This window comes from Propylenella binzhouense (assembly GCF_009866965.1).
Classification (GTDB): domain Bacteria; phylum Pseudomonadota; class Alphaproteobacteria; order Rhizobiales; family Afifellaceae; genus Propylenella; species Propylenella binzhouense.
This window is the reverse complement of record NZ_SPKJ01000027.1, coordinates 1-44,788: the sequence shown is the minus strand read 5'-3', so window position 1 is coordinate 44,788 and position 44,788 is coordinate 1. Positions and strand designations below refer to the sequence as shown.

The window sequence follows — 44,788 nt, the reverse complement described above, 5'->3', positions numbered from 1 at the left end:
CGGCTCGCCGGGCGCCCTGCCCTCTCGTTGCGGCGGGGGCGGGGGCGGGCTCGGCCGTCCCGCCGCGGCGGGAGGCGCGGCATCGGGTGGAGCCTCCCGTTCCGGTGCGCCCGGCCGAGCACCCTCTCCGGGCGCCGGTTCGAGCGCCGCCATCTCCCGGTCGGCGGCGGCGGCTTCCGCCTCTACTTCCGCGATCGAGCCTTCGAGCCGGGCGAGCTGGGCCTCCCGCTGCTCCGGCGGCAGCGGCGGATCCATCTTTTCGAGCTGGCGCTCGAGGGCCGAGCGCGCGCGTGCATAGACTTGCTGCCGCGTCGCCGCAGATTGGTCCGGGAGCGCGGCGAGGGAGCGTCGGAGGATGGACGTGTAGTCCGGCATGGCTGTTCCGTCGTGATTCCGGATCCCCCTCTCAGGGACTAATCCTGAAACGGGTCGCGGACAAGAATCGTGTCGTCCCGCTCGGGACTGGTGGAGAGGAGCGCGATCGGCGCCTCGATCAGCTCCTCGATGTGGCGGACATATTTCACCGCCTGGGCCGGGAGGTCCGCCCAGCTACGCGCGCCGGCCGTGGAGCCCCGCCAGCCCTCCATGTCCTCGTAGACCGGCACCAGTTCGGCCTGCGCGGCCTGGCTCGCCGGCAGCCGGTCGATCCGCCTGCCGTTGAACTCGTAGCCGACGCAGATCCGCAGCGTCTCCATGCCGTCGAGCACGTCGAGCTTCGTGAGCGCGATGCCGTCGATCCCTGAGACCTTGACCATCTGGCGCACGATGACCGCGTCGAACCAGCCGCAGCGGCGCTTGCGCCCCGTCACCGTGCCGAATTCCCGGCCGCGCTCGCCGAGGAAGTCGCCGATCTCGTTCGTCTGCTCGGTCGGGAACGGCCCCTGCCCCACCCGGGTCGTGTAGGCCTTGGCGATGCCGAGCACGTAGGACAGCGCATGAGGCCCGAGGCCAGAGCCCGTGGCCGCCTGCCCGGCGACGGTATTCGACGAGGTCACGTAGGGATAGGTGCCGTGATCGATGTCGAGGAGCGCGCCCTGGGCGCCCTCGAACAGGATCCGCGCGCCGTCGCGGCGGCGCCGGTCGAGGAGGTCCCAGGTGGTGTCCATGAACGGCAGGAGCCGATCGGCGATCGACGCGAGCTCGCTATAGATCGCCTCCGGATCGATCAGCGGCTGCTCCAGCCCGCGCCGGATGGCGTTGTGGTGGACGAGGAGCCGGTCGATCTTGGCGGGCAGCGCGGCGAGATCGGCGAGGTCCATCACGCGGATCGCGCGGCGTCCGACCTTGTCCTCGTAGGCCGGGCCGATGCCGCGGCCGGTCGTGCCGATCTTGGCCTCGGGGGCGGCGGCGCCCTCGCGCATGGCGTCGAGCTGCTGGTGGAGCGAGAGAATCAGCGTGGCGTTGTCCGCGATCCGCAGATTCTCGGGCGTCACCGACACGCCCTGGGCGGCGAGCCGCTCGATCTCGGCGACGAGCGCATGCGGATCGAGGACGACGCCGTTGCCGATGACGGCGAGCTTGCCGGGACGGACGACGCCGGAGGGAAGCAGGCTCAGCTTGTACGAGGTCCCTTCGATGACGAGCGTGTGCCCGGCATTGTGCCCGCCCTGGAAGCGCACCACCACGTCGGCGCGCTCCGAGAGCCAGTCCACGATCTTGCCCTTGCCTTCGTCGCCCCATTGCGAGCCGACGACCACCACGTTGGCCATGATGAGCCTCTGGTTGAAACGGAAACGCTCCGGCCTTAGCCGGAGCGTGCCCTTCTATAGTGCGTTTGGGCGGTGAGCCCAAGCACCGATCAGAATGTCAGCGGCCGCGCCTGGATCACATTCGGAATCGCCTGCACGGCTTCCAAAATCTCCGGCGCGATCGCCTGGTCGACCGAGACGAGCGCGATCGCGTCGCCGCCTTCGTGGTCGCGGCCGAGTTGCATGCCGGCGATGTTGACCCCGGCCTCGCCGAGCGTGGTGCCGAGCCGGCCGATGAAGCCCGGCTTGTCGCGATTCGTGATGTAGAGCATCCGCTCGGTGAGCTCGGCCTCCATGTTGATGCCCTTGATCTGGATGACGCGGGGCTTGCCGTCGGAGAAGACGGTGCCGGCGACCGAGCGCTCCTGGCGCTCGGTGACGACGGTCAGGCGCATGTAGCTCTCGTAGGCGCCGGCCTGCTCGCGCCGGGTCTCCTCGACCCTGATGCCGCGCTCCTTCGCATAGGCCGGCGCGGAGACCATGTTGACGGTCTGGAGCTGCGGCGTGAGGAAGCCGGCGAGCGCGGCGGCGGTGAGCGCGCGCGTGTTCATGTCGGCCACCGCGCCCTCATATTCGAGCCGGATCGCCTTCGCGCCCGATTCGGTGAGCTGGCCCGCGAACGAGCCGAGCTGCTCGGCGAGGCGGACGAACGGCACCAGCCGCGGGGCCTCCTCGGCCGTGATCGAGGGCATGTTGATGGCATGCCGGACGGCGCCGGTCGTCAGATAGTCGGCCATCTGCTCGGCGATCTGGATCGCCACGTTCTCCTGCGCCTCCGTCGTGGAGGCACCGAGATGCGGCGTGCAGACGACGTTCGGGGCACCGAAGAGGACGTTCGCAGTCGCCGGTTCCTCGCTGAACACGTCGATCGCGGCGCCGGCCACCTTGCCGCTGTCGAGCGCCTTGCGCAGGTCCTCCTCGACGATCAGCCCGCCGCGGGCGCAGTTCACGATCCGCACGCCGTCCTTCATCTTCGCGATCGCCTTCGCGTCGATGATGTTGCGCGTCTTGTCCGTGAGCGGCGTGTGGAGCGTGATGAAGTCGGCGCGCTGGAAGAGCTCGCCGAGGTCCACCTTCTCCACGCCGAGCTCGAGCGCGCGCTCGTCGGAGAGGAACGGGTCGTAGGCGATGACGCGCATGGCGAGGCCCTGCGCCCGCTCGGCCACGATCGAGCCGATATTGCCGCAGCCGATGATGCCGAGCGTCTTCGAGGTGAGCTCGACGCCCATGAAGCGGTTCTTCTCCCACTTGCCCGCCTGGGTCGAGGCGTCGGCGGCGGGGATCTGGCGGGCGCAGGCGAGGAGCATGGCGATCGCATGCTCGGCGGTGGTGATGGAATTGCCGAAGGGCGTGTTCATCACGATGATGCCCTTGGCGGTGGCGGCCGGGATGTCGACATTGTCGACGCCGATGCCGGCACGCCCGACCACGCGGAGCCTGCCGGCCGCCTGGATCAGCTTCTCGGTGACCTTGGTCGCCGAGCGGATGGCGAGGCCGTCATACTCGCCGATCGCGGCGAGGAGGGCCTCCTTGTCCTTGCCGAGATTCGGCCGGAAGTCGGTTTCGATGCCGCGGTCGCGGAAGACCTGGACGGCGGTTTCGGAAAGGCTGTCGGAAATCAGAACGCGGGGTGCCATGATGTGCTCGCGAGCCGGCAGGCGCGGCCCTGCCGCACCCGCCCTGAAGTTTCGAAGAGGATGGCTTCGGCCGCCGCTCAGGCGGCGGCCTTGAGCTCGGCCTTCTGGGTCGCGAAGGCCCAGTCGAGCCAGGGCAGCAGCGCCTCGAGATCCGAGGTCTCGACCGTGGCCCCCGTCCAGATCCGGAGGCCGGCCGGCGCGTCGCGATAGCTCGCTATGTCGTAGGCGACCTTCTCGGCCTCGAGAACGGCGACGATGCCCTTGGCGACCTCCGCCTGCGTCTCGGCGTCGAGCCGGAGGATGTCGGGATCGACGATCGCGAGGCAGGCGCAGGTGTTCGACCGCACCGCGGGATCGCGCGGGAGGAACCCGACCCAGGGCGTCCGGGCGACCCAATCCGCCATCGCCTTCGCATTGGCGTCGGCGCGCCCGAAGAGCGCCTCAAGCCCGCCGAGCGAGCGCGCCCAGGCGAGCGCGTCGAGATAGTCCTCGACGACCAGCATGGAGGGCGTGTTGATGGTCTCGCCCGCGAAGATGCCCTCGTTGAGCTTGCCGCCCTTCGTCATGCGGAAGATCTTCGGCATCGGCCAGGCCGGATTGTAGGACTGCAGCCGCTCGACCGCGCGCGGCGAAAGGATCAGCATGCCGTGCTGCGCCTCGCCGCCCATCACCTTCTGCCAGGAGAAGGTCACGACATCGAGCTTGTCGAAGGGAAGGTCCATCGCGAAGGCGGCGCTCGTCGCGTCGCAGATCGTGAGGCCTTCCCGGTCGGCCGGGATCCAGTCGCCGTTCGGCACGCGCACGCCGGAGGTCGTGCCGTTCCAGGTGAAGATCACGTCACGCGCGAAATCGACCGCGCCGAGATCGGGAAGCTCGCCGTAGCCTGCCTCGAGCACGCGGACATCCGCGAGCTTGAGCTGCTTCACGACGTCGGTGACCCAGTCGCGGCCGAAGCTCTCCCAGGCGAGCACGTCCACGCCGCGGGCGCCGAGCAGCGACCAGAGCGCCATCTCGACGGCGCCGGTATCGGAGGCGGGAACGATGCCGATGCGATAGCCGGCCGGCACGCCGAGCAGGGTGCGGGTCTCCTCGATCGCCTGCTTCAGGCGCGCCTTGCCCTCTTTGGAGCGGTGCGAACGGCCGACCAGGGCGTTCGCGAGGACTGCGGGAGACCAGCCGGGCCGCTTCGCCGTGGGCCCTGTGGAAAAGCACGGATTCGCCGGCCGGGCGGCCGGTCTTTCAATATTCGCCATGTCGCTACCCTTTCAGATAGGCGCCCCTCGGTGGGGAGGGGTGTCCCGTCGGCGGCGATAGGACGAAACGGTTCGGGCCGCAACAGAAAAGGAGGCGGCCGCTGGCGCGGGGCCCGCGACAAAAGAGAACGGCGGGCCTTGGCCCGCCGCATCCGCCCTGCTCGGACAGCGTGGTCAGTAGATCGTGTAGCGCAGGCCCACCCGGATCTCGTGCGCGGACAGATCCTCGTACTTGATGCGGCTCGTCAGGCCCTGGAGAACCGGCGATTCGGCACTGCCGAGATTGAGGTAGCGGTAGCCGACATCGAGCGCCAGATTCGGCGAGAACTCGTAGCCGACGCCCGCCATCAGCGCCCAGGCGAAATTCCACTTCGAGGACGACCCGGAATAATCGTAGCGGGTGATGGAGCCGTCCTTCTGCACGGTCCCGTAGCCGTTATCGGCCGTGACGTAGGACGCGCCGATGCCCGCGCCGACATAGGGCGAGAAGCCGGCATAATAGCCGAGGTCGATATAGGCGTTCACCATCGTGGTGAAGGCGGAGATGTCGGCGTATTCCGTCGCCAACTCGCAGGCGCAGTCGGAATTGCCCTTGAACTTCGCCGGCCACTCGTAATCCGCCGTGATGTCGGCGCGCAGGAAGTTGTTGAACTTGTAGCCGATGCCGGCGCCGACCATGCCGGTATCCTCGATGCTGTTGTTCGAGAAGCCGATCGGGCCGGTCAGCGGATCGTTGAACTTGGGATTGGGATCCTGGTAGATCTTGTAGCCGATGTCGCCGCGCAGGTACCAGCCGCTCACGGCGACCGGCACTTCCGGGACGGGCATCGGCGTCACCTCCGGCACGTAGACCGGCATGTCGGCCGCCATCGCCGCCGACATCGCGGCGGCCGACGCGCAGGCGGCGAGCGCGATCCTGGTGAATCTCAGCATGTCGTCCTCTTGCATGTTCGCGGCGCGCCCGATTGCGTTCGGCAACTTCGCCGTTACGCCACGAAATATGCGAGGAAGTGCTTAAGAAGCACTTAACCATGGTCTTTAACCTTGCCGCACGGCGGCGAGATCATGGATCCTTGGCGGCGTTGCCGGCCGAAGGCGGGCGGAACGGCGGCTCCGCGCCGGCTCACCTGCGAGATGGAACCGTCGAGCCGAGAAGCGGGCGCCCTCCCCGGCCGCCGGCCGGCCGCGGCGCGAATCAGGTGATGGTGGTCGGGCCGGCCACGCCGAGGACGCGCTCCACGTCGCCGATCGCCCGGCCAGCCTCCGCCATGCCGGCAAGGGCCGCGGCGGTCTCCTCGTCGTGCTTCGCGGGATCGCGCTCGAGCCGCTCGAGATACATGCGCAGCGTCGCGCCGGACGTGCCGGTGCCGGAGAGCCTGTAGACGATCCGCCCGCCGCCGCGCGTCGTTACGCGGATGCCCTGCTGGCGCGCGACGCTGCCGTCGACCGGGTCCCGGTACTCGAACTCGTCGGCGGTCTCGATGACCTCGCCGGCGACGGAGCTGCCGGGCAGCGCGGCCAGCCGCTCGCGCAGGCCCGCCATCAGTTCGGCCGCCTTCTGCGCATCGACCTCCTCGTAATCGTGCCGCATGAAGAAGTGCCGGCCGTAGGTCGACCAGTGGTCCTTCACGATCGTCTCGACGCTCTCGCCGCGCGCGGCGAGGATGTTGAGCCAGAAGAGCACCGCCCAGAGACCGTCCTTCTCGCGGATGTGGTTCGACCCGGTTCCGAAGCTTTCTTCGCCGCAGAGCGTGATGAGCCCGGCATCGAGCAGGTTGCCGAAATACTTCCAGCCGGTCGGCGTTTCGTAGGCGCGGATGCCGAGGCGCTCGGCCACGACGTCGACCGCGCGGCTCGTGGGAAGCGACCGCGCTACCCCCTTCAGCCCCGCGCCGTAGGCCGGCACGAGATGGGCGTTGGCGGCGAGAAGGGCGAGGCTGTCGCTCGGATTCACGAAGAAGCGGCGGCCCATGATCATGTTGCGGTCGCCGTCGCCGTCGGAAGCGGCGCCGAAATCCGGCGCGTCGGCGCCGTACATCGTGCGCACGAGCTCCTCAGCATGGACGAGGTTCGGGTCCGGGTGGTGGCCGCCGAAATCGGGGAGCGGCTCGGAATTGCGCACCGTGCCGGCCGGCGCGCCGAGCATCCCTTCGAAGATCGTCCGCGCATAGGGGCCCGTGACCGCGTGCATCGCGTCGAAGGTGATCCGGAACCCGCCCCCGATCAGGCGCGCGATCGCATCGAAATCGAAGATCTCCTGCATCAGCGCGGCATAATCGGCGACCGGATCGACGATCTCGACGACGGTATCCCCGATCCGCGTCTCGCCCTCGCGGTCGAGGTCGAGATCGGGGCCGGGAGCGATGCTGTACCGCCGGATCTCGCGGGTCCGGTCGTAGACCTTGTCGGTGACCTCGGAGGGCGCCGGCCCGCCGTTCTCGACATTGTACTTGATGCCGAAATCGCCGTCGGGGCCGCCCGGATTGTGGCTTGCCGACAGCACCACTCCGCCGCAGGCGCCACGGCGGCGGATCAGCGCGGAGACGGCCGGCGTCGAAAGGATGCCGCCGCGGCCGACCAGAAGACGGGAGAAGCCGTTCGCCGCCGCCATCCGGATGATGGTCTGGATCGCCGTCCGATTGTGATAGCGCCCGTCTCCGCCGATCACGAGAACGGCCCCGGGCGCGGGCGGCACGACGTCGAACAGCGACTGGACGAAGTTCTCCAGGTAGTTCGGCTGCCGGAAGACCGGCACCTTCTTGCGCAGGCCCGAGGTCCCCGGCCTCTGGTCCTCGTATGGCGTCGTCTCGATCTCGGTCGCAAATGCATCCATGTCCGTCGCAATCCCCTGTGCGGCCGGAAGGCCGACCCTCGCCGCTCTCTCGCCCGGACCGCGCCTTGCCGCGCCCGGAGCATCCGCTTCAGTCCAATTCCCGCCGGCAGGCGCGTGGCCACCCGCCCGGATCTCGACTTCTACCCGACTAGTAATGACGTTTCCGAGGCCGATATCCAGCGCGACCCGGCCGGGCGGCGCGCGATTGCCTGCCGCCCGCCCGGTACCTCCGGCCTGCCCCTTCGCGCTTCGCCCGATTCCGCCCCGGCGCCTGCTGCAACGGCCGCCGACCGGCGCTATATGAGCCGGGGCGCCGGCGGGCGGCGCAGAGACGGACCGGGCATTCGGCATGGCATCACCGATCATCATCGCACCCTCGATCCTCTCGGCGGACTTCGCCCGCCTCGGCGACGAGGTGCGTGCGGTCGACGCGGCCGGGGCGGACTGGATCCATCTCGACGTGATGGACGGGCACTTCGTGCCGAACATCACGTTCGGTCCGCCCGTAATCCGGGCGGTGCGCGGCGCCTCGCGCAAGATCTTCGACGTCCACCTGATGATCGAACCGGCCGATCCCTATCTCGAGGCCTTCGCGTCGGCCGGCGCCGACATCATCACCGTCCACGCCGAGGCGAGCCCGCATCTCGACCGCTCGCTCCAGGCGATCCGGGGCCTCGGCAAGAAGGCGGGCGTCTCGCTCAACCCCGGGACGCCGGAATCCGCCATCGAATACGTGCTCGACCGGCTCGACCTGATCCTCCTCATGACGGTCAATCCGGGCTTCGGCGGCCAGGCCTTCATCCCGGCCGTGACGGAGAAGATCAGGCGCGTGCGCAAGATGATCGGGGCGCGGCCGATCGAGCTCGAGGTCGATGGCGGCGTCACCGCGGAGACCGCCGCGCTGGTGGCATCGGCCGGCGCGAACGTGCTCGTCGCCGGCTCCGCCGTGTTCCGCGGCGGAACCCGGGAGAGCTACGCCGCCAATATCGGCGAGATCCGGGGCGCGGCCGAGCGCGCCCGGCTTTCGGCCGCGGCATAGCCGGGCCGCCTTCCGATCGAATCCGCGCCGACGCACCGCCCGGGGCGGGCCGAAGGCGTCCGCTCCCGCGACGGCTGCCCATTGCCGGTTGCGGCCTACTCCCGCTAGTGTCGCCCGATCATTGGGGAAGGCGGGCCTGCTCCGCCGAGGGAGAAGACGATGAGGAGAACGCTTCTGGCGGCGGCCGCCGCCGCGGCGCTCGCGGCGGGGCTGTCGGGCGCGAGCGCGCAGGAGAAGCTCAGGATCGGGCTGATGTCGACGCTGTCCGGCCCTTCCGCCGCGCTCGGCGAGCACATGCGGGACGGCTTTCTCCTCGCCGTCAAGCATGCCGACGGCAAGCTCGGCGGCGTCGAGACGGAGGTGATCACCGTCGACGACGAGCTGAAGCCGGATGTCGGCGTGGAGAAGGCGAAGGCCCTCATCGAACGCGACAAGGTCCAGGTCATCGCCGGCGTCGTCTTCTCCAACGTCATGGCCGCGGTGGCGCGTCCCGTGACCGAGAGCGAGGTGTTCCTGGTGAGCGGCAATGCCGGCCCCTCGGTGCTCGCGGGCAAGGGCTGCAACCCCTTCTTCTTCTCGGCATCCTACCAGAACGACCAGATGCACGAGGTCATGGGCAAGTACGCCCAGGACAAGGGCTACAAGCGGATGTTCCTGATCGCGCCGAACTATCAGGCCGGCAAGGATTCGCTCGCGGGCTTCAAGCGCCATTTCAAGGGCGAGGTGGTGGACGAGGTCTACACCCAGCTCGGACAGCTCGACTTCTCGGCCGAGATGGCGCGGATCGCGGCCGCCAAGCCCGACGCGGTCTTCACCTTCATGCCGGGCGGCATGGGCATCAACCTCGTGAAGCAGTACCGCCAGGCGGGGCTTGCTGATTCGACGCCCTTCCTCTCCGCCTTCACGGTCGACGGCACCACGCTGCCGGCGATGAAGGAGACCGCACTCGGGCTCTTCTCCTCCTCCGAATGGACGACGGGCCTGGAGAACGACGCGAACCGGACCTTCGTCGCCGACTTCGAGAAGGAATACGGCTACGTGCCCTCGCTCTATGCGGCGCAGGGCTACGACGCCGCCCAGCTGATCGGCGCCGGGGTCAAGGCCGCGAACGGCGACCTCGCCGACAAGGCGGCGATCCGGAAGGGCATGGAGGCGGCCGACTTCCCCTCCGTGCGCGGCGACTTCAAGATGAACACCAACCATTTCCCGATCCAGGATTTCTACCTGGTCGAGGCGGCGAAGCGGGACGACGGCAAGTTCGACGTCAAGATCGTCGAGAAGGTCTTCGACGATTACGGCGACGTCTACGCCGCCGACTGCAAGATGAAATAGGCGGCCGATCAACCACGCGAGGATCCGGCCCGCCCGCCGGGCCGGATCGCATTGCCCCCGGAGACCCAATCCGGCATGAGCCTCACCCTCGCCGCGGTGCAGACGCTGAACGGGCTGCAGCTCGGCGTGCTGCTCTTCCTGGTCGCCGCCGGACTGACGCTCGTCTTCGGCGTGATGGACTTCATCAATCTCGCCCACGGCGTGCAGTACATGATGGGCGCCTATTTCGCCGTGGCGGGCTATGCGCTCACGTCGAACTTCCTCGCCGCGCTCGCCTTCGCCGTGCTCGGCTCGCTCGCGCTCGGCCTCCTTCTTGAGCGGCTGGTCTTCCGGCGGCTCTATCGCCGCTCGCATCTCGACCAGGTGCTCGGAACCTTCGGCATCATCATCTTCCTGAACGAGCTCGCCCGCACGGTGTGGGGCGCGACGCCGCGCACGCTGCCGGTCCCGGAGGCGCTCTCCGGCTCGATTCTCCTCATGGACGGCCTGCTCTATCCGGTCTACCGGCTCGCCATCCTCGCCGCCGGGCTGGTCGTCGCCGCGCTCCTCTACGTGCTGGTGCGCTGGAGCCGCGCCGGCATGCTGGTGCGCGCTGGCGCCTCGAACCCGCGCATGCTTTCCGCGCTCGGGATCGATGTCGACCGCCTCTTCGCCGGCGTCGTCGGCTTCGGCGCGATGCTCGCCGGCTTCGCCGGGCTGATGGCGGCGCCGATCCTTTCCGTCGGCTCGTCGATGGGCGACGACCTTCTCGTGCTCGCCTTCGTCGTGATCGTGATCGGCGGCATCGGCTCGATCCGCGGCGCCTTCGTCGGCGCGCTCGCGGTCGGCCTCGTCGACACGCTCGGCCGCTCGTTCGCCACCGACATCTTCAAGCTCTTCCTGGCGCCGGCAGCCGCCAACGAGGCCGGACCCGCGCTCGCCTCGATGCTCATCTACATCCTGATGGCGGGCGTCCTCTTCTTCGCGCCGAGCGGGCTGTTCGGAGCCAAAACGGCGTGACCGCCCGGGCGGCGGAGGACCGGCCGCCGGAAGCTCCCGCGCTTCCGGCTCCCGCAGGCACGCGGGCGCGGGCGCTCGGACGCCTGCTCGTCCCCGTCTTGCTGTTCGCCGCCTTCGCCGCCCTCCCCGCGGCGGCGGACGCGCTCGGCCAGACCTTCCTCGTCTCCTTCGCGACGCGCGTGATGATCCTGGCGCTCGCCGCGATGAGCCTCGACCTCATCCTCGGCTATGGCGGCCTCGTCAGCTTCGGCCACGCCGCCTTTCTCGGCATCGGCGCCTATGCGGTCGGGATCGCCGCGGAGGAAGGGCTGACGGAAGGCCTCGCCGTCTTCCCGCTCGCGATCGCCGCCGCGGCGCTCTTCGCGCTCGCCACGGGCGCGGTCTCGCTCAGGACCCGCGGCGTCTATTTCATCATGATCACGCTCGCCTTCGGGCAGATGGCCTTCTTCACGGCGATCAGCCTCTCCGCCTATGGCGGCGATGACGGGCTCACCATCTGGGGCCGGACCGAATTCCTGGGAGGCACGCCCCTCGAGGACGACCGCGCCTTCTATTTCGTCGTCCTCGGCTGTCTCGCCGCCTGCTATCTCCTCGCCCGCGCGATCGTCGCCTCCCGTTTCGGCCGGGTGCTGCAGGCCGCCCGCCAGAGCCCCGGCCGGGTCGCCGCGCTCGGGCTCGACCCGTTCGCCTACCAGCTCGCCGCCTATGCGATCGCGGGCGGGTTCGCCGGGCTCGCCGGCGCGCTCCTCGCCAACCACACGGAATTCGTGAGCCCGGCCTACATGTCCTGGCACCGCTCGGGCGAGCTGATCGTCATGGTGATCCTCGGCGGCATGGGCTCGTTCCACGGCGCCATCCTCGGCGCGATCGTCTATCTCGGGCTCGAGGAGGCGCTCTCGCACTTGACCGAGCACTGGCGGCTCCTGTTCGGGCCGTTCCTGGTGCTCGTCGTGCTCCATGCCCGCGGCGGGCTGCTCTCGCTCCTTCCCGTGCGGCCGCGCGATGGCTGAGGCGCTGTTACGCCTCGAGCGGCTCGAGAAGAGCTACGGAGCGCTCCGCGTCACCGACGCCGTCACGCTCGACGTGCGTCCGGGCGAGATCCATGCGCTGATCGGTCCGAACGGCGCCGGCAAGACCACGCTGATCGGCGAGATCGCGGGCCAGGTCCGGCCGGATGCCGGCCGCATCCTCTTCGCCGGCGAGGACGTGACCCGGCTGCCGGTGCATGCGCGCGCCCGCCGCGGCCTGGCGCGCTCGTTCCAGATCACCAACGTGCTGCCGGATTTCACGGCGCTTGAGAACGTGGCGCTCGCCGCCCAGGCGCGCGCCGGATCGAGCTTCCGCTTCTTCCGCCCGGCCGCCCGGGACGAGGCTCTGAACGGCCGCGCCGCCGAAGCGCTGGCCGGAGTCGGCCTCGCCGCCCGGGGCGGGATCCGCGCGGACGCGCTTTCGCACGGCGAGCGGCGGGCGCTCGAGCTCGCGATCGCGCTCGTGCAGGAGCCGAAGCTCCTCCTTCTCGACGAGCCGATGGCCGGGACCGGGCGCGAGGAGAGCACCGCGCTCACCCGCATGCTGCAGCGCCTCCGCGGCAGCCGGGCGATCCTCCTCGTCGAGCACGACATGGAGGCGGTCTTCGCGCTCGCCGACCGGATTTCCGTGCTCGTCTACGGCCGCGTCGTCGCGACGGGCAGCCCGGCCGAGATCCGGGCCGACCCGGTCGTCCGCGAAGCCTATCTCGGCGAGGGCGAATGAGCGCGCCGATCCTTGCGGTGGAGGACCTCCGCGCCGGTTACGGCGGAAGCCAGGTGCTGTTCGGCATCTCCTTCGCCGTCTCCGAGGGCGAGGCCGTGACCCTTCTCGGGCGGAACGGCATGGGCAAGACGACGACGATCGGCGCCGTCATGGGCCTCGTGCCGCCCACCGGCGGCAGCGTGCGGATCGCCGGCAGGCCGTTCCAGGGCGCCCCGCCCCACCGGATCGCGCAGGCGGGGCTGGGGCTCGTGCCGGAGGGCCGCCAGGTCTTCCCCACGCTCACCGTCGAGGAGAACCTCGTCGCCACCGCCGCGCGCCACGGAAGCGGAGGAGAGCGCTGGTCCCTTGCCCGCGTCTACGAGTTCTTTCCGCGGCTGAGGGAGCGGCGGCGCAACCTCGGGAGCCAGCTTTCGGGGGGCGAGCAGCAGATGCTCGCGATCGGACGCGCGCTCATGAGGAACCCGCGCCTGCTGATCCTCGACGAGGCCACGGAGGGCCTCGCGCCGCTCGTCCGGCGCGAGATCTGGCAGCGGCTGGCGCTCCTCAAGGCCGACGGCCAGGCCATCCTCATCGTCGACAAGAACGTCGACCACCTCGCCCGCTTCGCCGACCGCCACGTCATCATCGAGAAGGGCGAGGTGGTCTGGAGCGGAGACAGCGCCGCCCTCCTCGCCGCCCCCGACCTGAAGGACCGCTTCCTGCACGTCTGAGCCCGCGGCGAGCGTTGCCCGCCCCCCGGCTGCGGTACTATGCAGAGCATATGCCGCCAGCGAGGAAGACATGGCCGAGATCAAGAAGATGACCCCGAGGACGGCGCGCGCGGAGTTCCGCTGGGACGACCCGCTCCTCCTCTCCGAACAGCTCAGCGAGGAGGAGCGGCTCATCATGGAGGCCGCCCGCGTCTATGCGCAGGACCGGCTCCTGCCCCGCGTCGTCTCGGCCTATCGCGAGGAGCGCTTCGACCGCGAGATCATGAACGAGATGGGCGCGCTCGGCTTCCTGGGCCCGACCATTCCGGCCGCCTATGGCGGGGCGGAGGCGAGCTACGTCGTCTACGGCCTCGTCGCGCGCGAGGTCGAGCGGGTCGATTCCGGCTACCGCTCGGCGATGAGCGTCCAGTCCTCGCTCGTGATGCACCCGATCCACGCCTATGGCAGCGAGGCGCAGCGCCGGAGATACCTGCCGAAGCTCGCCACGGGCGAGTGGATCGGCTGCTTCGGCCTGACCGAACCCGATCACGGCTCGGATCCCGGCGGCATGAGGACGCGCGCGGAGAAGGTCGCCGACGGCTACCGCCTCAGCGGCGCGAAGACCTGGATCTCGAACGCGCCGGTCGCCGACGTCTTCGTCGTCTGGGCCAAGTCCGCCGCGCATGACGGCGCGATCCGCGGCTTCATTCTGGAGAAGGGGATGGCCGGCCTCTCGGCGCCGAAGATCGAGGGCAAGCTGTCGCTCCGCGCCTCCATCACCGGCGAAGTGGTGATGGACGGCGTCGTCGTGCCGGAGGAGAACCTGCTTCCCGGCGCCGAAGGTCTGGCCGGCCCGTTCGGCTGCCTCAACCGCGCCCGCTACGGCATCGCCTGGGGCGCGATGGGCGCCGCCGAGTTCTGCTGGCAGGCCGCGCGCGACTACACGCTCGCCCGCCACCAGTTCGGCCGGCCGCTGGCAGCCAACCAGCTCGTCCAGAAGAAGCTCGCCGACATGCAGACCGAGATCGCGCTCGGCCTGCAGGCCGCACTCCGCGTCGGACGCCTTTTCGACGAAGGCGCGGCCGCGCCCGAGGCGATCAGCCTCATCAAGCGGAACAATTGCGGCAAGGCGCTCGAGATCGCCCGCCTCGCCCGCGACATGCACGGCGGCAACGGCATCTCGGAGGAGTTCCACGTCATGCGGCACCTCGCCAACCTGGAGACGGTCAACACCTACGAGGGCACGCACGACATCCACGCGCTGATCCTCGGCCGCGCGCAGACGGGCATCCAGGCCTTCTTCTGAGGGGGCGCCGCCTCCTTCCGAGGCGCCCCTTCGAGGCGCAGCGGCTAGATCTCCGCCCAGTGCCTCAGGAGGTTGTGGTCGGTCGCCGTCAGGCCGAGCACGCCGGGATGGTCGTCGGGCAGCGACTGCCGGGTGCGGATGATCGCCATGTCGAGGTCGTAGAGCAGCGTCCGCCTGCCGTCGTCCTTCACCATGGACTGCGTCCAGAAGAAGGAGGACCACCGGCTCCCCCGCGTGATCGGGGTGACGTGGTGGAGGCTCGTCGCCGGGTAGACGATCATGTCGCCGGCGGCGAGCTTGGCGGCATGGCTGCCGTAGACGTCGTCGACCACCAGCTCGCCGCCGTCATAGTCCTCCGGCGCCGTGAGGAAGAGCGTCGTCGAGATGTCCGCCCGCATCCGGATCGAGGTGCCGGGTATCGCCCGGATCGCGCCGTCGACATGGGCGCCTACGTGCAGCTCCGGTGGCCGTCAACCCTCCGGCGCCCGCCTGCGGGTGCAGTGCGAGATCCGGGGGAGAGCGGGTCGGGTCGTCGGGAGCCGGCAGTGCCTGGAGGACAGGCCGGCCGGCGCGGCCGGAGGCGGTCTCAGCCGATCCGCGTGGCCGCGAGGCGTTCCTCGTCGAGCCGGATGCCGAGCCCCGGCGCGTCGGAGAGAACGATGGTGCCCGCGCCGTCGGCGCGGATCGGCTCGGCGAGCATGAAGTCCCGCCGCTCGGGCCCCCATTCCGGCAGGTCCAGCGGAAATTCCACGAAAGGCGGATCGGCGATGCCGGCGGCGAGATGGAGGTTGGCGGCGAGCCCGATCCCGTTGGTCCAGGTATGCGGCGTGAAGAGGAGCCCCGCCTCCTCCGCCATCGCCGCGACGCGGCGCAGGCCCGTGATGCCGCCGACGAGCGCGGCGTCCGGCTGGAGCACGTCGAGCGCGCGCGCCTCGACGAGGTCGCGGAACTCGTGGAGCTCGCGGTTCATCTCGCCGCCCGCGATCCGCACGTCCGTCGCCTCCCTGAGCGTGCGCATGCCCGTCCGGTCGGCGCGATGGAGCGGCTCCTCCATCCAGTAGACGCCGAGGCGCTCGAGCTCGCGGGCGACGGCGAGCGCGTCCTTGAAGCCCCACGGCCGGGCGTCGTCATGCGCCATGCGCCAGCCCTGGTTGCAATCGACCATGAGCGTCATGCGGTCGCCGAGGCGGGCGCGGACGGCTTCGAGCGCGCCTATGTCCTCGCGCCAGTCGGCGCGGTGGAAGCGCAGCTTCAGCGCCCGGAACCCGGCGGCCAGATAGCGCTCGGCCGCCTCGGCCATGGCGCCGGAATCGCGCAGCGTGGCGGACGAGGCGTAGAGGCTGAGGCGGTCGGCCCGGCCGCCGAGGAGCTTCCAGACCGGCTGGCCGGCGATCTTGCCGGCGAGGTCCCAGAGCGCGAGGTCGAGCGGCCAGCAGCGGCCGTAGTGAAACTGAATGTTCGCGAGGATGCGGGCGTGGCGCTCAACCCGCAGGGGGTCCTCGCCGAGGAAGAGATGCGCATGCGCCTCGAAGCCCAGCATGTCGTCGCCGGAGCCGACGCCTTCGAGCCCCTCGTCGGTCGCGACGCGCACGATGGTCGCGTCGAAATGGCGGCGCGGCCTGAAATCCCAGCTCGGCCGGAACGGCGGGTCGAGCGGCAGGCGGTGGCGGGTCACCGCGATACGGGCGATCCTCATCCCGCGGCCGCCGTGCCGCCGCCATAGGCGAGCGTCGCCTCGGCGAGGGAAAGGAGGTCGGCGTCCGTGACGGGCCGGGCGGTCGACTTCCGCATCGTCGCGTTCTCCGGCGCGGCCATGTGGGCGGCGAGCTCCGCGGCCGACAGGCCGGCGAGCGCGCGCCGCGCCATCTCCGGGATTCCGATATCCTCGCAGATCCCGCGGAAGGCGGCGGGCACCCGGTCCGGATCGCGGCCCTCGCCCATCGCCTCGGCGACGCTTGCGAAGGCCGGCCGGTTGCCCGCGACGACCCAATCGATGGTGGCCGCCATCGCGGCCGCCACGGCGAGCCCGTGCGGGACCGCCGAGATGCTGCCGAGCGCATGGCCGATATTGTGCGCGAGCGCGGTGCCGGCCTTCTGGATGGCGAGGCCGCCGAGCCCCGCCGCCTCCAGCATCGCCGTCCGGGCGGCGATGTTCCGCGGCTCGCGGACCGCATTGCGCAGATTGGCGCTGGCGAGCCGGATCGCGCGATAGGCCGCGACGTCGCCCTCGCCGCCGGCATGGCGGTTGGTCGCGGCCTCGATCGCATGGACCAGCGCATCCATGCCGGTGGTCGCGGTGACCGCCGGCGGCAGGCCGACCGTCAGATCCGGATCGAGCACGGCGCAATCCGCCTGAAGCGGCGCGCCCCAGTACCAGAACTTCACCTTGCGGCCGTCCGAGACGACGGAGATTCCCGTCATCTCCGAGCCCGTGCCCGCCGTGGTCGGCACGCAGACGAGCGGGACCGTCCGCTCCGGAAGGGGCTCGGCCGCGAGGCGGAAGGCGGATACGGGCCGTTCGCTCCCCAGGAGCGCGGCCGCGAGCTTGCCCGCATCGAGCGCCGAGCCGCCGCCGAGACAGACCACGGCGTCGCAGCCCTCGGCGCGACCGAGGCGGCGCGCAGCCTCCACCACCGTCTCGGCCGGCTCGCCGGCGATCTCGATGAAGAGGACCACCGCATGGCCGGCTTGCTCGAGCGCCGACAGGACCGGCGCGACCAGCCCCAGTTCGGCGAGCGCGCGGTCGCCGACGAGAAGCACGCGGCAAGCTCCGCGCTCCCCTTCGAGAAGCGTGCCGATCCGCCCGGCCGCACCCGCCCCGGATTCGATCCGGGGTCCGTATCCGATCCCCTCGAAAGCCATTCGCGCCTCCCGGCTTCTCTAGGAGGATCCGGAGGCCGCCCTTGTCTCCGGCTCCCGTTCCGACATGACCGGCTTCATCGCCATCAGCGTTTCGGGCGCAAGATGGCAGAGAATCCGGTGGCCCGGCGAGGGCTCGAAGACCGGCGGCGGAACCACGTCGCACGTCCCCGGAATGGCATAGGGACAGCGGGTGGAGAACGGGCATCCCGCCGGCGGGTCGGAAGGGGACGGCAGGTCGCCCGACAGCACCACCTTCCGCTTCTCGATCCGGGTGTCGGCGACGGGAACGGCCGAGAGCAGCGCCTCGGTATAGGGGTGGTAGGGCGGCGCGAAGATCTCCTCCGTGCGCCCCTGCTCCATGATCCGGCCGAGATACATGACCAGGATCCGGTCGGCGAGGTAGCGCACGATCGAGAGGTCGTGGCTGATGAAGATGAGCGTCGTCCGGTGCTCGCGCTGGATGTCCATCAGGAGCTCGGTCACGGCCGCCTGGACGGAGACGTCGAGCGCGGAGACCGGCTCGTCGGCGATCACCATCCTGGGGTTGCCGGCGAAGGCGCGGGCAATCCCGACCCGCTGCTTCTGGCCGCCGGAGAGCTGGCGCGGCTTCCGCCGGGCGAAGGCGCGCGGCAGCTTCACCATGTCGAGGAGCGCATCGACGCGCTGGCGGACCTTCGCCTCGTCCCGCTCCACGCCGAACTTGCGGATGACGCGGGCGATCTGCGAGCCGACGCTGTGGCTCGGATTGAGCGTGTCGAACGGGTTCTGGAACACCATCTGCAGGGCGGCGACCGTCCGCGCGTCGCGCTTCTCGATCGGCACGGCGCCGAGCTCGACATCGCCGAGGCGGATCGAGCCGTCGGTCGCGGTCTCGAGGCCCGTCAGGACCTTCGCGAAGGTCGATTTCCCGCAGCCGGATTCGCCGACGATCGCGACCGTCTCGGCCTCGCGCGCGTCGAAGGTCAGGCTCTCGTTCGCCTTCACGGTGCGCCCGCCGCCGGCGAGGAAGCCACCCTCCAGCTCGTAGTGCTTGGAGAGGTCCTCCACCTTGAGGAGGATGTCGCCGGGCGGCGGGGCCGCCTGCAAGGCCGGGGGCGCCGGAGGCCTCTCCCAGTCGATCTCGTCGATCCTGATGCAGCGCGACCGCCTGTGCTCCGCGTTCCAGACCGGCAGCATCGGGATCGGACCGCTGTCGCAGGAGCCGGCGATGAAGAACTCGCAGCGCGGCCCGAAATTGCACCCGCGCGGCCGGTCGTAGGGCAGCGGCAGCTGGCCCGGGATGGGAACGAGCGGACGGCTGATCTTGTCGGCGCTCGGCAGCGGAATCGAGGCGAAGAGGCCGCGCGTATAGGGATGGCGGATCGCGTCGAAGAGCTCGCCGACCGGCCCGACCTCGACCGCCTCGCCGGCATACATGACGGTCACCCAGTCGCAGGTCTCCAGGATCAGCCCGAGATTGTGCGAGATGTAGATGATGGAGGTGCCGTGCGCCGCGCCGATCTCCCTGATGAGCTCCACGATGCCGGCTTCGATCGTGACGTCGAGCGCGGTCGTCGGCTCGTCCAGGACGAGAAGCTTGGGGTTGGAGAGGAGCGCCATGGCGATCACCACGCGCTGCTGCTGCCCGCCCGAGATCTGATGGGGATAGGCCGCCATGATGCGGTCGGGATCGGGCACCCGCACGCTTTCCAGCATCGCCCGCGCCCGCTCGAGCGCGGTCGGACGCGACAGCCTGTCATGGTAGAGGAGCACCTCGGCGAGCTGGGCACCGACCGTCATCGACGGGTTCAGCGACGCCATCGGCTCCTGGTAGACCATGGCGATCTCGGCGCCGCGGATGCGCCGGAGGTCCTCGGCCTTCATCTTCGCGAGATCGCGGCCGTCGAACAGGATCTCGCCGCCGACGATGCGCCCGTTGCCGCCGAGATATTGCATGATCGCGAGCGCGACCGTGGACTTTCCGCAGCCCGATTCGCCCACCAGGCCGTGGGCTTCTCCGGGCATGAGCCTCAGGTTGAAGTCCGTCACGGCGGGCACCTCGCCCGCCCGCGTGTAGTAGGAAACCGAGAGGTTCCTGCATTCCAGGACGGGGACGATGGGGCCGCTCTCGGCGGACGGGTGCGGGCGATCTAGGGCCTGGTCCATGTCAATCCCTCAGGCTCATCTCGCGCAACCCGTCCGCCATCAGGTTGAAGCCGAGGATGAGGCTCGAGACCGAAAGCGCTGGAACCACGAGCATATAGGAGAACTTGAAGACGAGCGCCGTGGTCGACGCCTCCTTGATCATGAGGCCCCAGTCGGGGTCCGGCGGCTGCAGGCCGAGGCCGAGAAAGGTCAAGGTGGTGATGGCGACCGTGGTGTAGCCGAGCCGGAGGCAGGCATCGACGATGAGCGGGCCGCGCACGTTCGGCAGCAATTCGACCAGCATGATCCTGAGCGGCCGCTCGCCGCGCACCTGGGCCGCATGGATGTAGTCGCGCGACTTCACGTCGAGGGCGAGGCCGCGGACGATCCGCATGATCGCTGGCGCCGACGAGAAGGTGACGGCGATCACGATGTTGAAGCCGCTCTGCCCGAGATAGTTCAGAATCAGGATGAAGAGCACCATCACCGGGAAGGAGAGGAGCACGTTGCCGACGAAGGAGACGACCTCGTCGCGCCAGCCGCCGCGATAGCCGGCGATGAGCCCGAGCATGGTCCCGACCAGGTAGGCGGCCGCGGTTGCCGTGATGCCCCAGACGAGGACCCGCTGGCAGCCCCAGATCGTGCGGGCGAGCAAGTCCCGCCCCCGCATGTCGGTGCCGAGCCAGAAGAAGATGCCGTTCCGCTCGGTGAACGGCGTCACGAACGGGGCGACCGGCTTGTTGGGGTCGAGGAGCGGCAGGTAGGGCGCGGAAACGGCGAGCAGGATCCAGAAGAAGACCAGCGTGAGCCCGGCGACGGCAATGGTCGATTCGCGCCATGTGCGCGCCGCGACGGCATAGAGCAGCAGCGCGGCGGGGATGGCCGGGATGAGGACGTAGGACCTGTAGGGCCCGAGCTCGCGGCCGAACATGACATAGGCGACGAGCGGCACCCAGATCAGGAGCAGCAGGGCGAGCGCGAACCGCGGCCTGGCGAGGCGCGCAAGCACCGGGACCGGCGGTGACGGCAGCGGTTCGGCGATGGCGCTCATGCCCGGCTACCCGAACCGGATGCGCGGATTGAGGAGGACGTAGCCGATGTCGGAGATGAGCTGCGACAGCACGGCCACGAGCACGGCGGCGAGCGTCGCCGCCTGGACGACATAGAGGTCGCCGAAGAGCGCGGCATCGAGAAGGAGCTTCCCGAAGCCGTTGTACTGGAAGAACACCTCCACCACCACGACGCCGGAGAGGATCCAGTTGAGCTGGAGGACGATGACCGTGAAGGGCGCGATCAGCGCGTTCCTCAGCACGTGCCGGATCACCACGCGGCGATAGGGCAGCCCCTTGAGGATGGCTGTGCGAACGTATTGCGACTGCATCACCTCGGCGACGGAGGCCCGCGTCAGCCGCGCCACATAGCCGAAATCGTAGAGCACCAGGGTGAGCGCCGGCAGGACGAGAAATTCGAGCCCGTCCCCGCGCGACTTCGCCGGAAACCAGCCGAGCCAGAGTGCGAATATGACCGTCAGGAAGATCGCCGTCGCGATCTCCGGGATCGAGGTGAACAGGACGGCCAGAAAGGAGATCGAGCGGTCCTGGAAGGAGCCCTCGCGGATGCCCGCCATCACGCCGGTCACGAGCGCGAGCGGGATCATGATCACGAACACGCAGAGGGCGAGCTTGCCGGTGTTGAGGAGAGCCCGGCCGAGCAGCGGCCCGACATCGGCGCTCTTCTGGAACGAGCGCCCGAAATCGCCGCGCGCGATGCCCGTCAGCCATTTCCAGTAGCGCTCGGCGAACGGAACGTTCAGCCCCTTCCGCTCGAGCCAGGCCTGGTAGTCGGCCGGCGAGAGGGTCTGCACCGCGAACCCGCCGAGTTCGTTGACCGCGAGCTGCCGCTTGAACTTCGGGCTGTCGAAGACGCCGAAAAGGATCAGCGACACGGCCACCATGATCAGCATCATCTGTGCGAGGCGGCGCAGGATCAGCTTGAGCATGCGGCGTCGCGCCCCCGGTCGCGGGCGGCGCGGACCGCGCGCCGTCCGGCAGGAACCGCGCAGGCGTCCGCAGCGCCCACGCCCCGGAGCGCCGCGCACATGCCGGCGCCCCTCAGCTCTCGATCCAGACCTTGTTGAACTGGTGGTAGAGCGTCGGATGCGGCGGGTAGTTGTGCACCTTCTTCGAGGCGGCGGTGTAGACCGGGCGCCAGATCGGCAGGATGACCGGGACATCGTCCTGCAGGATCCGCTCGACCTTCTCCATGAGCGCCTTGCGCTTCTCCACGTCGAGCGTCGCCTCGGCGGCGTCGAGCGCGGCCTCGAACTCGGGGTTCGAGTAGCGCGTCTCGTTCCACGCCACCCCGGTGCGATAGGCGAGCGACAGCACCATCGTGCCGAGCGGCCGGTGCGTCCAGGCCGTGCCGCCGAACGGGGTCTCCGTCCAGATCTCCCAGTATTTCGCCTGCGGCATCACGTTGACATTGATGCGGATGCCGGCCTCCCGCGCCTGGTCCCGCATCGCCTCCGCAACCGCCTGGTGCCACGGCCCGTCGGTGTTGCCGATGTCGATGCTGACCTCGAGGTCCTCCTTACCGGCCTCGGCGAGGAGCGCCTTGGCGCCCTCCACGTCCCGCGCGAGCGCCGGCAGCGGGAAATATTCCGGATGGACGGGCGCGACGTGGAAGTTCTGGCCGACATCGCCGCCTTCCGGAAAGACGAGCTCCTTGATGCGGGCATTGTCGAGCGACTTGGCGATCGCCTGCCGCACCTTCTTGTCGTCGAAGGGCGCCATGTCGACCCGCATCTTGCAGGCGAGCGTCTGCGCGGTGCGGATCGGGATCACCTCGGCATCGGTCAGGGACTGGGCGAGCGGCATCTGCTCGACGCCGAACTCGTAGAGCGCGTCGGCCTGCCCGGAGGCGAGCGCCGTCAGCTGGTTGTCCGAATCGTAATGGAGGTAGTGGATCTCGTCGAGATAGACGTCGCCGCCCCAGTACTCGACGTTCTCCGGCTTCTTCAGGATGCAGCGGTCGGAGACGGCGAACTCGGCGAGGGTGAACGGCCCCGTCCCGATCGGATTCTGGTCGAAGGGCGGCTTGAAGCTGCGATGCACGATCGCCGTCGGATAATTGTAGAGATCCTCCGGCACCGACAGCACCGGCTTCGTCAGATGCAGCGTGACGGTGTGGTCGTCGACCCGCTCGATCGACCCCTCGATCATCCGCGAGCTCTTCTTCGGCGTGCCGTCGTCGTTCTTCTCGCCGGTATCGACCTCCTCGGTCATCGCGGCGAAGGTGGAGAGGCCGGCGTTCGAGGAGGCGACCGCCGGGTCCATCCAGCGCGTGAAGTTGAAGATCACGTCGTCGGCGTTGAAATCGTCGCCGTTGTGCCATTTCACGCTTTGGCGCAGATGGAAGGTCCAGGTCTTGAGGTCGTCGGACGCCTCCCAGCTCTCGGCCAGCATCGGATGCGTGACGTTGTCCGGGTCGGTCAGCGTCATGTACTCGATGATGTGGCGGCTCTGGTTGGACATCTGGGTCCAGGAATAGGTCGCCGGATCCTCCATCTTCTGGACCTGCATCGCGACCCGCAGGATCCCGCCGCGCTTCGCGCTCGGATCGTCCGGCACGAAGGGCAGCGCGGAACTGCCCTGCGCATGCGCGGGGGCGGGCAGGCCGGCCATCGCATAGGCGGCCCCGGCGCCGACGCCGAGCAGCGCCGCCACGCGGATGAAGTCGCGGCGGCTCATCCGTCCGCGCTCCATCAGGTCACGCGCCTCGCCCACCTTGGGATGAATTCTGACGGCTTCCCAGTTGTCGGACATCGCGCTGTCTCCCTCGGCCGTATCCCTTTTGCGCAAGGTAACATGCCGCCAGCGGAGCCGCGCAACCCCGCTTGATCATCTTTTCCGGAACCAGGCCTTCCCGGCGGAGCATCACATCGCCATTACGCAAGTCCATGTCGCTGCGGGATCGGTCGCGCATTTGTTCAGGGCCTCTGCTACGGGAAATCGAGGCGGCCCGGTCGGCGCGGCGGGATTATTCGGACGCGGATCGGCGGAACGAGCGGGGCGAGAAGCGTGTCATCCTCCGACATCCGCATGCCCGGGCGAAGATCGGGCGGCCGCGCCGGCAACGCCCGGCGCCTCGCAGGCTCGGCCATCCGGCAGCTCCCGTGGCGAATCCCGCAGAACCGCGACCGGCCGACCGAGCCGATCGATGCGGAGGCGCTCCATCGCATCCATGACGGCGCGATGCGGATCCTGGAGGAGATCGGCATCCTGTTCCTCAACGAGGAGGCGCTCCGCGTGCTGGCGGAGGCAGGCTGCGACGTCGACCGGGAAAGCGCGCGGGTTCGGATGGACCGCGGCTTCGTCATGGAGCAGGTGGCGAAGGCGCCGGAGAGCTTCACGATAACGCCGCGCAACCCGGCGCGGGAGGTCGCGGTCGGCGGCGACGCGATGCTCTTCGTCAATGTCTCCAGCCCGCCGAACGCGATGGACCTCGACCGCGGACGCCGCCCCGGCGACCGGGCCGCCTTTCAGGACCTCCTGAAGCTCACGCAATATTTCAACTGCGTCCACCTCGCCGGCGGCTATCCGGTCGAACCGACGGACATCCACCCTTCGGTCCGCCACCTCGATGCGCTCTATGACAAGCTCACGCTCACGGACAAGGTGGTGCACGCCTATTCGCTCGGGCCGGAGCGGGTGGAGGACGCGATGGAGATGGTCCGCATCGCCGGCGGGCTCAGCCATGCGGAATTCGAGGCGCGCCCGCGCATGTACACGAACATCAACTCGTCCTCCCCCCTGAAGCACGACTGGCCGATGCTCGACGGCGCGATGCGCCTCGCCCGCCGCGGCCAGCCGGTCATCGTGACGCCCTTCACCCTTGCCGGCGCGATGGCGCCGGTCACGCTCGCCGGCGCGCTCGCGCAGCAGACGGCCGAGGCCCTCGCGGCGATCGCGCTCCTCCAGTGCATCCGGCCGGGCGTGCCGGTCGCCTACGGCTCGTTCACCTCGAATGTCGACATGAAGTCGGGCGCGCCGGCCTTCGGCACCCCGGAATATATGCGCGCGACGCAGATCTCCGGGCAGCTCGCGCGCTTCTACAAGCTGCCGCTCCGCGCCTCGAACGCCAACGCGGCCAATGCGCCGGACGCGCAGGCGGCCTGGGAGAGCGCCTTCTCGCTCTGGGCCTGCGTCAGCGCCAAGGCGAACGTCGTCTATCATGCCGCCGGCTGGCTCGAGGGTGGCCTGATCGCCTCCTACGAGAAGTTCGTGATGGATTGCGAGATGCTGCAGCAGATCATGCACTACATGGAGCCCGTGCCCTGCACGGATGCCGACGTCGCCATCGAGGCGATCGCCGAGGTCGGCCCGCGCGGCCACTTCTTCGGCGCGACGCACACCCAGGCGCGCTACGAGGCGGCCTTCTACGCGCCGTTCCTGTCCGACTGGCGCAATTACGAAAGCTGGTCAGCCTCCGGCGCGCAGCAGACGCCCGAACGCGCCAACCGGATCTGGAAGCAGATCCTCGCCGAGTTCGAGCCCCCGCCCCTCGACCCGGCCGTCGAAGAGGAGCTCCGCGCCTTCGTCGAGCGCCGCAAGCGCGAGGGCGGCGCGCCGACGGACTTCTGACCGTGCGCCGGCCCCAAATCTCTCAAGCGGCGGCCTCGAGGGTAACGTCGATGTGCACGCTCCTGAACGGGAAGATGATCCGCCGGTCCTCGGTACTGAACAGAACGCCGCAACTCAGGAGATCGCGCACATCGGCATACACCTCGTCCGGATCGCGCTCCAGGCGGCGCGCCAGTTCCTCCACCGTGAGCGCGCCTGCCCCGGCCATCCGCCGCACCAGCTCCCAGCGGGCCGAGGTCATGACCGAAAAAAGGCTTTCGACGCTGGGAAAATCGATGCGCGCGCCCTGCGGCTCGCCGCGGAAGGCCGCCTTCACCCGCTCGTCCGCCTTCTCCGGCGAGGACACGCCGAAGGTCACCGTGCCCAGAGCCTCAGCGGCTTCTTCCGACGTCAGCCCAGAAATCTCCCAGAAGGGTTTCAATGGTGGTGAAGGTATAGGGTACCTCCCGTCCGCCGACGTGCTTGTGGTCCCCTTTTCCTGCTTCGTTGTCATAGCGCAGAACGCACTCGTCGTTGTTCACGTAGGCCAGCCGGTACTTGTACGGATGAGAGGAGCCCAGCACCGGCTTCGGCACCCGCCAGACAACAAGCTCGGCGAAGCGCCCCTGATCCAGATGCTCGCGCAAAGCCACGACCAGGATGGCCTTCATTTCGCGGATGGTACCAGCCTTTCCGATATCTTGTCGACTTGCCCAAATCGCTTCGGGAGAGCAGGCCCATGAAATCCCATGCTCGGGTCGTCGTGATCGGCGGCGGGGTCGTCGGCTGCTCGGTGCTCTACCACCTCACGAAGCGGGGCTGGACGGACGTCGTCCTGATCGAGCGGAGCGACCTCACCTCGGGCTCGACGTGGCACGCGGCAGGCGGCTTCCACACGCTCAACAGCGATCCGAACGTCGCCAGGCTGCAGGCCTACACGGTGAACCTCTACAAGGAGATGGAGGCGATCTCCGGCCAGTCCTGCGGCCTGCACCTGACCGGCGGCCTCCAGCTCGCCGACACGCCGGAGCGGCTCGAATGGCTGAGGATGGCGCATGCCCGCGGCCGCTATCTCGGCATGCAGACCGAGATCATCTCGGCCGCCGAGGCGAAGGCGCTGCTGCCGCTCATCGACGAGGCCTCGTTCGTCGGCGCGATGTGGGACCCGATCGAGGGGCACCTCGACCCCTACGGCACGACGCACGCCTACGCGAGATCGGCCCGGATCGCGGGCGCCGAAATCCATCTCCATGCGCGCGTCACCGAACTCGCGCAGGACGCCGACGGGTCCTGGACGGTAACGACCGAAAGCGGCTCGATCCGGGCCGAGCACGTGGTGAATGCCGGCGGCCTCTGGGCGCGCGAGATCGGCCGCATGGTGGGTCTGGAACTGCCGGTGCTCGCCATGGAGCACCATTACATCCTCACCGAGGACATGCCGGAGGTGGCGGAGATCGTCTCCTCGACCGGCAAGGAGATGGTCCACGCGATCGATTTCGGCGGCGAGATCTACACGCGCCAGGAGCGCGGCGGCATGCTGCTCGGCACCTACGAGAAGGCCGCGACGCCCTGGTCGCCCGAGGCGACGCCCTGGGATTTCGGGCAGGAGCTGCTCCAGCCGGACCTCGACCGCATCGCCCCCTCGCTCGAGATCGGCTTCCGGCACTTCCCGGCGCTCCAGCACACCGGCATCCGGCGGGTGGTGAACGGCCCCTTCACCTTCTCGCCGGACGGCAACCCGCTGGTCGGACCGGTCCGCGGGCTCACGAACTTCTGGTGCGCCTGCGCCGTCATGGCGGGCTTCAGCCAGGGCGGCGGCGTAGGGCTCGCGCTCTCCAACTGGATGGTGGACGGCGATCCGGGCTTCGACGTCTGGGGCATGGACGTCGCCCGCTTCGGCGACTGGGCGACGCCCCGCTACACGAACGCCAAGGTGCGGGAGAACTATTCCCGGCGCTTCCGCATCCGCTTTCCGAACGAGGAGCTGCCGGCCGCGCGGCCGATGCAGACGACGCCGCTCTATGACAGGATGCTCGCGCAGGGCGCCGTCATGGGCGACAGCTGGGGCCTGGAGACGCCGCTCTGGTTCGCTCCGCCGGGCACCGAGCCGAAGGACGTCATCTCCTTCCACCGGTCGAACGATTTCGCGCATGTCGGCCGCGAGGTCGCGGCGGTGCGCGACAGGGTCGGCGTCACCGAGATCGCGAACTTCGCGAAATACGAGGTGACCGGCGCCGGCGCGGCGGCCTTCCTCGAGAGCCTGCTGACCAACCGCATGCCGAAGGCCGGGCGGATCGTCCTGAGCCCGATGCTCAACGAGCGCGGCAAGCTGATCGGCGATTTCACCGTCGCGAAGGCGGCGGAGGACCGCTTCCTCGTCTGGGGCTCCAGCCAGGCGCAGATCCATCACATGCGCTGGTTCGAGCGGCATCTGCCCGGGGACGGCTCGGTCGCCGTCGCGCCGCTCGGGATGCGCCTCGTGGGGCTGTCGGTCGCGGGACCGCAGGCGCGCGCCGTGCTCGCCGGGCTTGCGGACACGGACATGTCGGCCGAAGCCTTCCGTTTCCTCGACATGCGCGAGACCTATGTCGCCGGCGTCCCGGCGATCGTGAACCGCCTCACCTATACCGGCGACCTCGGCTACGAGATCTGGGTACGGCCGGAATATCTCCGCCGCCTCTATGCGGCGGTGATGGAGGCGGGCGCGGCCTTCGGCATCGCCAATTTCGGGATGCGGGCCCTCCTCTCCATGCGGCTGGAAAAGAACTGGCCGACCTGGGCGCGCGAGCTGCGCCCGATCTACGGACCGTTCGAGGCCGAAATCGGCCGGTTCGTGAACTTCGGGAAGGGTGCATTCATCGGGCGCGAGGCGGCGCTCCGCGAGAAGGAGGAAGGCGGCAAGCTCCGCCGCGTCACCTTCTCGGTCGAGACCGGCGACGCGGACGCGCTCGGGGACGAACCGGTCTGGCTCGAAGGCCGCGTAATCGGCTGGGTCACCTCCGGCGGCTATGCCCATCATGTCGGACGGTCGCTCGCCCAGGCCTATGTTCCGCGCCACCATGCGGCGGAAACGGTCGAGGGCTACGCGATCGAGATCCTCGGCGAGCGGCGGCCGGCGCGGATCGAGCGCGATCCGCTCTTCGATCCCGAGGGGCTCAGGATGCGGAGCTGAGGAGCATGCCCGGAGACCCGGCTTACTTGAAATAGTCGATGTCGTACTTCTCGATCAGGCGCCACACGTCGGCAAAGTCGATGAGGCGCTCCGTCGATGCAACCTCCAGGCAACCGACCCGCTCGAACAAGGCGTAGCCGATCTCGTCATTGTCGTGCCTGACCCGGTAGCAGATGCCGGCAGGCGTCAGGGGGTGCTCGAACAGAGCTGCGGCCCAGCCCTGGGAGAGCCCGTAATTGCGGGTACTCGCCACTTCCGCGGTCGCGCGGATCACCGCAAGGCCGTCGCCGTGGAACTTCACGCAACCACATTCGGCAGGGACGCGCAGCCGGGAAATGGCGCGGTCCTCGAGCAGCCGGCGATCCACCGGGTCGCCCCGCCCGAACGTTTCGACGAATGCCCCGTCGGCCGCCGCCGCGGCGTAAAGGACGCCGGTGTGATATGGCGCGTCGAACCGGTACCTGCCCGATCTGCCGAAATATACCGGGCTCATGCCGACCGGGTGGACGCGCCACAGGACCTCGTTCGCTCGTAGATCGCTTCGGCGATAGGCTCGATCTCGCAGGTCTTCGGGAGGCCAGGGCGGATCGCCGAAGCCTGTGTGCATCGATCACCGCGCCCCCTGTTCCCCGACCTCCCGAGCTTCGGCCACCACCTGTTCGATATCGCCATCCCTGAGGGCGGCGAAGGCGGACCGACCGCCCAAAGCGTCCCTGCTTCTCAAGAGCCACTGGAGCAGCGCCCACCCGTCCTCGTAGGGCAGACTGGAGAGCACTTCATCCAATCCTCCTATAGGAGTATTCTCGTCAAACTGCAACTCTGGGTAAAGCCAATTTCGCGCCCTGCGCACGCCGAGCACCTGCCTTTTCCGCCTCTTCTGGTCGAGCGCCTGGCGGCTGATCTGCAGGCGCTCGGCCGCCTCCCCGGCCGAGAGGAGTGTGATCCCCTTTGCCAGGTCTTCGCGCTTCCGAAGCGTGCGGCGCCAGCTCTCCTCCTCCTGGACGGCCTGGTCGTGACCGCTCCGGGCGGCGCGCGCGAGATGGGCCAGCAAGGTTTCGATGGGGTAGCCCGCCAGCCGCGCGAGATCGGCATCGTCGAGCCCGTCCAGGATCCGGCCGATTCCGGTCGCGAGGCGCGCATAGAGTTCCTCGCGTGCGGGGCTTGGAGGATCGCGCAGAGGCGCGAAGGCGGCGCCGCACACGGCATAGATCACCAAGCGCTGGGGGTCGAAGGCGATGCGGGGCGCATCGAGGGCCATGAAGCGGAGAGAGTCCGCAACCCTGCCGAGGTCGGTTTCCATCTCGTCGCCCGGTTCCGGCCAATCGGCGTTGGTCTCCGCGGCACGAACGATCTCGAGGCTCTGCTCAAGGACTTCGCCGGCCCTTTGGAACGAGGCCCGTCCGAAGCGGGCCGCCATATCGGCCATCGGATCGTCGGCGCTTATCGGGGTCGGCACGAGCCTGGCTGCAAATTCGCTCATCGCAGGTCTCCTTTCAGGTCTGGATGACTGACCGCTTCTAATAGCAACTTGGCAACATACGGTAAAGTTGTGGATCGCTTATTCGTTGCATCCCGGATGAGGGTTCGACTTCTCCGTGCGACCGGGACGCGCCCCCGGCGCCGGCACGGGAGCCGGCATGCACGGCGCCTTTGCACCCGCGACCTCCCGACACGACATTGAGCGGGGCGGGCCGGCACGCGTTCCGATCCGCGCCCGATTGCGCTGTCTGCGCACTTGCAGCATGGCAGCAAAGGTGCTCTAGCCGGACCGACAGGATTTGGTGACGATGACCTCACTTCAGCAGATGCTCGCGGAGCGTCCCGTTCTCCTTGCGGACGGCGCCACGGGCACGAACTTCTTCGACATGGGGCTGACGGCGGGCGATCCGCCGGAGTTCTGGAACGTCGACCATCCCGACCGCGTGAAGGCGCTCCACAGCTCCTTCGTCGAGGCCGGCGCCGACATCATCCTCACCAACAGCTTCGGGGCGAACCGGCACCGCCTCAAGCTCCACAAGGCGCAGGACCGCGTCTTCGAGCTCAACAAGCGCGCCGCCGAACTCGCCCGCGAGGCGGCCGAGCAGGCCGGGCGGCCGATCGTGGTCGCCGGGTCGATCGGCCCCACCGGCGAGCTCTTCCAGCCGCTCGGCGAGCTCACCGAAGCCGAGGCGGTCGACGCCTTCCGGGAGCAGGCCGAGGGCCTCAAGGCCGGCGGCGCCGACGTGGCATGGATCGAGACCATGTCGGCCGTCGAGGAAATGGTCGCGGCCGCGAAGGGCGCCATCGCGGCGGGGCTCCCCTACACCGTGACCGCGAGCTTCGACACCGCCGGCCGGACGATGATGGGCCTCGCGCCCTCGGCGCTTCCGGAGATCTTCGGGACGCTCCCGGTTCCGCCGGTGGCGATCGGGGCGAATTGCGGCGTCGGCGCCTCCGACCTCCTCGTCTCAGTGCTGGCGATGGCGGAGGCGGCCTCCCCGGTTCCCTTCATCGCCAAGGCGAATGCCGGCATCCCGCAGTTCCGGGGCGAGCACATCCACTATTCCGGAACGCCGGAACTGATGGCGCAATATGCGCGCTACGCCGTCGATGCCGGCGCCCGCATCGTCGGGGGCTGCTGCGGCACCACGGCCGTCCACCTCGCCGCGATGCGCAAGGCGCTCGACGAGCACAGCCCGGGCGCGCGCCCCGACCATTCCATGATCGAGGCCGCCGTCGGACCGCTGACGTCGCGTCCCAAGGCGGACGCCACGCCCCGCCGCCGCGGCCGGCGGCAATGACAGGGAGCCGGCGCGTCTCGTCCGAGGCGCCTCGGTTCCCGAACGCGGCCGGGCCATGACGGACACGCGGGAGAACCGCCCCGCCGGCCCTTCCCTCCTCGCGCGGCTCGGCGGCGCCGACGCCCACATCCCGGTTGCTGTCTTCGTTCTCGGGCTGCTCTTCACGCTGCTCGTGACGCAGGTCGTCCGGGAAGTGCTCGCATCCCGCGACATCCAGCGATTTCGCGAGGTGGTCGGCATCGCCCACACGACGATCGAAGCCAAGATGGCGACGATCATCGCGGTGCTGCGCGCCGGCGTCGGGCTCTACAACGCGGTCGGTTCGGTCGACCGCGACCAGTTCCGGCGGTTCGCCGACGAGCTCGGGCTCGAGACCACCTATCGCGGCGTTCTCGGCTACGGCTTCGTTGAGCGCGTCGAGCCGGCACGGATCGAGGCCTTCCTCGCCGCGCGCAGGGCTGAGGGCGAGCCCGCATTCCGGATCGAGACGGAGGGGACTTCCGGCACGCGCTACGTCGTCACCTATATCGAGCCGGATTCCGAACCCAATCGCGCCATCCTCGGCTTCGACATCGGCTCGAACCCCGAGCGCCTCGCGACGATGGAGTGGGCCCGCGATTCGGCGTCCCCCGCCGCCTCCGGCCGGCTCGACCTGATGCCGGACCACAGCATCGGCCCCCGTTCGGAGTTCCTGATCTACGCTCCCGTCTACCGCGGCATCGGCACGCCCGCGAGCCTCGAGGAGCGGCGCCGCCTGCTCGAGGGCTTCGTGTTCAGCCGGTTCGACACCAAGGACCTGCTGGAGAGCACGCTCACCGCGGGTCTGCGGACGCAAATCTCGTTCAAGGTCTTCGAGGGTCCGCCCGTGGTGGCGAACCTTCTCTACGGCTCGCAGCCTGCCGACGGAGAGGACGCGGCCGGCCACGATTACGCCGAGATGCGGGCGCTGAGCTTCGCGGGCGTCACCTGGACGATCGACTATCATTCGCGGCCGGGCTTCGACGCCTCCTCGCCCGCCGATCTCGCCCGCGTCCTGCCGACGGCGGGCGCCATCCTCAGCCTCCTCTTCGCCACCATCGCCTTCGCCCAGGTCAGGTCGCGCCGCGCCGCGATCGAGGAGGCGGCGATGCGCCGCCGCGCCCAGGCGGCAGTCGCGGAGCGCGAGACCCGGCTGCGCCGGATCATCGACAACATGTACGCGCTGGTCGTGGTCCTCGACCCGGAGGGCAAGGCGGTCGAGGTGAACAGTGCGCCGTTCGGCGTCCTGAAGGTCGAGCGGCGCGAGGTCCTCGGGCGACCGTTCTGGGAGCTGCCCTGGTGGGCCGGCTCGCCCGGCCGGCAGAGCCAGATCGAGCGCGCCGTGAAGCGGGCCGCGGCAGGCTCCGTCGTTCGCGAGGACGTCGAGATCGGCGCGGCCGAGTCGGCATCGGTTCTCGACATGCAGTTCGCGCCGGTGCGCGACGATACCGCCCGCGTGCGCTTCGTGGTCCTCTTCGCGGTGGACGTCACCGACCGCAAGCGCTCCGAGGAGCATCGGCAGACGCTCCTCTCGGAGCTGAACCACCGCGTGAAGAACACCCTCGCCATCACGCAGTCGCTCGCGCGCCAGACCGGCGCGCGCTCCACTTCGGTCGAGGAGTTCCTGCCCGCCTTCCAGGGCCGCCTGATGGCGCTCGCCGCCGCCAACGACCTCCTGACGCAATCGGGATGGCGGACGGCGCGTCTCGACCAGATCGTGGCGATGGCGCTCCGTCCGCATCTCGTGCAGCCCGACGGCCAGCTCAAGGCGGACGTTCCCGCCGCCGAGCTGCCGACCGAGCTGGCGCAGGACCTCGTGCTGATCTTCCACGAGCTTGCGACCAACGCGCAGAAATACGGTGCCCTCTCCAGCGAGGACGGCGTCGTCGCCATCACCGGGACGATCGACGAGACCGCGTTGCACCTCCTGTGGTCGGAGCGCGGCGGGCCGGCGGTGCGTCCGCCGGAGAGCCAGGGCTTCGGCTCGACGCTCCTCGAGGCGCTCGTGCACACGCGGCACCGCGGCGAGGTGGAGTTCGCGTGGGATGCGAGCGGAATGTCGTGCAGCATCCGGATCCCGCGGGAGCAGCTCGCGGAGCAATCCTAGCTGTTCAGCCCCGCGGCGAGCGGAGCGGCCTCGCTCCGGACGGGCTGCTCCGATCCCTCTTCCAGCGCTCCCGAGACCGCCGACCGCAGCTGATCCAGGCTGAAGGGCTTCCGCAGCACCGTGTAGCCTTCCCGCACGGCCTGCTCGGCGCTGCTGCTGTATCCGGTGGCAAGCACGATCGGGAGGCCGGGGCGAAGCCGCCTCACCTCGCGGGCGAGGTCGAGCCCGGTCAGGCCGCCCGGCATCAGGATGTCGGAGAAGACGAGGTCGAACGCCTCTCCGGCGCGGATGCGCGAAAGCGCCTCGGCCCCGCCGGCGACGATCGTCGCGTCCGCCTCGAGCTCAGCGAGATAGGCCGAGGTCACCTCGGCCACAGACGCATTGTCCTCCACGACGAGGACCCTCAGCCCGGGGGCGACCGCCGCGACCGCATCGGCCGGGGCGGAACGGGGCGCGGCGGCGCCCCGGCTGCAGGGCAGGTATATCGTCACCGTCGTACCGCGGTTCGGTTCGCTCCTGATGGTGACGGTGCCGCCCGATTGCCGGGCGAATCCGTAGACCTGGCTCAGGCCCAGGCCGGTTCCCCTGTCGATCTCCTTCGTCGTGAAGAACGGCTCGAAGACGCGGGACAGGATGTCCGGCGGGATCCCGGTTCCGGTATCGGCGACCGCGATGCTCAGGAACTCGCCTGTGAGCCCGTCCACCGAGGACTCGCCCTCCAGATGCTGCTGCTCGAGGCGGATCGACAATTCGCCGCCGCTCGGCATGGCGTCGCGCGCATTGACGGCGAGATTGATGAGGGCGAGCTCGAACTCCGCCGGATCCACCGTCACCGGGCACGAATGCGGCGGCAGATCGAGCCTCACGGTGATGTCGCCCCGGATCGAGCGCTGCAGGATTTCCTCCAGCTCGGGGATCCGCTGCGCGAGGTCGATCGGAACGGGCGCGAGCGCCTGCCGCCTGGAGAAGGAGAGCAGCTGGCGCGTCAGGCTCTCGCCCCGCTCGGCCGCCGTCGCGATCATGTCGACCATCCTGAGCTGCTGGGGGTCCGTGATCCGCCGCCGCAGGCGGTCGGCCCCGCCGGAGATGACCATCAGCAAGTTGTTGAAATCGTGCGCAATCCCCCCGGTGAGCTGGCCGATCGCCTCGAGCCGCTGCGACTGCCGAAGCGCGGCTTCCGCCGCCTCGCGCCGCTCGGCCTCGTCGTAGAGGCGCCGCGTCCGCTGCATTGCCATCCAGAGCACGCCGAAGATCACCAGCGAGGCCGGCAGCCCGAACGCCAGGTGCGATGCGAGCCCCCGCAGCCATTCGCTGCGGATCGCGGCCGTCTCCGTTCCGGCCACCAGGTAGATCGGCAGCCTGTCCAGCTTCCGGAAGCCGAAGCGGCGCTCGATGCCGTCGAGCTGGGCCACGGCGGTGTAGGACCCGCGTTCCCTCCCCCCTGCCGCCTCGCTCGCCAGGCGGCTCGCCGTCAGCCCGACCCTTTCCTCGGGCTTCGCCACTTCGGGGAAGCGCGCCAGCAGCGCCCCGTCGGCGCGGATCATGCCGAAATAGCTGCCGCTCGTCCGCGCGAGCTGCGCGTAGAAGCTCTCGAAATCGGCAGGTCTGAGCGACACGGTGATCACGCCGCCGAAGCTGCCGTCGGGCATGGGCCTCCGCCGGCTCATGCTGAAGAACGGCTCCGCATCCGAGAACCGGGGGAGGTTCACCGAACCGATATAGATGCCCGTCGCCGGATCGAGCTGCGCCCGGAAGTAATCGCGGTCGAGGACCGAGCCGGAGCGCGGCGCGGGATAGAGATAGTCCGAGACGAGGGGGCGGCCCTCCGCGTCCATGATCCAGAGCGAATGGATGATCGGGATCGGCTCGGACATGGCCGCCAGCCGGGCATGCAGCCGCGCCTCGTCGCGGCGGATCTCGTCGTCGGACATGCCGCGCGTGAGCTCGGCCACTTCGTGGCCGACCAGCTCGCCCGTCTGGAACATCCTCTGGGCGTGTTCGTTCAGAACGCCGAGGGACGCCTCGATCCGCTCGTCGGCGACCCGCCAGGTGCTTCGGTAGCTGGCCCACGCCAGATAGACGAAGAGCGCCGCCGGCAAGGCCAGCGACGCCACCATCATCCATCTCAGCAATCTCAGCGCTGCCCTGCGCGCGGTGCGCAATTGTCTATCCAGGCTTGTTGTTGGTCGCGCACGCTATATCCCCCGCGAGCGCCTGACGAGACCCTAATGTCTTGAAATCGCCGGCGCGGCGCGAGCGTACGCCGGACGACCCTTGTAGCTGCGGGATCTCGCGGCCCCCGTCGGGGCCGGCCGGGGTGTCGGTTCAGGCGAAGGCGTCCGGCATGGAGGCCTTCCGCCGGGCGATGAAGTCGAGCAGCTCCTCCTCGACGGCCTGATCGAGCGGCGGGGCTTCGTATTCGGCGAGCCATTTCTTGAAGAGGGCATTGCCGCGCTCCTCGGCGGTCTTCTCGCCTTCGGCGAGCCATTGCTCGAAGGAATTGTTGTCGGCGACGGTCGATCGGTAGAACGCCGTCTCGAAATTCGCCTGGGTGTGGGCGCAGCCGAGATAGTGGCTGCCGGGACCCACCTCCCGGATGGCGTCGAGGGCTTGGCCGTTCGCGGAAAGATCGACTCCCTCGCAGAAGCGCTGCTGCATCGCGAGCTGGTCGCAATCCAGCACGAACTTCTCGTAGCCGGAGACGAGGCCGCCTTCGAGCCAGCCCGCCGCATGGAGCACGAAGTTGGTGCCGGCGAGGACGGTGCCCGTCAGCGTGTTCGCGCTCTCATAGGCCGCCTGGGCATCGGCCGTCTTCGCCGCGCACAGCGCGCCGCCGGTGCGGAAGGGCAGCCGGAGCCGACGCGCGAGCTGGGCCGCGCCGTAGGAGACGAGCGCCGGCTCGGGGGTGCCGAAGGTGGGCGCGCCGGACTGCATCGAGATCGACGAGGCGAAGCAGCCGAACACGACGGGCGCGCCCGGGCGGCAGAGCTGGGTCAGCGCGGCACCGGCGAGCACCTCCGCCAGCACCTGCGCGAGCGTGCCGGCGACGGTGACCGGCGACATCGCTCCGGCGAGGATGAAGGGGGTTACGATCGTGCCCTGCCCGGCCCGCGCATAGGTCTTGAGCGCGCCGAGCATCGTGCCGTCGAAGACCATCGGCGAGTTGGCGTTGATGAGGGAGATCATCACGCAGTTCTCGGCGACGAAGTCCCGGCCGAACACGATCTCCGCCATCGCGACGGAATCGGCGGCGCGCTCGGGATGCGTGACCGATCCCATGAACGGCTTGTCGGAGTAGCGGACATGGCTGAAGACCATGTCGAGATGCCGCTTGTTCACCGGGATGTCGACGGGCTCGCAGACCGTCCCGCCGGAATGGTGGATCGCCGGCGCCATGTAGGCGAGCTTCACGAAATTGCGGAAATCCTCGATCGTGCCGTAGCGGCGGCCGCGGTCGAGATCGCGCACGAAGGGCGGGCCGTAGACCGGCGCGAAGACGGTCGCGTCGCCGCCGATCCGCACCGATCGCTCCGCGTTGCGGGCATGCTGCACGAACTCCGGCGGCGCCGTCGCAAGCAGGCTCCGGCAGAGCCCGCGCGGGAAGCGGACGCGGGTGCCCACGACGGTCGCGCCGGCCTCGCGCCAGAGCGCGAGCGATTCCGGGTCCTCGCGGAACTCGATCCCGATCTCCTCGAGCACAATGTCGGCATTCCGCTCGATGAGGGCGAGACCCTCTTCGTCGAGCACCTCGTAATTCGCGAGCCGGCGGCGGATCGGCGGAAGCTGGACGGCGCCTCCGCCCTGCCGGCGTGCGCGCCTGGCTTCCGCGCCACCGCCACGCCGCCTGCGGACCCCGTCCGCCTCGCTCGTCACCATCCGGCAATCCTCGCGCGCCTAAGGGCGCGGAATCATTGCTAGCAGCGCCGCGCCCGTCCGCCGCTCCGAATGCGGCAGGACGTGACGCGTCTGGATGTCCGGCGGCCGTCCGGGGTCGCAGTGCGGCGGGCGCGAGGTCGCTCCGCAAGCAGTTTGCAATTGCGGCCGGGGCGTATATTCACGGGGCGCCCGCGCCCCCGCGCGCACCTTTCCGGAGCTTTCCATGGCCGACGAGGACATCGATCTCAGTGCGCTTTCCGACGACGAACTCGTCGAGCAGATGCACGACGATCTCTATGACGGCCTGAAGGAAGAGATCGAGGAGGCCGTCAACATCCTGCTCGAGCGCGGCTGGGCGCCCTATGACGTGCTGACCAGGGCGCTCGTGGAAGGCATGCGCATCGTCGGGGACGACTTCCGCGACGGCATCCTGTTCGTCCCGGAAGTGCTCCTCTCGGCGAACGCGATGAAGGCCGGGATGGCGATCCTGCGGCCGCTCCTGGCCGAGACGGGGGCCCCGAAGATCGGCAAGATGGTGATCGGCACCGTCAAGGGCGACATCCACGACATCGGCAAGAACCTCGTCGCGATGATGATGGAAGGCGCCGGCTTCGAGGTGATCAACCTCGGCATCAACAACCCGGTGGAGCACTTCCTCGCGGCGATCGAGGAGCACAAGCCCGACATCATCGGCATGTCGGCCCTGCTCACGACCACCATGCCGTACATGAAGGTCGTCATCGACACGCTGAAGGAGAAGGGCGTACGGGACGACTACATCGTCCTCGTCGGCGGCGCTCCCCTCAACGAGGAATTCGGGAAGGCTGTCGGCGCCGATGCCTATTGCCGCGACGCGGCCGTGGCGGTCGAGACCGCCAAGGATCTCGTCCGCCGCAAGCACAACAAGCCGCCGCCGGGGTGACCCGGTTCAGGCGGCCCGCGGGACTACTGCGCCACCGTCTGGGCGGCGCCCTCGACGGCGTTCGCCGTCTCCTTCACGTCCTGGCCGGCGCCTCGGATGGTATTCTCGCAGGCGCTGAGCGCGACGGCAGCGACGAGAAGCGCCGCCATCGAAGCCAATCTCGCACTCGTTGACATGAGCCGTTCTCCTTACGACGTTGCGGGGGAAACCCGGTCTGTCGCGAACGGAATTGCAGAAGGAACGTTCCCGTGAACAGCACCAGGCCGGATGATGCCCGGCCGGCTTCCGGCGCACTGGTCATCGCGTGCGGCGCCCTCGCCCGCGAGATCGGCGCCGCGCTGCGCCTGAGCGGGCTCGATCACGTCACGCTGACCTGCCTGCCCGCCCTCCTCCACAACCGCCCGGAGCGGATCGCGGAGGCCGTCAGGGGCGCGGTCCGGGAAAATCGCGGCCGCTACAGGACGATCGCGGTCGCCTACGCGGATTGCGGCACCGGCGGCGCGCTCGACGCGGTCTGCCGCGAGGAAGGCGTGGAGCGCATTCCCGGACCGCACTGCTATGCCTTCTTCTCCGGCACCGAGGCGTTCCTTGCGCGCGGGGACGCGGACATGGACGCCTTCTTCCTCACCGACTTCCTCGCCCGCCAGTTCGATACGCTGGTCGTCGAGGGGCTCGGGCTCGACCGCCATCCGGAACTGCGCGACCTCTATTTCGGGAACTACCGGCGGCTCGTCTACCTGGCGCAGACCGACGATGCCGGCCTGGCGGCCAAGGCCGCGGCGGCCGCGGAACGCCTCGGCCTCGCCTTCGAGATGCGCAGGACCGGCCTCGGTGACCTCCCCGCCTTCCTCGCCCGCCTCGCCTGACATCCCGGCTAGCGCCGCCTCTTCTTTTCGTGCAAACGTTCGCACGACGGCGAGAACCGCAATTCGGGGAGGAGCGGATGAACTGGGAAGAGAGCGATCTGTCAGACGAGCAGAAGCTGACGCGGCAGACCTGCCGCGCCTTCATCGACGACGTGGTGCACCCCTTCATCCGGGCCAACTGGCGGCAGGAATGGTCGATGGACCCCGAGGGAAGGCTGCCTCCGGAGATCCTGGAAGGTGCCGATGCGATCGGCATCCGCACGCTCGCCGTTCCGGAGGAGTTCGGCGGGACGCAGCTCGATCCGGAGACCGAGGTGCAGACCTTCGCCATCATCTCGGAGGAGATCGCGCGCGGCGATTCCGGCCTCGCCGACAAGCTGGTCCAGAACTGGAAGGTCTCGGTCCTGCTGCGCAACCTCGCGCCGCGCCACCTCCAGGAGGAATGGTTTCCCCGGCTGATCGCCGATCCGCAGTTCCTGCTGGCACACTGCCTGACCGAGCCGCGCGGCGCTTCCGACCGCTGGCTGCCCTACAACGTGCCGGAAGCGGCGATGCAGACGCGCGCGGCGCGCCGGGACGGCGGCTGGGTGATCAACGGGCGCAAGCAGTTCATCTCGAACGGCTACGACGCCTCGCTCTATGTCGTCTACGCCAACACCGACCCGAGCGTCGGCATGCTGCAGGGTACCTCGAGCTTCCTCGTCCCGCGCGACACGCCGGGACTGACGGTGACGAAGTGCAACGAGACGATCGGCTGCCGTTTCATGAACAACGGCGAGATCGTTTTCGAGGACTGCTTCGTGCCGGACGACCACCTGCTCGTCGCCGGCGACGCACTCTCCAAGGCCGGCATCTACTTCAGACCCGGCAAGATCATCCAGGCCGCGAAGAATCTCGGCGTCGGGGTCGCCGCCTTCGAGCGCACGTCGGACTACGTCCAGAGCTACGTCCAGGGCGGACGCATCCTGATCAAGCACCAGGCGGTCGCGATCCGGCTCGCCGACATGGCGATGCGCATCGCCGCCGTCCGCAGCCTTCTCGTCCAGGCAGCGCGCGCCGTCGACCGCAAGGATCCGGACGGCGAGACGCTCTGCAACATGGCCAAGGTCTTCGCCAGCGAGGAGATCATGCATGTCTGCCAGCACGCGATGGAGCTCCACGGCGGCAACGGCGCAATGCTGGAATTCGGGATCGAGAAGCTCTTCCGCGACGCCTCGATCTTCCTTCACATGGACGCGACCGCCGACATTTCGCGCCTGAAGATCGTGAAATCCATGTTTCCGGAGACGGCCGGGCGCTATGCCGGCCCGGAGGCCTGAGCGTCCGCGCCACCGCAGCCGGCCGGGAAGGCGGAGAGCCCGGTCAGACCGGGAAGCTGATCATCACCCGCGTGCCGGGATGGCCGGCATCGAAGACCACCTCGGAGCGCAGGTTGGCGGCCATCGCGTCGACGATCCGCGAGCCGAGGCCGGTGCCCTTCGGCGCGCCCGCCGCGTCGAGGCCGATGCCGTCGTCCTCGACCACGAGGCAAAGCCCGTCCCCCTCGCCGGTCCGCCGGAGACTGACCCTTATCTCGCCGGCATTTCCCTCCGGGTAGGCGTATTTGTAGGCGTTCGTCACGAGTTCGGTCACGACCACGCCCATCGAGACCGCCTTGTCGGTCGGCACGGGCACCTTCTCGATTTCCGTCCTGATGGCGTGCGGGCGGCCGGAATCGCGCATGGCCGCCTCGAGCTCGCCGACGAGGTTGCGGAGATAGGCGTCGGCATCGACGTAGCGGACGTCGTCCGACGTGTAGAGGCGCCGATGGATCCCCGCGATCGCCGAAATCCGCGCCTGCGTCTCCTTGAGCGCCTCGACCGCCCCGGGATCCTGCACGGCGGCCGCCTGCATCCGCACCAGAGCGGCGACCAGCGCGAGGCTGTTGCCGACGCGGTGGTTGACCTCGCGCAGAAGCATCTCGGCATGGTCGCGGGCTTCGCGCACCGCGCGCTCGGCGGCATCCCGCTCGCGCTTCAGGCGCGCCTGATCGATCGCCCCGTCGATCGCCGCGCCGAGGAGTTCGAGGAAGTCGCCGGCGACGTCCTTGACGACGTAATCGGCGGCGCCCGCCTTGAGCGCCGCCACCGCCACGCGCGTGTCGCCGGAGCCGGTGACGTAGACGACCGGCGGCGGGTCCTCGAGCCTGCCGAGCTCGCCCAGAAAATCGAGCCCGCTCAGGCGGGGCATGTGATGATCGAGGCCGATCGCGTCGATGCCGCCCGCGCGCACACGCCTGAGCGCGTCGATCCCGTCGGGAGAATGCTCGACGGTATAGCCGCGGCGCTCGAGCGCCTTCTGCACGAGGCGCGCTATGCCGGGATCGTCGTCGACGTAAAGGACGCGAACGCCCTCGTGCGACATCAAGGTGCCTCCGGAACCTGCATCACCGAGAAGAACAGGCCGAGCTGGCGGATCGCGTTCGCGAAGCCTTCGTAGTTCACCGGCTTCGTTATGTAGACGTTCGCGCCGAGTTCGTAGCAGCGCTGGATCTCGCGCTGGTCGTCGGTCGTGGTGAGCACCACGACCGGCGCGAGCCTGGTATGCTCGTTGGCCTTCACCTTGGCGAGAATGTCGATGCCGGTCATGTCCGGCAGGTTGAGGTCGAGCAGCACCAGAAGCGCCCTGTTGCGGCTGACCTCGCCGCTGCCGTCCGATCCGAGCAGGAACTCGAGTGCCGACGTTCCGTCCTGGAACGTCTTGATCTCGTTGTTCACGCCGGCGCGGCGGATGTTGCGCTCGATCAGGCGCGCATGCCCTTCGTCGTCCTCGACCATTACGATGGTCACGGGGGTCGCGATGTTCATCACGCGGCTTCCTTGCGGTCGTGTGGGAGAATTTTGGGGAGCCTTACCCGAAAGGTCGTGCCCCGTCCAAGCTGCGATTCGAAGTCGATGTCGCCGCCGAGGCGGCGAACGAGCGTGCGGACATGCGGGAGCCCGATACCTTCCCCGGGCTTGTCCTGGGCGCCGGCACGCCGGAAGAGCTCGAACACGCGCTCGCGATCCTCGGGCGCGATCCCGCGGCCGTTGTCGCGGATCTCGTAGAGCACGCCCATGCGCGTCTCCTGTCCGCTCACCACGACGTGGCCCGGGCGATCCTTGGCGAGATACTTCACCGCGTTGTCGATCAGATTTCCGAAGATCTGCTCCAGCGCCACGCGATCAGAAATAATGCTGGGCAGCGGCTTCTGCACTTCGATTTCGCCGCCGTTCTCGGCAACTTGATGGCGGACCGAGTCGGCCGCGGTCTCGACGAGCGTCTCCACGTTGACGCGCTCCGCGTTGAGCACGCGCCGGCCCTCCCGCGAGAGCTTCAGGATTGCGCCGATCAGGCTGTCCATCTTGCTGGTCGACGACCTGATGAAGCCGAGCGCCTCGGGCAGCTCCGTCTCGATGGCAAGCTTCGCCTCGCGCGCGGCGAGATCCTCCTCGTCGAAGGCGACGGTTGCCATGTAGTCCCGGATCGCCGTGATGCCGGTCTCGAGCTCGCTGGTGAAGCCCATGATGTTGACGAGCGGGGCGCGGAGATCGTGGCTCACGATATAGGCGAAGCGCTGCACCTCCTCGTTGGCGCGGGCGAGTTCGCCGGTCCGCTCCGCCACGCGCTCCTCGAGCGTCGCGTTGAGCGCCTGGATCTCGCCGCGTGTCCGCTCGAGATCGCGCGTATAGCGGAACGCAAGGAACACGGACCCGCCCGCGACGATGACGATCATGACCGCGCCGACGATAAGGACCCATGTCAGCCGGCTCGCGCTCGCGAGCATGGCGAGCGAATTGGCGCGCAGGCGCTCGTCGACATCGCTGATCAGCTCCTCGGAGATTGCGCGGATCGAATCCATCAGCGCCTTGCCGCGGTCGGTCCGCAGTACCGCGATCGACTCGGCCGTCCGGCCTTCGTCCATCAGCGCGACAACCTCCTGCATCGCTTCGAAGCGCTGCCGGACCGTGTCCGCGAGGACCTCCACCCTCTCCTGATATTCCGGCACCTCGCGGGCGCGGTCGCGCAGCACCGCCACCTCGCCGCGGACGCGCTCCATCGCGTTCTGGTAGGGAGCCAGATATTTCTCCTCCCGGGTAATGAGGTAGCCGCGCTCGCTGCTCTCCCCGTCGAGGACGGTCGTCGTCACATTGCGCGCGGCCGCACGGAACTGCTGCCACTGCACGAGATCGTCGGCGAGCGTGTCGGTCCTTTCGACGAGCCAGAGCGCGGTCGCCACGATGCTGAGGAGAATCAGCAGTCCGAGCACGAGGAGGCCGATCGTGGCCCGGACAAAGGCGGTGTTGGTCAACGGCATGCGGCGCACACTAGGGGGAGTCGCGGGCGACGCAATATTCTTTGTTGCACCTCGGGCGATCCCGCTCGCGGGCTCGCGGCCGGGCGGCGGGCGGGGTATGGCCTGCGAAACGAACGACGGAGCGGAGAGCGCGGATGGCTGATCGGATCATCGTCTACTGGCGGGACATCCCGGCCCAGGTGATCGTCAAGGCGGGCCGGAAGGCCGCCAAGCGCGAGCTGCCGGAACGGTTCATCCAGGCGGTCGACCGCTGCGCGATGAAAGTGGGCGCCCGCGACACCGACGCCTATCTGGCGGAGTGGCGGCGCGGGACGCCGGAGCCCTGCGGGGACGATCTCGAAGCGGAGGCCGATGCGAGCCTCCTCCGTCTCGAGAGCGAATACGGGGCGGACCGGCTTCGCCGGCTGATCGAGAGCGACGGCTGGGAAGGGGCCTAGCCGAGCATGCCGGCACCGCGGCGCGGAATGCATCGCGGCGCGGAATGCATCGCGGCAGCCCTTGAGCGCAGCGATATTTGCATATAAAGACATCTTTATGTTGACACGTCGGCAGGCAGAGACATGACCCGAACCGTTCTGGCGTCGGCGACCCGCGAGGTCGCCATCGGATTCGACCAGCCCTTCTGCGTCATCGGAGAGCGCATCAATCCGACCGGCCGGAAGAAGCTCGCAGCGGAGATGGTTGCGGGGAACTTCGAGACGGTGGCGAAGGATGCGCGCGACCAGGTCGCCGCCGGGGCGATGGTGCTCGACGTCAATGCCGGCGTGACCGCAGTCAACCCGAACGAGACCGAGCCGCCGCTGCTGCGCCAGACCGTCGAGCTGGTGCAGGGCCTGGTCGAGGTGCCGCTCTGCATCGATTCCTCCGTGCCGGCGGCGCTGAAGGCCGGGCTCGAGGTCGCCAAGGGCCGGCCGCTCGTCAATTCCGTCACCGGCGAGGAGGACCGCCTCGAGCTGATCCTGCCGCTCGTGAAGAAATACGACGTGCCGGTGATCGCGATCTCCAACGACGAGACCGGCATTTCGGAAGATCCCGACGTCCGCTTCGCCGTCGCCAAGAAGATCGTCGAGCGCGCCGCCGATTACGGCATCAAGGCGGCCGACATCGTGGTCGATCCGCTGGTCATGCCGATCGGCGCGATGGGGACGGCCGGCCTGCAGGTCTTCGCCCTGGTCCGGCGGCTCCGCGAGGAACTGAAGGTCAATACCAGCTGCGGCGCCTCGAACATCTCCTTCGGCCTGCCGCACCGGCACGGCATCAATGCGGCGTTCCTCCCGATGGCGATCGCCGCCGGCATGACCTCGGCGATCATGAACCCGCTCCGCCCCCAGGAGATGGAGGCCGTGCGCGGCGCCAACGTGCTGATGGGAACGGACCGCGACTGCATGACCTGGATCCGGACCTACCGGGACCGGCCGGCGGGCCAGGCTGCGGATGTGCAGGCGACCGGCGGCGAGGCCGCCCATGCCGCGGCCGAGGTCTCCGGCGGGCGCCGCCGCGGCGGGCGCGAGGCGCG

37 protein-coding genes and 2 pseudogenes are annotated in these 44,788 nt (G+C 69.1%); 16 read left to right on the top strand and 23 right to left on the bottom strand.

Annotation, left to right across the window (positions count from 1 at the left end):
* The 6 genes and pseudogenes from E4O86_RS23190 to E4O86_RS10040 form a co-directional block, all read right to left on the bottom strand.
* Positions 1-375, bottom strand: a pseudogene (locus E4O86_RS23190) (hypothetical protein); the annotation flags it as partial.
* 38 nt (positions 376-413) lie between these two features.
* Entirely contained in the window at positions 414-1,709 is a 1,296-nt protein-coding gene (locus E4O86_RS10060; RefSeq protein WP_161140402.1) for an adenylosuccinate synthase, read from the bottom strand.
* 89 nt (positions 1,710-1,798) lie between these two features.
* Entirely contained in the window at positions 1,799-3,385 is a 1,587-nt protein-coding gene (gene serA, locus E4O86_RS10055) for a phosphoglycerate dehydrogenase (RefSeq protein WP_161140401.1), read from the bottom strand.
* A gap of 77 nt (positions 3,386-3,462) precedes the next feature.
* Complete coding sequence (locus tag E4O86_RS10050; RefSeq protein WP_161140400.1) at positions 3,463-4,638, bottom strand: phosphoserine transaminase; 1,176 nt, start codon at positions 4,636-4,638, stop codon at positions 3,463-3,465.
* 174 nt (positions 4,639-4,812) lie between these two features.
* The gene (locus tag E4O86_RS10045) at positions 4,813-5,571 is read right to left on the bottom strand and encodes an outer membrane protein (protein ID WP_161140399.1); all 759 of its coding nucleotides are present in this window, start codon (positions 5,569-5,571) and stop codon (positions 4,813-4,815) included.
* Between the two features lie 262 nt (positions 5,572-5,833).
* Positions 5,834-7,471, bottom strand: coding sequence for an alpha-D-glucose phosphate-specific phosphoglucomutase (locus tag E4O86_RS10040; protein ID WP_161140398.1), 1,638 nt, complete (start codon positions 7,469-7,471; stop codon positions 5,834-5,836).
* Positions 7,472-7,820: 349 nt separating this feature from the next.
* On the opposite strand from E4O86_RS10040, the gene rpe reads away from it, so the two are divergent.
* From rpe to E4O86_RS10005, 7 genes are all read left to right on the top strand, one after another.
* A complete protein-coding gene (rpe, locus tag E4O86_RS10035) occupies positions 7,821-8,510 on the top strand; it encodes a ribulose-phosphate 3-epimerase (RefSeq protein ID WP_161140397.1) in 690 nt (229 codons plus the stop codon).
* A 159-nt stretch (positions 8,511-8,669) separates the two neighbouring features.
* Entirely contained in the window at positions 8,670-9,842 is a 1,173-nt protein-coding gene (locus tag E4O86_RS10030; protein ID WP_161140396.1) for an ABC transporter substrate-binding protein, read from the top strand.
* Positions 9,843-9,917: 75 nt separating this feature from the next.
* Positions 9,918-10,841, top strand: coding sequence for a branched-chain amino acid ABC transporter permease (locus E4O86_RS10025; protein WP_161140395.1), 924 nt, complete (start codon positions 9,918-9,920; stop codon positions 10,839-10,841).
* Positions 10,838-11,851: an ABC transporter permease subunit gene (locus tag E4O86_RS10020; protein WP_161140394.1), complete on the top strand. Its 1,014-nt coding sequence runs from the start codon at positions 10,838-10,840 to the stop codon at positions 11,849-11,851. Before E4O86_RS10025 ends, E4O86_RS10020 begins: the two co-directional genes overlap by 4 nt.
* A complete protein-coding gene (locus tag E4O86_RS10015; protein WP_161140393.1) occupies positions 11,844-12,593 on the top strand; it encodes an ABC transporter ATP-binding protein in 750 nt (249 codons plus the stop codon). Before E4O86_RS10020 ends, E4O86_RS10015 begins: the two co-directional genes overlap by 8 nt.
* Positions 12,590-13,303: an ABC transporter ATP-binding protein gene (locus tag E4O86_RS10010; RefSeq protein ID WP_205520816.1), complete on the top strand. Its 714-nt coding sequence runs from the start codon at positions 12,590-12,592 to the stop codon at positions 13,301-13,303. The genes E4O86_RS10015 and E4O86_RS10010 overlap by 4 nt, the downstream gene beginning before the upstream one ends.
* 70 nt (positions 13,304-13,373) lie before the next feature.
* Positions 13,374-14,588 (top strand): acyl-CoA dehydrogenase, encoded by a 1,215-nt coding sequence (locus tag E4O86_RS10005; RefSeq protein WP_161140392.1) that lies wholly within the window; start codon positions 13,374-13,376, stop codon positions 14,586-14,588.
* Between the two features lie 44 nt (positions 14,589-14,632).
* Here the strand turns inward: E4O86_RS10005 and E4O86_RS10000 are convergent.
* The 7 genes and pseudogenes from E4O86_RS10000 to E4O86_RS09970 form a co-directional block, all read right to left on the bottom strand.
* Positions 14,633-15,037: pseudogene (locus tag E4O86_RS10000) on the bottom strand (Fe2+-dependent dioxygenase); the annotation flags it as partial.
* A gap of 137 nt (positions 15,038-15,174) precedes the next feature.
* Entirely contained in the window at positions 15,175-16,284 is a 1,110-nt protein-coding gene (locus E4O86_RS09995; RefSeq protein ID WP_161140391.1) for a mandelate racemase/muconate lactonizing enzyme family protein, read from the bottom strand.
* Positions 16,281-17,450, bottom strand: coding sequence for an iron-containing alcohol dehydrogenase (locus E4O86_RS09990; protein WP_161140390.1), 1,170 nt, complete (start codon positions 17,448-17,450; stop codon positions 16,281-16,283). Before E4O86_RS09990 ends, E4O86_RS09995 begins: the two co-directional genes overlap by 4 nt.
* A gap of 18 nt (positions 17,451-17,468) precedes the next feature.
* A complete protein-coding gene (locus E4O86_RS09985) occupies positions 17,469-19,595 on the bottom strand; it encodes a dipeptide ABC transporter ATP-binding protein (protein WP_161140389.1) in 2,127 nt (708 codons plus the stop codon).
* 1 nt (position 19,596) lies between these two features.
* Positions 19,597-20,625 carry an ABC transporter permease gene (locus E4O86_RS09980; RefSeq protein WP_205520815.1) on the bottom strand — a complete coding sequence of 343 codons (1,029 nt, stop codon included), beginning with the start codon at positions 20,623-20,625 and terminating at the stop codon, positions 19,597-19,599.
* 6 nt (positions 20,626-20,631) lie between these two features.
* Complete coding sequence (locus E4O86_RS09975; RefSeq protein WP_161140388.1) at positions 20,632-21,573, bottom strand: ABC transporter permease; 942 nt, start codon at positions 21,571-21,573, stop codon at positions 20,632-20,634.
* Between the two features lie 112 nt (positions 21,574-21,685).
* Positions 21,686-23,398: an ABC transporter substrate-binding protein gene (locus tag E4O86_RS09970; protein ID WP_161140387.1), complete on the bottom strand. Its 1,713-nt coding sequence runs from the start codon at positions 23,396-23,398 to the stop codon at positions 21,686-21,688.
* Positions 23,399-23,674: 276 nt separating this feature from the next.
* On the opposite strand from E4O86_RS09970, the gene E4O86_RS09965 reads away from it, so the two are divergent.
* Entirely contained in the window at positions 23,675-25,216 is a 1,542-nt protein-coding gene (locus E4O86_RS09965; protein ID WP_161140386.1) for a trimethylamine methyltransferase family protein, read from the top strand.
* A gap of 22 nt (positions 25,217-25,238) precedes the next feature.
* Here the strand turns inward: E4O86_RS09965 and E4O86_RS09960 are convergent, their stop codons facing one another.
* Together E4O86_RS09960 and E4O86_RS09955 are read right to left on the bottom strand one after the other, a co-directional pair.
* Positions 25,239-25,574 (bottom strand): HVO_A0114 family putative DNA-binding protein, encoded by a 336-nt coding sequence (locus E4O86_RS09960; RefSeq protein WP_205520814.1) that lies wholly within the window; start codon positions 25,572-25,574, stop codon positions 25,239-25,241.
* A gap of 13 nt (positions 25,575-25,587) precedes the next feature.
* On the bottom strand, positions 25,588-25,866 hold the full coding sequence (locus E4O86_RS09955) for a toxin-antitoxin system TumE family protein (protein WP_161140385.1): 279 nt from the start codon (positions 25,864-25,866) through the stop codon (positions 25,588-25,590).
* A 68-nt stretch (positions 25,867-25,934) separates the two neighbouring features.
* On the opposite strand from E4O86_RS09955, the gene E4O86_RS09950 reads away from it, so the two are divergent.
* Entirely contained in the window at positions 25,935-28,367 is a 2,433-nt protein-coding gene (locus E4O86_RS09950) for a GcvT family protein (protein ID WP_161140384.1), read from the top strand.
* Positions 28,368-28,389: 22 nt separating this feature from the next.
* Here E4O86_RS09950 and E4O86_RS09945 read toward each other — a convergent pair whose 3' ends face one another.
* Both E4O86_RS09945 and E4O86_RS09940 read right to left on the bottom strand, forming a co-directional pair.
* A complete protein-coding gene (locus E4O86_RS09945) occupies positions 28,390-28,974 on the bottom strand; it encodes an RES domain-containing protein (protein WP_281351598.1) in 585 nt (194 codons plus the stop codon).
* A gap of 3 nt (positions 28,975-28,977) precedes the next feature.
* Positions 28,978-29,847, bottom strand: coding sequence for a hypothetical protein (locus tag E4O86_RS09940; protein ID WP_161140382.1), 870 nt, complete (start codon positions 29,845-29,847; stop codon positions 28,978-28,980).
* Positions 29,848-30,154: 307 nt separating this feature from the next.
* On the opposite strand from E4O86_RS09940, the gene bmt reads away from it, so the two are divergent.
* A complete protein-coding gene (bmt, locus tag E4O86_RS09935; RefSeq protein ID WP_161140381.1) occupies positions 30,155-31,147 on the top strand; it encodes a betaine--homocysteine S-methyltransferase in 993 nt (330 codons plus the stop codon).
* A gap of 55 nt (positions 31,148-31,202) precedes the next feature.
* Positions 31,203-33,272 carry a CHASE domain-containing protein gene (locus E4O86_RS09930; protein ID WP_161140380.1) on the top strand — a complete coding sequence of 690 codons (2,070 nt, stop codon included), beginning with the start codon at positions 31,203-31,205 and terminating at the stop codon, positions 33,270-33,272.
* On the opposite strand, the gene E4O86_RS09925 is transcribed toward E4O86_RS09930, so the two are convergent.
* Both E4O86_RS09925 and E4O86_RS09920 read right to left on the bottom strand, forming a co-directional pair.
* Entirely contained in the window at positions 33,269-35,404 is a 2,136-nt protein-coding gene (locus E4O86_RS09925; RefSeq protein ID WP_161140379.1) for a hybrid sensor histidine kinase/response regulator, read from the bottom strand. The two genes, E4O86_RS09930 and E4O86_RS09925, sit on opposite strands and share 4 nt — an antisense overlap.
* A gap of 193 nt (positions 35,405-35,597) precedes the next feature.
* Positions 35,598-37,148 carry a trimethylamine methyltransferase family protein gene (locus E4O86_RS09920; protein WP_161140378.1) on the bottom strand — a complete coding sequence of 517 codons (1,551 nt, stop codon included), beginning with the start codon at positions 37,146-37,148 and terminating at the stop codon, positions 35,598-35,600.
* Between the two features lie 223 nt (positions 37,149-37,371).
* Between E4O86_RS09920 and E4O86_RS09915 the strand changes: the two genes are divergently transcribed.
* Positions 37,372-38,070 (top strand): corrinoid protein, encoded by a 699-nt coding sequence (locus E4O86_RS09915; RefSeq protein ID WP_161140377.1) that lies wholly within the window; start codon positions 37,372-37,374, stop codon positions 38,068-38,070.
* A gap of 23 nt (positions 38,071-38,093) precedes the next feature.
* Here the strand turns inward: E4O86_RS09915 and E4O86_RS09910 are convergent, their stop codons facing one another.
* Positions 38,094-38,246, bottom strand: coding sequence for an EncA/B family entericidin (locus E4O86_RS09910; RefSeq protein WP_205520813.1), 153 nt, complete (start codon positions 38,244-38,246; stop codon positions 38,094-38,096).
* 72 nt (positions 38,247-38,318) lie between these two features.
* Between E4O86_RS09910 and E4O86_RS09905 the strand changes: the two genes are divergently transcribed.
* Both E4O86_RS09905 and E4O86_RS09900 read left to right on the top strand, forming a co-directional pair.
* Positions 38,319-38,936, top strand: a complete 618-nt coding sequence (locus E4O86_RS09905) for a DUF1638 domain-containing protein (protein WP_161140376.1) — start codon at positions 38,319-38,321, stop codon at positions 38,934-38,936.
* 77 nt (positions 38,937-39,013) lie between these two features.
* The gene (locus E4O86_RS09900) at positions 39,014-40,255 is read left to right on the top strand and encodes an acyl-CoA dehydrogenase family protein (protein ID WP_161140375.1); all 1,242 of its coding nucleotides are present in this window, start codon (positions 39,014-39,016) and stop codon (positions 40,253-40,255) included.
* Positions 40,256-40,298: 43 nt separating this feature from the next.
* Here E4O86_RS09900 and E4O86_RS09895 read toward each other — a convergent pair whose 3' ends face one another.
* The 3 genes from E4O86_RS09895 to E4O86_RS09885 are packed head-to-tail and all read right to left on the bottom strand — an operon-like array spanning position 40,299 to position 43,272.
* Complete coding sequence (locus tag E4O86_RS09895; RefSeq protein ID WP_161140374.1) at positions 40,299-41,339, bottom strand: sensor histidine kinase; 1,041 nt, start codon at positions 41,337-41,339, stop codon at positions 40,299-40,301.
* The gene (locus E4O86_RS09890; RefSeq protein ID WP_246206325.1) at positions 41,339-41,782 is read right to left on the bottom strand and encodes a response regulator; all 444 of its coding nucleotides are present in this window, start codon (positions 41,780-41,782) and stop codon (positions 41,339-41,341) included. Before E4O86_RS09890 ends, E4O86_RS09895 begins: the two co-directional genes overlap by 1 nt.
* Complete coding sequence (locus tag E4O86_RS09885) at positions 41,782-43,272, bottom strand: sensor histidine kinase (RefSeq protein WP_161140373.1); 1,491 nt, start codon at positions 43,270-43,272, stop codon at positions 41,782-41,784. The genes E4O86_RS09890 and E4O86_RS09885 overlap by 1 nt, the downstream gene beginning before the upstream one ends.
* 134 nt (positions 43,273-43,406) lie before the next feature.
* Between E4O86_RS09885 and E4O86_RS09880 the strand changes: the two genes are divergently transcribed.
* Together E4O86_RS09880 and E4O86_RS09875 are read left to right on the top strand one after the other, a co-directional pair.
* Entirely contained in the window at positions 43,407-43,709 is a 303-nt protein-coding gene (locus tag E4O86_RS09880; RefSeq protein WP_161140372.1) for a virulence factor, read from the top strand.
* 123 nt (positions 43,710-43,832) lie between these two features.
* Positions 43,833-44,788, top strand: a 956-nt coding sequence (locus E4O86_RS09875) for a methyltetrahydrofolate cobalamin methyltransferase (protein WP_161140371.1), incomplete at its 3' end; no start/stop codon positions are given.

What these genes read in the sequence shown, in the direction of transcription:
- E4O86_RS10030 (WP_161140396.1), top strand. Translation starts at nt 8,670, where the DNA reads ATGAGGAGAACGCTTCTGGCGGCGGCCGCCGCCGCGGCGCTCGCGGCG.
- bmt (WP_161140381.1), top strand. Translation starts at nt 30,155, where the DNA reads ATGACCTCACTTCAGCAGATGCTCGCGGAGCGTCCCGTTCTCCTTGCG.
- E4O86_RS09965 (WP_161140386.1), top strand. Translation starts at nt 23,675, where the DNA reads ATGCCCGGGCGAAGATCGGGCGGCCGCGCCGGCAACGCCCGGCGCCTC.
- E4O86_RS09940 (WP_161140382.1), bottom strand. Translation starts at nt 29,847, where the DNA reads ATGAGCGAATTTGCAGCCAGGCTCGTGCCGACCCCGATAAGCGCCGAC.
- E4O86_RS10015 (WP_161140393.1), top strand. Translation starts at nt 11,844, where the DNA reads ATGGCTGAGGCGCTGTTACGCCTCGAGCGGCTCGAGAAGAGCTACGGA.
- E4O86_RS10025 (WP_161140395.1), top strand. Translation starts at nt 9,918, where the DNA reads ATGAGCCTCACCCTCGCCGCGGTGCAGACGCTGAACGGGCTGCAGCTC.
- E4O86_RS09975 (WP_161140388.1), bottom strand. Translation starts at nt 21,573, where the DNA reads ATGCTCAAGCTGATCCTGCGCCGCCTCGCACAGATGATGCTGATCATG.
- E4O86_RS09930 (WP_161140380.1), top strand. Translation starts at nt 31,203, where the DNA reads ATGACGGACACGCGGGAGAACCGCCCCGCCGGCCCTTCCCTCCTCGCG.
- rpe (WP_161140397.1), top strand. Translation starts at nt 7,821, where the DNA reads ATGGCATCACCGATCATCATCGCACCCTCGATCCTCTCGGCGGACTTC.
- E4O86_RS10045 (WP_161140399.1), bottom strand. Translation starts at nt 5,571, where the DNA reads ATGCTGAGATTCACCAGGATCGCGCTCGCCGCCTGCGCGTCGGCCGCC.
- E4O86_RS09985 (WP_161140389.1), bottom strand. Translation starts at nt 19,595, where the DNA reads ATGGACCAGGCCCTAGATCGCCCGCACCCGTCCGCCGAGAGCGGCCCC.
- E4O86_RS09900 (WP_161140375.1), top strand. Translation starts at nt 39,014, where the DNA reads ATGAACTGGGAAGAGAGCGATCTGTCAGACGAGCAGAAGCTGACGCGG.
- E4O86_RS09970 (WP_161140387.1), bottom strand. Translation starts at nt 23,398, where the DNA reads ATGTCCGACAACTGGGAAGCCGTCAGAATTCATCCCAAGGTGGGCGAG.
- E4O86_RS09990 (WP_161140390.1), bottom strand. Translation starts at nt 17,450, where the DNA reads ATGGCTTTCGAGGGGATCGGATACGGACCCCGGATCGAATCCGGGGCG.
- E4O86_RS09910 (WP_205520813.1), bottom strand. Translation starts at nt 38,246, where the DNA reads ATGTCAACGAGTGCGAGATTGGCTTCGATGGCGGCGCTTCTCGTCGCT.
- E4O86_RS09955 (WP_161140385.1), bottom strand. Translation starts at nt 25,866, where the DNA reads ATGAAGGCCATCCTGGTCGTGGCTTTGCGCGAGCATCTGGATCAGGGG.
- E4O86_RS09890 (WP_246206325.1), bottom strand. Translation starts at nt 41,782, where the DNA reads ATGAACATCGCGACCCCCGTGACCATCGTAATGGTCGAGGACGACGAA.
- E4O86_RS09920 (WP_161140378.1), bottom strand. Translation starts at nt 37,148, where the DNA reads ATGGTGACGAGCGAGGCGGACGGGGTCCGCAGGCGGCGTGGCGGTGGC.
- E4O86_RS09995 (WP_161140391.1), bottom strand. Translation starts at nt 16,284, where the DNA reads ATGAGGATCGCCCGTATCGCGGTGACCCGCCACCGCCTGCCGCTCGAC.
- E4O86_RS10040 (WP_161140398.1), bottom strand. Translation starts at nt 7,471, where the DNA reads ATGGATGCATTTGCGACCGAGATCGAGACGACGCCATACGAGGACCAG.
- E4O86_RS10060 (WP_161140402.1), bottom strand. Translation starts at nt 1,709, where the DNA reads ATGGCCAACGTGGTGGTCGTCGGCTCGCAATGGGGCGACGAAGGCAAG.
- E4O86_RS09885 (WP_161140373.1), bottom strand. Translation starts at nt 43,272, where the DNA reads ATGCCGTTGACCAACACCGCCTTTGTCCGGGCCACGATCGGCCTCCTC.
- E4O86_RS09915 (WP_161140377.1), top strand. Translation starts at nt 37,372, where the DNA reads ATGGCCGACGAGGACATCGATCTCAGTGCGCTTTCCGACGACGAACTC.
- E4O86_RS09880 (WP_161140372.1), top strand. Translation starts at nt 43,407, where the DNA reads ATGGCTGATCGGATCATCGTCTACTGGCGGGACATCCCGGCCCAGGTG.
- E4O86_RS10010 (WP_205520816.1), top strand. Translation starts at nt 12,590, where the DNA reads ATGAGCGCGCCGATCCTTGCGGTGGAGGACCTCCGCGCCGGTTACGGC.
- E4O86_RS10050 (WP_161140400.1), bottom strand. Translation starts at nt 4,638, where the DNA reads ATGGCGAATATTGAAAGACCGGCCGCCCGGCCGGCGAATCCGTGCTTT.
- E4O86_RS09945 (WP_281351598.1), bottom strand. Translation starts at nt 28,974, where the DNA reads ATGCACACAGGCTTCGGCGATCCGCCCTGGCCTCCCGAAGACCTGCGA.
- E4O86_RS10005 (WP_161140392.1), top strand. Translation starts at nt 13,374, where the DNA reads ATGGCCGAGATCAAGAAGATGACCCCGAGGACGGCGCGCGCGGAGTTC.
- E4O86_RS09950 (WP_161140384.1), top strand. Translation starts at nt 25,935, where the DNA reads ATGAAATCCCATGCTCGGGTCGTCGTGATCGGCGGCGGGGTCGTCGGC.
- E4O86_RS09895 (WP_161140374.1), bottom strand. Translation starts at nt 41,339, where the DNA reads ATGTCGCACGAGGGCGTTCGCGTCCTTTACGTCGACGACGATCCCGGC.
- E4O86_RS09980 (WP_205520815.1), bottom strand. Translation starts at nt 20,625, where the DNA reads ATGAGCGCCATCGCCGAACCGCTGCCGTCACCGCCGGTCCCGGTGCTT.
- serA (WP_161140401.1), bottom strand. Translation starts at nt 3,385, where the DNA reads ATGGCACCCCGCGTTCTGATTTCCGACAGCCTTTCCGAAACCGCCGTC.